The 56,225-nt window shown below is 63.6% G+C and carries 51 protein-coding genes (2 of these 51 cut by a window edge); 33 read left to right on the forward strand and 18 right to left on the reverse strand.

Annotated features, from left to right (window positions below; all coding sequences use genetic code 11):
• Positions 1–340 carry the 5' portion of a TIGR00645 family protein gene (locus tag M2361_RS04215; RefSeq protein WP_259246366.1) on the reverse strand. 206 nt of this gene lie to the left of the window's left edge, so only the first 340 of its 546 coding nucleotides appear in the window; it begins with the start codon at positions 338–340; its stop codon lies off the left edge, out of view.
• A 264-nt stretch (positions 341–604) separates the two neighbouring features.
• Here M2361_RS04215 and M2361_RS04220 point away from each other — a divergent pair, with 264 nt between their 5' ends.
• The 5 genes from M2361_RS04220 (at position 605) to lon (ending at position 7,550) form a co-directional block, all read left to right on the forward strand.
• On the forward strand, positions 605–1,360 hold the full coding sequence (locus M2361_RS04220; protein WP_100856285.1) for a M48 family metalloprotease: 756 nt from the start codon (positions 605–607) through the stop codon (positions 1,358–1,360).
• Positions 1,361–1,524: 164 nt separating this feature from the next.
• Positions 1,525–2,835: a trigger factor gene (gene tig / locus M2361_RS04225; protein WP_100856284.1), complete on the forward strand. Its 1,311-nt coding sequence runs from the start codon at positions 1,525–1,527 to the stop codon at positions 2,833–2,835.
• A gap of 4 nt (positions 2,836–2,839) precedes the next feature.
• On the forward strand, positions 2,840–3,493 hold the full coding sequence (gene clpP / locus M2361_RS04230) for an ATP-dependent Clp endopeptidase proteolytic subunit ClpP (RefSeq protein WP_100856283.1): 654 nt from the start codon (positions 2,840–2,842) through the stop codon (positions 3,491–3,493).
• Positions 3,494–3,594: 101 nt separating this feature from the next.
• The gene (gene clpX / locus M2361_RS04235; protein WP_100856282.1) at positions 3,595–4,893 is read left to right on the forward strand and encodes an ATP-dependent Clp protease ATP-binding subunit ClpX; all 1,299 of its coding nucleotides are present in this window, start codon (positions 3,595–3,597) and stop codon (positions 4,891–4,893) included.
• 206 nt (positions 4,894–5,099) lie between these two features.
• Complete coding sequence (lon, locus tag M2361_RS04240) at positions 5,100–7,550, forward strand: endopeptidase La (protein ID WP_259246368.1); 2,451 nt, start codon at positions 5,100–5,102, stop codon at positions 7,548–7,550.
• A gap of 116 nt (positions 7,551–7,666) precedes the next feature.
• Here lon and lexA read toward each other — a convergent pair whose 3' ends face one another.
• Both lexA and M2361_RS04250 read right to left on the reverse strand, forming a co-directional pair.
• Positions 7,667–8,317 (reverse strand): transcriptional repressor LexA, encoded by a 651-nt coding sequence (lexA, locus tag M2361_RS04245; protein WP_230695356.1) that lies wholly within the window; start codon positions 8,315–8,317, stop codon positions 7,667–7,669.
• 156 nt (positions 8,318–8,473) lie between these two features.
• Entirely contained in the window at positions 8,474–9,673 is a 1,200-nt protein-coding gene (locus M2361_RS04250; RefSeq protein WP_127184971.1) for an amino acid aminotransferase, read from the reverse strand.
• A gap of 76 nt (positions 9,674–9,749) precedes the next feature.
• Here M2361_RS04250 and uvrB point away from each other — a divergent pair, with 76 nt between their 5' ends.
• The 11 genes from uvrB (at position 9,750) to M2361_RS04305 (ending at position 19,382) form a co-directional block, all read left to right on the forward strand.
• On the forward strand, positions 9,750–11,891 hold the full coding sequence (gene uvrB / locus M2361_RS04255) for an excinuclease ABC subunit UvrB (RefSeq protein ID WP_259249234.1): 2,142 nt from the start codon (positions 9,750–9,752) through the stop codon (positions 11,889–11,891).
• Between the two features lie 250 nt (positions 11,892–12,141).
• Complete coding sequence (locus tag M2361_RS04260; RefSeq protein WP_259246370.1) at positions 12,142–12,633, forward strand: low molecular weight protein-tyrosine-phosphatase; 492 nt, start codon at positions 12,142–12,144, stop codon at positions 12,631–12,633.
• A gap of 193 nt (positions 12,634–12,826) precedes the next feature.
• On the forward strand, positions 12,827–13,369 hold the full coding sequence (iscR, locus tag M2361_RS04265) for a Fe-S cluster assembly transcriptional regulator IscR (protein ID WP_050445292.1): 543 nt from the start codon (positions 12,827–12,829) through the stop codon (positions 13,367–13,369).
• A gap of 21 nt (positions 13,370–13,390) precedes the next feature.
• On the forward strand, positions 13,391–14,602 hold the full coding sequence (locus M2361_RS04270) for an IscS subfamily cysteine desulfurase (RefSeq protein WP_259246373.1): 1,212 nt from the start codon (positions 13,391–13,393) through the stop codon (positions 14,600–14,602).
• Between the two features lie 33 nt (positions 14,603–14,635).
• Positions 14,636–15,040 (forward strand): Fe-S cluster assembly scaffold IscU, encoded by a 405-nt coding sequence (gene iscU / locus M2361_RS04275; protein WP_006220174.1) that lies wholly within the window; start codon positions 14,636–14,638, stop codon positions 15,038–15,040.
• Positions 15,041–15,042: 2 nt separating this feature from the next.
• The gene (gene iscA, locus M2361_RS04280; RefSeq protein ID WP_050445294.1) at positions 15,043–15,366 is read left to right on the forward strand and encodes an iron-sulfur cluster assembly protein IscA; all 324 of its coding nucleotides are present in this window, start codon (positions 15,043–15,045) and stop codon (positions 15,364–15,366) included.
• A gap of 3 nt (positions 15,367–15,369) precedes the next feature.
• Positions 15,370–15,882 carry a Fe-S protein assembly co-chaperone HscB gene (gene hscB, locus M2361_RS04285; protein ID WP_259246376.1) on the forward strand — a complete coding sequence of 171 codons (513 nt, stop codon included), beginning with the start codon at positions 15,370–15,372 and terminating at the stop codon, positions 15,880–15,882.
• A 73-nt stretch (positions 15,883–15,955) separates the two neighbouring features.
• Entirely contained in the window at positions 15,956–17,818 is a 1,863-nt protein-coding gene (gene hscA / locus M2361_RS04290) for a Fe-S protein assembly chaperone HscA (RefSeq protein WP_259246377.1), read from the forward strand.
• A gap of 9 nt (positions 17,819–17,827) precedes the next feature.
• Positions 17,828–18,169 carry an ISC system 2Fe-2S type ferredoxin gene (fdx, locus tag M2361_RS04295; protein ID WP_006225293.1) on the forward strand — a complete coding sequence of 114 codons (342 nt, stop codon included), beginning with the start codon at positions 17,828–17,830 and terminating at the stop codon, positions 18,167–18,169.
• Positions 18,169–18,363 carry a Fe-S cluster assembly protein IscX gene (gene iscX / locus M2361_RS04300; RefSeq protein ID WP_100856274.1) on the forward strand — a complete coding sequence of 65 codons (195 nt, stop codon included), beginning with the start codon at positions 18,169–18,171 and terminating at the stop codon, positions 18,361–18,363. Before fdx ends, iscX begins: the two co-directional genes overlap by 1 nt.
• A gap of 128 nt (positions 18,364–18,491) precedes the next feature.
• Positions 18,492–19,382, forward strand: coding sequence for a methylglyoxal synthase (locus M2361_RS04305; protein ID WP_259246379.1), 891 nt, complete (start codon positions 18,492–18,494; stop codon positions 19,380–19,382).
• Positions 19,383–19,428: 46 nt separating this feature from the next.
• On the opposite strand, the gene M2361_RS04310 is transcribed toward M2361_RS04305, so the two are convergent.
• Entirely contained in the window at positions 19,429–20,229 is an 801-nt protein-coding gene (locus tag M2361_RS04310) for an enoyl-CoA hydratase/isomerase family protein (RefSeq protein WP_259246380.1), read from the reverse strand.
• A gap of 266 nt (positions 20,230–20,495) precedes the next feature.
• Here M2361_RS04310 and M2361_RS04315 point away from each other — a divergent pair, with 266 nt between their 5' ends.
• The 8 genes from M2361_RS04315 (at position 20,496) to M2361_RS04350 (ending at position 29,007) form a co-directional block, all read left to right on the forward strand.
• The gene (locus M2361_RS04315; protein WP_259246381.1) at positions 20,496–21,320 is read left to right on the forward strand and encodes an ABC transporter ATP-binding protein; all 825 of its coding nucleotides are present in this window, start codon (positions 20,496–20,498) and stop codon (positions 21,318–21,320) included.
• Positions 21,320–22,198: a branched-chain amino acid ABC transporter permease gene (locus tag M2361_RS04320; RefSeq protein ID WP_100856269.1), complete on the forward strand. Its 879-nt coding sequence runs from the start codon at positions 21,320–21,322 to the stop codon at positions 22,196–22,198. Before M2361_RS04315 ends, M2361_RS04320 begins: the two co-directional genes overlap by 1 nt.
• A 3-nt stretch (positions 22,199–22,201) precedes the next feature.
• Positions 22,202–23,239 (forward strand): branched-chain amino acid ABC transporter permease, encoded by a 1,038-nt coding sequence (locus M2361_RS04325; protein ID WP_100856268.1) that lies wholly within the window; start codon positions 22,202–22,204, stop codon positions 23,237–23,239.
• 60 nt (positions 23,240–23,299) lie between these two features.
• Positions 23,300–24,481: an ABC transporter substrate-binding protein gene (locus tag M2361_RS04330; protein ID WP_050445304.1), complete on the forward strand. Its 1,182-nt coding sequence runs from the start codon at positions 23,300–23,302 to the stop codon at positions 24,479–24,481.
• A 76-nt stretch (positions 24,482–24,557) separates the two neighbouring features.
• Positions 24,558–25,352, forward strand: coding sequence for an ABC transporter ATP-binding protein (locus M2361_RS04335; protein WP_167401130.1), 795 nt, complete (start codon positions 24,558–24,560; stop codon positions 25,350–25,352).
• Between the two features lie 11 nt (positions 25,353–25,363).
• Complete coding sequence (locus M2361_RS04340) at positions 25,364–27,205, forward strand: AMP-dependent synthetase/ligase (RefSeq protein WP_404976264.1); 1,842 nt, start codon at positions 25,364–25,366, stop codon at positions 27,203–27,205.
• Entirely contained in the window at positions 27,202–28,356 is a 1,155-nt protein-coding gene (locus M2361_RS04345; protein ID WP_259246384.1) for a thiolase family protein, read from the forward strand. Before M2361_RS04340 ends, M2361_RS04345 begins: the two co-directional genes overlap by 4 nt.
• A 6-nt stretch (positions 28,357–28,362) precedes the next feature.
• Positions 28,363–29,007, forward strand: a complete 645-nt coding sequence (locus M2361_RS04350; protein WP_259246385.1) for a TetR/AcrR family transcriptional regulator — start codon at positions 28,363–28,365, stop codon at positions 29,005–29,007.
• 1 nt (position 29,008) lies between these two features.
• On the opposite strand, the gene M2361_RS04355 is transcribed toward M2361_RS04350, so the two are convergent.
• From M2361_RS04355 to M2361_RS04380, 6 genes are all read right to left on the reverse strand, one after another.
• Complete coding sequence (locus M2361_RS04355; RefSeq protein WP_259246386.1) at positions 29,009–29,326, reverse strand: preprotein translocase subunit TatB; 318 nt, start codon at positions 29,324–29,326, stop codon at positions 29,009–29,011.
• 24 nt (positions 29,327–29,350) lie between these two features.
• On the reverse strand, positions 29,351–30,874 hold the full coding sequence (gene lysS, locus M2361_RS04360; RefSeq protein WP_259246387.1) for a lysine--tRNA ligase: 1,524 nt from the start codon (positions 30,872–30,874) through the stop codon (positions 29,351–29,353).
• Positions 30,875–30,884: 10 nt separating this feature from the next.
• Positions 30,885–31,640 (reverse strand): SDR family oxidoreductase, encoded by a 756-nt coding sequence (locus M2361_RS04365; protein ID WP_259246388.1) that lies wholly within the window; start codon positions 31,638–31,640, stop codon positions 30,885–30,887.
• Positions 31,641–31,683: 43 nt separating this feature from the next.
• Positions 31,684–32,788 (reverse strand): peptide chain release factor 2 gene (gene prfB, locus M2361_RS04370; RefSeq protein WP_100856261.1). Its coding sequence is split into 2 segments (ribosomal slippage): positions 31,684–32,706 and positions 32,708–32,788, totalling 1,104 coding nucleotides; the frame shifts between segments, so codons are not numbered across the junction.
• A gap of 332 nt (positions 32,789–33,120) precedes the next feature.
• Positions 33,121–34,821, reverse strand: coding sequence for a single-stranded-DNA-specific exonuclease RecJ (recJ, locus tag M2361_RS04375; RefSeq protein WP_259246389.1), 1,701 nt, complete (start codon positions 34,819–34,821; stop codon positions 33,121–33,123).
• A complete protein-coding gene (locus M2361_RS04380; RefSeq protein WP_259246391.1) occupies positions 34,803–35,747 on the reverse strand; it encodes a hypothetical protein in 945 nt (314 codons plus the stop codon). Before M2361_RS04380 ends, recJ begins: the two co-directional genes overlap by 19 nt.
• A gap of 178 nt (positions 35,748–35,925) precedes the next feature.
• Between M2361_RS04380 and M2361_RS04385 the strand changes: the two genes are divergently transcribed.
• From M2361_RS04385 to M2361_RS04400, 4 genes are all read left to right on the forward strand, one after another.
• Positions 35,926–37,158 carry a lipoprotein-releasing ABC transporter permease subunit gene (locus tag M2361_RS04385; RefSeq protein ID WP_259249235.1) on the forward strand — a complete coding sequence of 411 codons (1,233 nt, stop codon included), beginning with the start codon at positions 35,926–35,928 and terminating at the stop codon, positions 37,156–37,158.
• Entirely contained in the window at positions 37,151–37,855 is a 705-nt protein-coding gene (locus M2361_RS04390) for an ABC transporter ATP-binding protein (RefSeq protein ID WP_259246393.1), read from the forward strand. The genes M2361_RS04385 and M2361_RS04390 overlap by 8 nt, the downstream gene beginning before the upstream one ends.
• Positions 37,856–37,896: 41 nt before the next feature.
• Positions 37,897–38,715: a TatD family hydrolase gene (locus M2361_RS04395; RefSeq protein ID WP_259246394.1), complete on the forward strand. Its 819-nt coding sequence runs from the start codon at positions 37,897–37,899 to the stop codon at positions 38,713–38,715.
• A 209-nt stretch (positions 38,716–38,924) separates the two neighbouring features.
• Positions 38,925–41,177: a TonB-dependent receptor domain-containing protein gene (locus M2361_RS04400; RefSeq protein ID WP_259246395.1), complete on the forward strand. Its 2,253-nt coding sequence runs from the start codon at positions 38,925–38,927 to the stop codon at positions 41,175–41,177.
• Here the strand turns inward: M2361_RS04400 and M2361_RS04405 are convergent.
• A complete protein-coding gene (locus tag M2361_RS04405; protein ID WP_259246396.1) occupies positions 41,167–42,588 on the reverse strand; it encodes a HAMP domain-containing sensor histidine kinase in 1,422 nt (473 codons plus the stop codon). The two genes, M2361_RS04400 and M2361_RS04405, sit on opposite strands and share 11 nt — an antisense overlap.
• Positions 42,588–43,301 (reverse strand): response regulator transcription factor, encoded by a 714-nt coding sequence (locus tag M2361_RS04410; RefSeq protein ID WP_259246397.1) that lies wholly within the window; start codon positions 43,299–43,301, stop codon positions 42,588–42,590. The genes M2361_RS04405 and M2361_RS04410 overlap by 1 nt, the downstream gene beginning before the upstream one ends.
• Positions 43,302–43,511: 210 nt before the next feature.
• Here M2361_RS04410 and M2361_RS04415 point away from each other — a divergent pair, with 210 nt between their 5' ends.
• The 5 genes from M2361_RS04415 (at position 43,512) to M2361_RS04435 (ending at position 49,365) form a co-directional block, all read left to right on the forward strand.
• The gene (locus M2361_RS04415; protein ID WP_259246398.1) at positions 43,512–45,533 is read left to right on the forward strand and encodes a ligand-gated channel protein; all 2,022 of its coding nucleotides are present in this window, start codon (positions 43,512–43,514) and stop codon (positions 45,531–45,533) included.
• A gap of 57 nt (positions 45,534–45,590) precedes the next feature.
• Positions 45,591–46,541 carry a siderophore ABC transporter substrate-binding protein gene (locus tag M2361_RS04420; RefSeq protein ID WP_259246399.1) on the forward strand — a complete coding sequence of 317 codons (951 nt, stop codon included), beginning with the start codon at positions 45,591–45,593 and terminating at the stop codon, positions 46,539–46,541.
• Positions 46,542–46,683: 142 nt separating this feature from the next.
• A complete protein-coding gene (locus M2361_RS04425; protein ID WP_230695376.1) occupies positions 46,684–47,625 on the forward strand; it encodes an ABC transporter permease in 942 nt (313 codons plus the stop codon).
• A gap of 100 nt (positions 47,626–47,725) precedes the next feature.
• Positions 47,726–48,610, forward strand: a complete 885-nt coding sequence (locus tag M2361_RS04430; RefSeq protein ID WP_404976348.1) for an iron chelate uptake ABC transporter family permease subunit — start codon at positions 47,726–47,728, stop codon at positions 48,608–48,610.
• Positions 48,607–49,365, forward strand: a complete 759-nt coding sequence (locus M2361_RS04435) for an ABC transporter ATP-binding protein (RefSeq protein WP_259246400.1) — start codon at positions 48,607–48,609, stop codon at positions 49,363–49,365. Before M2361_RS04430 ends, M2361_RS04435 begins: the two co-directional genes overlap by 4 nt.
• A 15-nt stretch (positions 49,366–49,380) precedes the next feature.
• On the opposite strand, the gene M2361_RS04440 is transcribed toward M2361_RS04435, so the two are convergent.
• The 6 genes from M2361_RS04440 to M2361_RS04465 all read right to left on the reverse strand — a co-directional run.
• A complete protein-coding gene (locus tag M2361_RS04440; RefSeq protein WP_259246401.1) occupies positions 49,381–50,598 on the reverse strand; it encodes an MFS transporter in 1,218 nt (405 codons plus the stop codon).
• Positions 50,599–50,686: 88 nt separating this feature from the next.
• Positions 50,687–52,756 (reverse strand): 5'-nucleotidase C-terminal domain-containing protein, encoded by a 2,070-nt coding sequence (locus M2361_RS04445; RefSeq protein WP_404976349.1) that lies wholly within the window; start codon positions 52,754–52,756, stop codon positions 50,687–50,689.
• A gap of 147 nt (positions 52,757–52,903) precedes the next feature.
• Entirely contained in the window at positions 52,904–53,725 is an 822-nt protein-coding gene (thiM, locus tag M2361_RS04450; protein WP_259246405.1) for a hydroxyethylthiazole kinase, read from the reverse strand.
• Between the two features lie 114 nt (positions 53,726–53,839).
• A complete protein-coding gene (locus M2361_RS04455; RefSeq protein ID WP_259246407.1) occupies positions 53,840–54,541 on the reverse strand; it encodes a 4-carboxy-4-hydroxy-2-oxoadipate aldolase/oxaloacetate decarboxylase in 702 nt (233 codons plus the stop codon).
• Positions 54,538–55,260, reverse strand: coding sequence for a PIG-L deacetylase family protein (locus M2361_RS04460; RefSeq protein ID WP_259246408.1), 723 nt, complete (start codon positions 55,258–55,260; stop codon positions 54,538–54,540). The genes M2361_RS04455 and M2361_RS04460 overlap by 4 nt, the downstream gene beginning before the upstream one ends.
• A gap of 27 nt (positions 55,261–55,287) precedes the next feature.
• Positions 55,288–56,225, reverse strand: partial view of a tripartite tricarboxylate transporter substrate binding protein gene (locus M2361_RS04465; protein ID WP_259246409.1) — the 3' portion only. 46 nt of this gene lie beyond the right edge of the window; only the last 938 of its 984 coding nucleotides appear in the window; the start codon falls outside the window, past its right edge — the gene reads right to left on this strand; the stop codon is at positions 55,288–55,290.

A 56,225-nucleotide genomic window follows, 5' to 3' on the forward strand; every position in this document is an offset into this window, starting at 1 on the left:
CCTTGAGCACACTGGCGTTGACATGGCTCAGCCACTCCGGCTGATCCGGATGATTCTGCAGGCGCAGGCGCGACACGAATGTCTCGTATCCACCCACGATCACCATGACAAGCAGATTCGAGATCATGACCACGTCGATCAGTCCCAGCACCAACAGCATGATCTCCATTTCGCCAAAGCTATTGGCATGCGTCACCAGGTGCCACAGCTCTTTCAGGAAGAGCATGACGTAGACGCCTTGCGCCACGATCAGGCCCAGGTACAGCGGCAGTTGCAGCCAGCGGGAACTGAAGATCAGATTGGGCAGCATGCCCAGGCGGGGAGGGGGATTTTCAATCATGTTGGGTGCGAGCCGTATGTGGGTATGCGATAAAAGTGCGGCGGCAATTCTAACAACCCCGGCGTAACGCCGGCAGCAGATTTTTATGACAGTTTGCCCTTGCACATAGCGATGCTGTTAGCACGCCTGGGCTGCGCTTGCCCGACTTTTGTGTAAGCGAAACTGGCATTTGCGAAACTGTGTGGCGAAACGCTTGGAGCGCTTTCGGCATATATAGAATTGCCGCCTTGCTCGCATAGAGTTAGCCAAGAGGAGTTTGTTCCCATGAAGATCCGCTACACCGTTGCCGCGTTGGCTGTTGCGCTTGCCCCTTTTTCCACGTCGCACGCCTTCGACATCGGCGGCCTGGTGGGCGCCGGCAGCAAGGTCGTGCAAGCTGCCACGCTGAGCGATGCCGAAATCAAGACGCTGTCTGACAAGGCTTGCGCGCAAAGCGACGCACAGGAAAAGATCGCGGCTCCGGGCAGCAAGTACGACGCGCGCCTGCAGAAGATCGCCAAGGCGCTGGGTGGCAGTGTTAACGGCCAGAAGGCCAGCTACAAGGTCTACCTCACCAAAGACGTCAACGCCTGGGCCATGGCCAACGGTTGCATCCGTGTCTACAGCGGCCTGATGGACATGATGACGGACGACGAAGTGATGGGCGTGGTGGGCCATGAAATCGGCCACGTCGCACTGGGCCATAGCAAGAAGGCCATGCAGACCGCCTATACGGTGTCGGCCGCGCGCGATGCGGCGGGTGCTGCCGGTGGCGCCACGGTTGCCGCGCTGAATTCGTCGCAATTGGGCGATCTGACCGAGAAGTTCATCAACGCGCAGTTCTCGCAATCGCAGGAAAGCGCGGCGGACGACTATTCGTTCGACCAGTTGCAGGCCAAGAAGCTCAATACCCGCGGTTTGGTGACGGCATTCCAGAAGCTTGCCGAGCTGGATGGCGGCAAGAGCGATATGATGAGCTCGCACCCGTCCTCGGCCAAGCGCGCTCAACACATCGAAGACCGCATCGCCAAGGCCAAATAAGGCGTCAAAGCGACGTTCGCCCTCCCTTTCCGGGCGGAAAACGGGGCGCGAGTATCCGGGCAAATCCGGGGCTCGCGCCCCTTTGCGTCAGGGTTCCGGAAGTTTCCGGTAAAATGGCGCGTTTATCCGCCCGTAATCTCATCTCTCGGAAAATAGGTCTTTTAATGCAGCCTGTGGTTGAAACCCTCTCCGGCCTGGAGCGCCGTGTTGATCTGGCCGTCTCGGTGGCCGACGTCGAAAAGGAAGTCCAGGCGCAATTGAAGCGCGTGGCTCGCACCGCCAAGGTCCCCGGCTTCCGCCCGGGTAAGGCTCCGCTCGCCATGCTCGAGCGCAGTCATGGCCCCAGCATCCGCTACGACGTGATCAACAGCCAAGTTGGCCGTGCGTTCGAACAAGCCATCGACGGCGCGAAGCTGCGCGTCGCTGGCGCCCCGAACCTGGAACCCAAGACTGAAGGCGTCACCGACGACACGCTGGCGTTTACCGCCACGTTCGAGGTGTACCCCGAAGTCGCCGTCCCGGATCTGTCGGCCCTGGCCGTCACCCGTTACGAAACCGCCGTCACCGACGCCGAAGTTCAACAAACCCTGGACGTCCTGCGCAAGCAGCGCGCCACGTTCGAAGCCCGTGAAGGCCGCGCCTCGCAAGACGGCGACCGCGTCACGCTCGACTTCGCCGGCACCATCGACGGCGTGCCGTTCGAAGGCGGCAAGGCCGAAGACTTCCCGTTCGTGCTCGGCCAAGGCCGCATGCTGCCGGAATTCGAAGAAGCCGCCCGCGGCCTGAAGGCTGGCGAAACCAAGGTCTTCGAGCTGAAGTTCCCGGACGACTACCAAGGCGTTGAAGTTGCCGGCAAGACCGCCGAATTCACCATCACCGTCAAGGAAGTGGCTGAAGGCGTCCTGCCCGAACTGAACAGCGAATTCGCCCAGTCGCTCGGCCAAGCCGAAGGCGACGTCGAAAAGCTGAAGGCTGACATCCGCAGCAACATCGAGCGCGAAGTCAAGGTCCGTTCGGCTGGCCGTACCAAGTCCAGCGTCATGGACGCCCTGGTCGAAGCCGGCAAGTTCGACGTGCCGAAGGCGCTGGTCGACAACGACGTGCAAGGCCGTGTCGCCGCTGCCCGCGAAGAGCTGAAGCAGCGTGGTATCCCCAACGCCGAGTCCGTGCCGATCCCGGCAGAAGCCTTCTCGACCGAATCCGAACGCCGTGTCCGCCTGGGCCTCTTGGTGTCGGAACTGGTCAAGCAAGCTCAACTGCAAGCCAAGCCCGAGCAAGTTCGTGCGCGCATTGAAGAATTCGCGGAAAACTACGAACAACCCGCTCAGGTTGTCAGCTATTACCTGGCTGACCGCCAGCGTCGTGCTGAAATCGAGGCTATCGTGCTGGAAGACAATGTCGTCGCGCACGTGCTGGAAAAGGCCAAGGTCACCGACGAAAAGGTGCCTTTCGATCAGTTGATGGGGATGGCGTAACACTATGCAGAGATTCACCGATTTCTATGCGGCAATGAATGGCGGGTCTTCGGTGACCCCCACCGGCCTGGGCTACATTCCCATGGTTATCGAGCAGTCGGGGCGCGGCGAGCGCGCCTACGACATCTATTCGCGTCTGCTCCGCGAACGGCTCATTTTCCTGGTGGGTCCAGTCAATGACGCAACGGCCAACTTGGTTGTGGCTCAGTTGCTGTTCCTGGAATCGGAGAATCCTGACAAGGACATTTCCCTGTACATCAACTCGCCCGGCGGGTCGGTGTACGCGGGAATGGCCATTTTCGACACCATGCAGTTCATCAAGCCGGACGTATCCACCCTGTGCACGGGCCTTGCGGCCAGCATGGGCGCGTTCCTGCTGGCGGCTGGCAAGAAGGGCAAGCGTTTCACGTTGCCCAACTCGCGGATCATGATCCACCAGCCGTCCGGTGGCGCCCAGGGCCAAGCGTCCGACATCCAGATCCAGGCTCGCGAGATCCTGGACCTGCGCGAACGTCTTAACCGGATTCTGGCCGACAACACCGGCCAGTCGATTGAGCGCATCGGCCTGGACACGGAACGTGACAACTTCATGTCCGCCGAAGATGCGGTATCGTATGGATTGGTGGACAAGGTAATGAACTCCCGTTCGGAAGGCTGACTTCCCGGTTGTTCCGAACCCGCTGCCATCAAGTTTGAGTAAGCGCATGCGCCGGACTTCATACCGGTCTGGCGCATCTTTACCTGAGATACGAAACAAATATGCCTGAAAAAAAGGGATCGGCAGACGCAAAAGTGCTGCATTGCTCGTTTTGCAATAAAAGCCAGCATGAAGTCCGCAAGCTGATCGCGGGTCCGTCGGTATTCATCTGCGATGAGTGCATAGATCTGTGCAACGACATCATCCGCGAAGAAGCGCAGGCTACCGCGCGCGCGGCGATTCGTTCCGAGCTGCCTACTCCGGCCGAAATCAAGACTTTCCTCGACCAGTACGTCATTGGGCAAAACTCGCCCAAGCGCATGCTGGCGGTGGCGGTCTACAACCATTACAAGCGCATTCGTCACGGCGAGATCAAGGGTGACGAAGTCGAACTCTCCAAGAGCAACATCATGCTGATCGGCCCCACGGGCTCCGGCAAGACGCTTTTGGCGCAGACGCTGGCGCGCATGCTGAATGTGCCTTTCGTCATGGCTGACGCCACGACGCTGACCGAAGCCGGCTATGTCGGTGAAGACGTCGAGAACATCATTCAGAAGTTGCTGCAGAACTGCAACTACGAAGTCGAGAAGGCGCAGCGCGCCATTATCTACATCGACGAAATCGACAAAATTTCCCGCAAGTCCGACAACCCGTCCATTACTCGTGATGTGTCGGGCGAGGGCGTGCAGCAGGCTTTGTTGAAGCTGATCGAAGGTACGGTCGCTTCGGTGCCCCCGCAGGGCGGCCGCAAGCATCCCAACCAGGACTTCGTCCAGGTCGACACGACCAATATCCTGTTCATCGTGGGCGGCGCCTTCGACGGGCTGGAAAAGGTCATCCGCGACCGCACCGAGAAATCGGGCATCGGTTTCTCGGCGTCGGTGCGAGCCAAGTCCGAGCGTGGCGTGGGCGAACTGTTCTCTGAAGTCGAACCCGAAGATCTGATCAAGTTTGGCTTGATCCCGGAACTCGTCGGTCGTCTGCCCGTGGTTGCCACGCTGGACGAACTGGACGAAGCTGCCCTGGTGCAGATTCTGACCGAGCCCAAGAACGCCTTGCTGAAACAGTTCCAGAAGCTGTTCGCCATGGAAGGCGCTGAACTGGACTTGCGCCCGGCGGCATTGAAGGCCATTGCTCGCAAGGCGCTCAAGCGCAAGACGGGTGCCCGGGGCTTGCGTTCGATCATCGAACAGACGCTGCTGGACACCATGTACGAGCTGCCGTCGCAAGGTAACGTCAAGCGCGTCGTCGTGGACGAGGGCGCGATTGAAGGCGAGGGCAAGCCCTTGCTGATCTACGCTGACGAAGCCGGCGAAAAGGACAAGCCCGAGCGCGGCGAAGTCCGCGACGCGGCTGCCTGATATTTCAAAAAAGCCCGTTCCTGTAACGGGTTTTTTTGCCGTAGGACTGCCCTTCGGGGCATTTTTTTTGGCCTTTAGACTATCCGGCAGCCGGGATCTTGAATTTTCGGCTATTGTTCCCATAACAGACGTAACTGACGTGGATAGCTCGGGGACACCCCGAGCACCCTGTCCCCGATACGCCGAGTCATACCGAGGAACCTCCTATGTCTGCCAGCCAGACCCTGCCTTCCGACCCGATCGACCTGCCCCTGCTCCCACTTCGTGATGTCGTGGTGTTTCCGCACATGGTCATCCCGCTGTTCGTCGGCCGTCCGCGCTCTATCCGCGCGCTCGAGGTTGCGATGGAAGCGGGCAAAAGCATCATGCTCGTGGCCCAAAAGTCCGCCGGCAAGGATGACCCCACCCCTGAAGACGTCTACGAGATCGGCTGCGTTGCAGGCATCCTGCAGATGCTCAAGCTGCCCGACGGTACCGTAAAGGTGCTGGTCGAAGGCACCCAGCGTGCCCGCATCAGCAGCATCGAGGATGCCGATTCGCATTTCACCTGCCAGGTGACGCCTATCGAGCCGGACGCCATGCAAGGCTCCGAGACCGAGGCCCTGCGCCGCGCGATCGTCGCCCAGTTCGAACAGTACGTAAAGCTCAACAAGAAGATCCCCCCGGAGATCCTGACCTCGTTGGCTGGCATCGATGATGCGGGCCGCCTGGCTGATACGATCGCCGCACATCTTCCGCTGAAGCTCGAGCAAAAGCAAAAGATGCTCGAGATCGTCGGCACGTCCGAGCGCCTTGAAGGTCTGCTTACCCAGCTCGAAACCGAAATCGACATCCTTCAAGTCGAAAAGCGGATTCGTGGCCGTGTGAAGAAGCAGATGGAAAAGAGCCAGCGCGACTACTACCTGAATGAGCAGGTCAAGGCCATTCAGAAAGAGTTGGGCGAGGGCGAAGAAGGCGCGGACATCGAAGAGCTTGAAAAGAAGATCATCGCTGCCCACATGCCTAAAGAGGCGCGCAAAAAGGCCGATGCCGAGCTCAAGAAACTCAAGCTCATGTCGCCGATGTCTGCCGAAGCCACGGTGGTGCGCAACTACATCGATACGCTTATCAACCTCCCCTGGAGGAAGAAGAGCAAGATCAACAACTCGATCTCCAACGCCGAGACGGTGCTGGACAACGACCATTACGGTCTGGAAAAGGTCAAGGAACGCATCCTTGAATATCTTGCCGTTCAACAGCGCGTTGACAAGGTAAAGGCGCCGATCCTGTGCCTGGTTGGCCCTCCTGGTGTGGGCAAGACCTCGCTGGGGCAGTCCATCGCGAAGGCCACGAACCGCAAGTTCGTGCGCATGGCGCTGGGCGGTGTGCGTGACGAAGCCGAGATCCGTGGCCATCGTCGTACGTACATCGGCTCGATGCCGGGCAAGATCGTTCAGAACATGTCGAAGGTCGGCGTGCGCAATCCTCTGTTCCTGCTTGATGAAATCGACAAGCTGGGCATGGATTTCCGTGGCGATCCCTCGTCGGCCCTGCTCGAAGTGCTGGACCCGGAACAGAACCACACGTTCCAGGACCACTACATCGAAGTCGACTTCGACCTGTCCGACGTCATGTTCGTGGCCACCAGCAACACGCTGAATATCCCGCCGGCCCTGTTGGACCGTATGGAAGTGATCCGGCTCTCCGGTTATACGGAAGAGGAAAAGATCCATATCGCCCGCGACCATCTGCTGCCCAAGCTGATGCAGAACAACGGCGTGAAAGACAGCGAGCTGACCGTTGACGACAGCGCATTGCGCGACATCGTGCGCTACTACACCCGGGAAGCCGGTGTGCGGGCGCTTGAACGCGAAGTGGGCAAGATCTGCCGCAAGGTCATCAAGCAATTGCTGACCCAGAATGATCGCGCCAAGGCCGAAGGCAAAACCCTTGAGGTGAAGCCGGTCAACGTTACGGGCGACAACCTGAGTGATTATCTGGGTGTGCGCCGCTACACGTTCGGTATGGCCGAGAAGGAAAACCAGATCGGCCAGGTGACCGGACTTGCCTGGACGGAAGTGGGTGGCGACTTGCTGACCATCGAAGTCGCAGACATGCCTGGTAAGGGTGTCATCCAGCGCACGGGTTCGCTCGGCGACGTGATGAAGGAATCCGTTGAGGCTGCGCGCACGGTGGTACGTTCACGGGCGCGTCGTCTGGGCTTTGCCGACAGCGTCTTCGAAAAGCACGACATGCACGTGCACGTGCCGGAAGGCGCGACGCCGAAGGACGGTCCGTCCGCCGGTATCGCGATCACCACGGCCATGGTTTCGGCGTTGTCGCGCATTCCCGTGCGCGCCGATGTCGCCATGACCGGTGAGATCACGCTGCGCGGTGAGGTGTTGCCGATCGGCGGCTTGAAGGAAAAGTTGCTTGCGGCTCATCGCGGCGGCATCAAGACGGTCTTGATTCCGGAGGAAAACGTCAAGGATTTGGCGGAGATCCCGGACAACGTCAAAAACCATCTTGAGATCGTCCCGGTCCGCTGGATCGACAAGGTGCTGGAGCTGGCCTTGGAGCGTCTGCCTGAGCCGTTGTCAGAGGAAGAGGCCGTGAAGGAGCCGCTGGTGGCCAAACCGGCGGAACCCGGTTCAACCGACCCCGTCCTTAAGCACTGATTGCTTGCTTGGATTTGGCCGCTCTTAGATGTAGAAGAGGGCGGCCAAATAAAAACCCCGTCACGTTCTGAACGTGGCGGGGTTTTTTATTGCGCAGACGAATGCGTGTCGCTTGCTTAATGCAATGCGTGCGTACGAATCAAGCCGACTGCAATTCCTTCCAGCGCAAATTCCTGGTCGGCTTCGACCACGATGGTTTGAAAGTCTGGGTTTTCAGGCAGAAGCTCGATATGACCGTTAATGCGCTGCAGGCGCTTGACCGTGACCTCATCGCCAATGCGGGCCACCACAATCTGGCCGTTGCGGGCTTCGGACGCTTTCTTAACGGCGAGTAAGTCGCCTTCAAGGATCCCGGCGTCGCGCATGCTCATGCCGCGCACCTTCAGCAGGTAGTCGGGCGTTTGCGCGAACAGGTGCGGGTCAACGCCAACTTCACGTTCCACGTGCTCTGCCGCAAGAATAGGGCTGCCTGCCGCTACGCGCCCTACCAATGGCAGCAGTAATTGCGACAGTGAGGGCAGGGGTGAAGACGTTTGTGCAGGCGATGACCCACCATCTTTCAGGCGTATGCCACGCGAAGCGCCAGCGGTGAGTTCGATGGCGCCCTTGCGGGCCAGTGCTTTGAGGTGGTCTTCCGCGGCGTTGGGCGAGCGGAAACCCAAGGCCTGGGCAATTTCAGCGCGCGTCGGTGGGAACCCCGTACGCGTGACGGTTTGCCGGATAAGGTCCAGAATTTGTTGCTGGCGATCTGTAAGTTTGCTGGCCATGGCGATGATCCGGTGCGAGCGGACTGTACATATATACAGCGCCATTCTGGGGGACGCAGCGCAAAAAAGCAAGCTGGTGCCTGGCGGAATGCAAAACGGAGCCCGAGGGCTCCGTTTTGTCACGCACGGGTCGCAAGGACCCGCTGGCGGGCGAGGTTACAGCACAGCGGCGATGCCGGCAGCGACCTTGTCAATGTTGCCGCTATTCAGTGCGGCAACGCAGATGCGGCCGCTGGACACGGCGTAAACGCCATGTTCTTCGCGCAGGCGGTCGACTTGCGCCGAGGTCAGGCCCGAATACGAGAACATGCCACGCTGTTCCAGAACAAAGCTGAAGTCCTGCTTGCCGCCGTGTTCCTTGATTTTCTCGACCAACTGCTTGCGCATCAGGCGGATGCGGTCGCGCATGCCGGCGAGTTCTTCTTCCCACATGGCGAAGAGCTCAGGGGTGTTCAGAACCGTCGACACCACCGTGCCACCGTGCGTGGGCGGGTTGGAGTAGTTGGTGCGAATGACGCGCTTGAGTTGGCTCAGTACGCGAACGGCTTCGTCCTTGCTGCCAGCGACGACCGTCAGGGCGCCGACGCGCTCGCCGTACAGCGAGAACGACTTCGAGAACGACGAGCTGATGAACATGGTCATGTCCAGATCGGCGAACATGCGCACGACGGCAGCGTCTTCGGTCAGACCTTCGCCAAAGCCCTGATAGGCGATGTCGAGGAACGGAACCAGGTTGTTTTCTTTTACTACCGCAGCGATTTGCTTCCACTGTTCGGTCGTGGGGTCCACGCCGGTGGGGTTGTGGCAGCATGCGTGCAGCACAACGACGGTCTGCGCCGGGGCTGCCTTTAGATCGGCCAGCATGGCTTCGAAATTCAGGCCGCGGGTGGTGGCGTCGTAGTACGAGTACGTGCCAACTTCAAAGCCGGCGCGTTCGAACAGCGCGCGGTGGTTTTCCCAGCTGGGATTGCTGATCAGCACCTTGGAGGTGGGCAGCAGTTGGCGCAGGAAATCAGCGCCGATCTTCAGTGCGCCGGTGCCGCCCAGTGCTTGGGTGGTCAGGACGCGCCCGGCCGCGGCCAGCGAGGAGTCTTTGCCCAACAGCAGCGCTTGCGCACCCTGGTTGTAGCCGGCGATGCCTTCAATAGGCAGATAGCCGCGAGCGGCGGCGGCTTCAATGCGGGCGGTTTCGGCCTTGCGAACGGCGCCCAACAGGGGGATCCGTCCCTGATCGTCGTAGTACACGCCCACGCCCAGGTTGACTTTACCCGGGCGCGTATCCGCGTTGAATTGTTCGTTCAGACCAAGAATGGGGTCGCGCGGCGCGAGTTCGACGGAATCGAAAAGGTTGCTCATGGGCTTCTGATGAGGATGGGTGGACGCAGTACGAGGTGCTGTGGATAATGGGGGGTTTACCCTGGAACAGTCTAGCATGCCAAACAGCCCAATAGACCCAAGCGGCGCGGGAGATCTGGCTCAGAATCCCGCTACGGATTCTGTGGTGCCGGCAGCGTCTGAGGCCGTGCCTGGAACCAGCGTCGAACCCCGCGTCGAACCCCGTTTCGTCGAGTATCCAGGCAGCCCGTACCAGTTGTTCCAACCCTATCCCCCAGCAGGCGACCAGCCCGCCGCCATTGACGGCTTGCAGCAAGGGATAGAAGACGGCCTGATGTTCCAGACGCTTCTAGGCGTTACGGGCTCGGGCAAGACCTACACCATGGCCAACGTGATCGCCCGCTTGGGGCGTCCCGCGTTGGTGCTGGCACCGAACAAGACGCTCGCGGCACAGTTGTACGCGGAAATGCGCGAGTTCTTTCCAAAGAACGCGGTCGAGTACTTCGTTTCCTACTACGACTACTACCAGCCCGAGGCCTATGTGCCGACGCGCGATCTGTTTATTGAGAAGGATTCGTCCATCAATGAACACATCGAGCAAATGCGGCTGTCGGCCACCAAGAGCCTGCTCGAGCGGCGGGATACGATCATCGTGGGGACCGTGTCGTGCATCTACGGTATCGGTAACCCGGGCGACTACCACGCGATGGTGCTGATTCTGCGCAGCGGGGATCAGATCTCGCGGCGGGAAATCCTGGCGCGCCTGGTGGCGATGCAATATACGCGCAATGACGCTGAATTCACCCGTGGCGTATTCCGGGTGCGAGGCGAGTCCATCGATATTTTCCCTGCGGAAAGCGCGGAGTTGGCGCTGCGCCTGACGCTGTTTGATGACGAGATCGAAAGCCTGGAGCTTTTTGATCCGCTGACCGGCCGCATCCGCCAGAAGTTGCCCCGTTTCACCGTATACCCCGGTTCGCACTATGTAACCCCCCGCGATACGGTGTTGCGTGCGATTGAAACCATCAAGGAAGAACTGCGCGAACGGGTGAAGCGGTTTGTCGACGACGGCCATCTTGTCGAGGCGCAACGCCTCGAACAACGGACGCGGTTCGACCTGGAAATGTTGCAGGAACTGGGCTTCTGCAAGGGCATCGAAAATTACTCCCGCCATCTGTCGGGTGCGGCGGCGGGGGAGCCTCCGCCCACGCTCATTGATTACCTGCCTTCCGACGCCCTGATGTTCATCGACGAAAGCCACGTGACCATCGGCCAGCTCAGCGGCATGTACCGTGGGGACCGATCGCGCAAGGAAACCCTGGTGCAATATGGGTTCCGGCTGCCGTCGGCGCTGGACAACCGGCCGCTCAAGCTCGAGGAATTCGAGGTGCGGATGCGCCAGTGCGTGTTCGTGTCGGCAACTCCCGCTGCGTACGAGAAAGAACATGCCGACAATGTTGTGGAGCAGGTTGTGCGGCCGACCGGTCTGGTCGACCCGTTGGTGGAAGTGTTGCCGGCGCGCACGCAGGTGGATGATTTGCTTGGCCAGATCAAGGCCCGGGTATCGGTGGGCGAGCGCGTTCTGGTGACGACGCTTACCAAGCGCATGGCGGAAGATCTGACCGACTTCCTGAGCGAGCATGGCGTCAAGGTTCGGTATCTGCATTCCGACATTGACACGGTCGAACGCGTGGAAATTCTTCGCGATTTGCGTCTTGGAACGTTCGACGTGCTGGTGGGGATCAACCTGTTGCGCGAGGGCCTGGATATTCCGGAGGTGTCGCTGGTGGCGATTCTGGACGCGGACAAGGAAGGCTTCCTGCGGTCCGAGCGCAGCTTGATTCAAACCATCGGCCGAGCCGCTCGCAACTTGAATGGCCACGCGATTCTGTATGCGGACCGCATTACGGATTCGATGCAGCGCGCCATGGAGGAAACCAGTCGCCGACGTGCTAAGCAGCTACAGTTCAACATCGACAACGGCATTACGGCCCGCGGCGTTCGCAAGGCCGTGCGCGAGCTGATCGATGGCATCGTAGCGCCGGTGCAGCACGATGCGCTGGAGGCAGCGGTTCCGGCCGAATTCCTGAAGGACGAAAAGGCCCTGGCTCGCGAACTCAAGCGCCTTGAAAAACTGATGATGGACCACGCCCGAAACTTGGAATTCGAGCAGGCTGCCGCTGCGCGAGATGCGCTTACCGCGTTGAAGCAACGCGTGCTTTTGGACGGAGCTGTGTGACCATTTGCGCCGGCAATCGGGCGGGCAGCTTGCTTACTGCAAGCTGAAAACGGGCAAATTCATTGGCTTGACGGTGTCAGTTTCGCAATGCACACCTTCAGACCGATTCTTTAGTGAGCTTTAACCTTTAAAGTCCGTTGTAATCTATTGATTATCCAAGACAAAGGTAAAATGAATAGTGGCTTGCGGCCAATTGTTCATTTGCAAAAAAAGCTTGCCTTATCTCGGGTTTTCCCGCACACTTACTCCCATGATGACCAAGGTACTTTTCGTTTGCATGGGCAATATCTGTCGCTCGCCGAGCGCAGAGGGCGTGTTTCGCCATTTGGTGAACGACGCGGGTTTGGGCGATGTGGTTCGCATCGACTCCGCGGGCACGCACGCGTTTCACATTGGCGAGGCGCCTGATGCCCGGGCGCAGGCTGCGGCGCGTAAGCGCGGCTACGAGATCACGCACTGTGAGGCGCGTCAGGTCACCGCGGAAGATTTCCGCGACTTTGATCTTATCCTCGCCATGGATTGGGACAATCTGTCCGCCATGCAACAACAGTGCCCCAAAATCTATCAGCACAAGTTGATGTTGCTGATGCGCTTTGCCAATGAGTTCGAAGAGGCCACCGTGCCCGATCCGTACTATGGTGGCGCCGATGGCTTTGGCAAGGTTCTCGATTATCTGGAAGATGCCTGCCAGGGAGTCCTGGAATTGGTCCGCAAGCGCGCTACCCAGTACCAAGCGGCCTGATCGCTTTTTACGTAGAGCCGCCAGCAGTGCGGCTCTTGGGGTACATGGCAGTGAAAAAACCGCGCATCAGCGCGGTTTTTTCTGGCCTGGAGCCATACCAAATTAGTCGGGAATAGGCTATACTTGACCCAATTACTCGGGTATTGACCGCTGGATTCGCCGGCGGCCATTGCCGAATCACAGGGAACCCACCATGCGGCTAACTACCAAAGGGCGTTTCGCCGTGACTGCCATGATCGATCTCGCCATGCGCCAGCATAGCGGCCCGGTCACTCTTGCGGCCATCAGCCAGCGTCAGAACATTTCGCTTTCCTATCTGGAACAGCTATTCGGGAAACTGCGTCGCCACGAGCTCGTGGACAGCGTACGTGGCCCGGGCGGCGGTTACTCGCTTGCGCGTCTTGCGCGCAACGTGACCGTTGCTGACATCATCTTCGCGGTCGATGAGCCGCTGGACGCCACCAGCTGTGGCGGCAAACGGGACTGTACGAGCGGCAATGACGGCAAGCCGGGCAAGTGCATGACGCATGAGCTCTGGGCCACGTTGAATCGCAAGATGGTCGATTACCTGGATTCGGTGTCCCTGCAAGATCTGGTCGATCAGCAGCGCGTGCGCCAATTGCAGGAAGCCAGCAATCAAGCGCAGGCCTGCGCGGTGCGTGTCAATCGGGTAGGGGGCGCCAATGCTGCCGCCAATTCCCCGACCACGGCCGTTGCGGCCAATGCCACCGTATAAGCAGTATCAGGAGTTGTAGATATGACCACCCGCCCGATTTATTTTGATTATTCGGCCACGACACCCGTCGATCCACGCGTCGTGGACAAGATGGTGCCTTGGCTTTACGAGAACTTCGGCAACCCGGCATCGCGCAGCCACGCTTATGGCTGGGATTCCGAAGAAGCCGTTGAGCGCGCCCGTGAAGAAGTTGCCAAGCTGGTCAACGCCGACCCGCGCGAGATCGTCTGGACGTCCGGCGCAACGGAATCCGACAACCTGGCCATCAAAGGCGCCGCGAATTTCTACGCGGAACGCGGCAAGCACATCATCACCGTCAAGACCGAGCACAAAGCCGTGCTGGATACCTGTCGTGAATTGGAGCGCCAAGGTTTCGAAGTCACTTACTTGAACGTAAAGGACGACGGCCTGATTGATCTGGACACTTTCAAGGCGGCCCTGCGCCCCGACACCGTGCTGGTATCGGTCATGATGGTGAACAACGAGATCGGCGTCGTCCAGGATATCGAAACGCTGGGCGAGATCTGCCGCGAGAAGGGCATCATTTTCCATGTGGACTCTGCTCAGGCGACCGGCAAGGTGGAAATCGATCTGCAAAAGCTGAAAGTCGACTTGATGTCGTTTTCGGCGCACAAGACCTACGGTCCCAAGGGTATCGGCGCGTTGTACGTGCGTCGCAAACCGCGTATCCGCATCGAAGCGCAAATGCACGGTGGTGGTCACGAGCGTGGCTTCCGCTCGGGCACGCTGGCCACGCATCAGATCGTGGGCATGGGCGAGGCGTTCCGCCTGGCTCGCGAAGAAATGGGTACCGAGAACGAGCGAGTCCGCATGTTGCGTGACCGTCTCTGGAACGGCCTGTCGCAGATCGAAGAGGTCTATTTGAACGGCGACATGGACCAGCGGGTACCGCACAACCTGAACGTCAGCTTCAACTACGTCGAAGGCGAGTCCCTGATCATGGCGATCAAGGAACTGGCCGTGTCCAGCGGTTCGGCTTGCACGTCGGCCAGCCTGGAGCCGTCGTACGTGCTGCGCGCCCTGGGTCGTAATGACGAGTTGGCGCACAGTTCCATTCGTTTCACGCTGGGCCGCTTCACGACTGAAAAGGAAGTGGACTACGCGATTGAATTGCTCAAGAGCCGCGTTGGCAAGCTGCGCGATATGTCGCCGCTGTGGGAAATGGCCAAGGAAGGCATTGACTTGAACACCGTGCAATGGGCTGCGCACTAAGCGCCCGCGCCAAGAAATTCGTGGAGAAATAACATGTCTTACAGCACCAAAGTTCTGGATCACTACGAAAACCCCCGCAACGTCGGTTCGTTCGACAAGTCGGACGAGTCGGTGGGCACCGGCATGGTCGGAGCGCCCGCCTGTGGCGACGTCATGAAGCTGCAGATCAAGGTGAATGAAGCCGGCGTGATCGAAGACGCGCGCTTCAAGACCTACGGCTGCGGCTCGGCCATCGCGTCCAGCTCGCTCGTGACCGAATGGGTCAAGGGCAAGACGTTGGATCAGGCCATGAACATCCGCAACACGCAGATTGCCGAAGAGCTGGCCTTGCCGCCGGTGAAGGTGCACTGTTCCATCCTGGCCGAAGACGCAATCAAGGCCGCGGTGCAGAACTACAAAGAAAAGCACTCGGCGCCGGCTGAAGCGGTGGCAGGCTGATCATGTCCGTCACCCTGACCCAACAGGCAGCCAACCACATCGGCCGCTACTTGCAAAAGCGCGGAAAGGGGATTGGCTTGCGGCTCGGCGTTAGGACGACGGGCTGCTCCGGCATGGCCTACAAGTTGGAATACGTGGACGACTCGGCGCCGGAAGACGTCGTGTTCGAGAGCTTTGGCGTAAAGGTCTTCATTGACCCGAAAAGCTTGGCTTACCTGGATGGTACCGAGCTGGATTACGCCCGCGAAGGCCTGAATGAAGGTTTCAAGTTCCGTAACCCCAACGAGAAGGCGACCTGCGGCTGCGGCGAGTCGTTCACGGTGTAAGTCTTGGCTGTAGACGACCATTTCACGCTGTTCGGCTTGCCCGCCCGTTTTGATCTGGACGCGCAAGCCTTGGAAACCTCTTGGCGCGCTGTTGCCGCGCAGGTGCATCCTGATCGCTACGCCACAGCTAGCGCCGCGGAACGTCGCGTCGCCATGCAGTGGGCGGCGCGCGCCAACGAGGCTTACCGCGTGTTGCGAGATCCCTTGCTGCGGGCGCGCTATCTGTGCGAACAGGCAGGCGTGGATTTGCAGACTGAGAGCAACACGTCCATGGACACGGCTTTCCTGATGCAGCAGATGACGTGGCGCGAGATGCTGGATGACGCGCGCGACGATACTGATGCGATGGCGGCGTTGCGGGCAGAGCTGGAAGAGGCGCGTGTTTCGATGCGCGCCACGCTGAAACGCCTGCTCGACGACGAGCGCGATTACGCGGCCGCAGGCCTGAAAGTGCGGGAATGGATGTTCGTGGAAAAGCTGGCGCAAGAGCTGGCAGACGCCCAGCCCGCCGGATAGCGAACCCTGTGTTGGGGCGCCTGCCGCAGCGGGCGCCAGCACACCGCCGCTCACTGACCAGAAGAACACAATCATGGCCTTATTGCAGATATCCGAGCCCGGTGAGTCGCCCGCGCCGCACCAGCGCAAGCTGGCGGTGGGCATTGATCTGGGCACTACCAATTCCCTCGTTGCGGCGGTGCGCAGCAGCGTGGCTGAAGTGCTGCCAGATGCGCAAGGCCATGCCTTGCTGCCGTCGGCGGTGCGTTATTTTCCTGGCGGCAAAGTCACGACCGGCCGCGAGCCGCTGGCGCAGCAGGCTGAAGACCCCTTGAACACCGTGGTGTCCGTGAAGCGATTCATGGGCCGTTCGTTGGACGAGGCGCGCGCCACGCGGGCACCTTACGAATTTGTGGATGCGCCCGGCATGGTGCGCATTCGCACGGTGCAGGGCCACCTGAGCCCCGTTGAGGTGTCGGCGCAGATTCTGGCGGTGTTGCGGCAGCGTGCCGAAGACGTGCTGGGCGACGATCTGGTTGGCGCGGTGATTACCGTGCCCGCTTATTTTGACGACGCACAACGCCAGGCAACGCGCGATGCCGCCCGCCTGGCGGGCCTGAACGTGCTGCGCCTGCTGAACGAGCCGACGGCCGCGGCCATTGCCTATGGCCTGGATCATGCTTCGGAAGGCGTCTATGCGGTTTACGACCTGGGCGGCGGCACGTTCGACATTTCCATTTTGCGTCTGACGCAAGGCGTTTTCGAAGTGATTTCGACTGGCGGCGACACGGCGTTGGGCGGGGATGATTTCGACGCCTTGATCGCCGACCATGCGGTGGCCAAGCTGGCCGCCGGTGAGTTTTCGCCCGCTGACCGCCGTGGCCTGTTGATGGCCGCGCGCGCCGCGCGTGAAGCCTTGTCGACGGCGGATAGCGCCACTTTGAAGCTGCCGCTGTCGGACGGGCGTGCCGTTGACCTGGTGTTGACGCGCGCTGAGTTCGAGGCGTTGGCACAGCCGCTGATCGAACGCACCCTGGATTGCGCGCGTCGCGCCTTGCGCGATGCGTCGCTGAAACCGGCTGACGTGCGTGGCGTGGTGATGGTGGGCGGCGCAACGCGCATGCCCGTGGTACGTGCTGCGGTGGGCCAGGTGTTTGGTACCGAGCCGCTGACCGATCTGGACCCGGATCAAGTGGTGGCGCTGGGCGCCGCGTTGCAAGCGAATTTGCTGGCCGGCAACCGCGCGCCGGGCGAAGACTGGCTGCTGTTGGACGTGATCCCGCTGTCATTGGGCCTGGAAACCATGGGCGGTCTGGTTGAGCGCGTGATTCCTCGCAACAGCACCATCCCCGTGGCACGCGCGCAAGAGTTCACCACGTTCAAGGATGGCCAGTCGGCCATGAGCATTCATGTGGTGCAGGGCGAACGTGACCTGGTGGCGGATTCGCGTTCGCTGGCACGGTTTGAACTGCGCGGAATTCCTCCCATGGTGGCTGGCGCGGCGCGTATCCGCGTGACGTTCCAGGTGGACGCCGACGGGCTGCTGAGCGTGACTGCTCGCGAGCAAAGCACGGGTGTCGAGGCCGCGGTCTCGGTCAAGCCGTCCTACGGCCTGGGCGACGACGAGATTGCGCAGATGCTGGCCGACAGCGTGGCGCAGGCGGATACGGACGCCCGCGCGCGCATGTTGCGCGAGCAGCAAGTGGACGCGCGCCAGCTGGTGGAATCGGTGCAGGCGGCGCTGGCTGTGGACGGTGACTTGCTGGATGCTGACGAACGCAAGCGCGTCGACGAATGCCTGCAGGCTGCCATCGACGCGCAGGCCGCGGACGATGTGGAAACGGTAAAAGCCGCGGTGCAAGCCTTGTCGGCCGCTACCGACGACTTTGCCGCGCGCCGCATGGATCGCAGCATTCGCGCTGCGTTGGCCGGCCGCAAACTTGATGAGATTGCCTGAAAAGACGTTATGCCGAAACTGACTGTATTGCCTCATCCCGACTACTGCCCGGAAGGCGCCGTGATTGAAGACGCGCCCAAGGGCGTGTCGATCTGTCGTGTATTGCTGGACAACCACATCGACATCGAGCACGCCTGCGAATTGTCGTGTGCGTGCACGACCTGTCACGTGGTCATCAAGCAAGGTTATTCCGCGTTGGAAGACGCAACGGATGACGAAGAAGACCTGCTGGACAAGGCCTGGGGCCTGACGCCGACGTCGCGCCTGTCGTGCCAGGCGTTGGTGACCGACACGGACCTGACGGTAGAAATTCCGAAGTACACCATCAACCACGCCAAAGAGGGCCATTGATGAAGTGGACCGATACCTACGACATAGCCGCCGCCCTGGTCGACGCGCACCCCGACGTCGACCCCAAGACGCTGCGTTTTACGCAGTTGCGCGAATGGGTCATGGCATTGCCTGAATTCAACGACGACCCCGCCCACTGTGGCGAGAAAATCCTTGAGGCCATCCAGATGGCCTGGATAGACGAAGCGGACTGACCCGCCGACGCGAACAACGCTCCCGACAGGGGGCGTTTTTGTTTGCGCGGCCGTCATGCCGCGGCAAGGGCGGCCACGGTATCATCAGGGATCCGCACGTTGTGACCCCTACTTGTTCGAGTCTACTGATGCCCGCTGCCCAACTGCGCTTTGGCCTGGCCGCCAACCGTCTGCACCACGAAACCCCCGACGCCGCCTTGTTTACCTGGCTACGCGCGTGTTCGTCCACCATACGCGAGCTTGGCGTGCAACTGCACACCGTCGGCCGCACGCATGACGCCATCGTGCGCGAAGGCATGCTGCAAGGCTATAGCGGCCTGGTTCGCTATCCCTATGGACGCGAAGGCGGGCTGATGAAGCTGGTGGCCCGCGTGACCGAAGGACGTGATGGGCAGGCGCCCTTTGACGGGGCAATCTATCTGATCGACCCCGTGGATCCGTCGTCGATTTTTCCGGAGGCGCTGGCGTTGAAGCGGCAGTGCATCACCCACGGTCGACCGTTCATTTCGACCTTGGCGGGCGCGATCGAATGGATGGAAGTCGAACGCCTGCACGCGGGACTGGCGCCGGATGCGTCCGTGTCGCGCTTGTTCAATTTTTCTGGCCAGACCTTGGCCATGATTGCCCACGATGCGCTCAAGGACGAGATGGTGGCGTTCGCAAGCGAGCATTTCGATGTGCTGTCGCAATTTGCGCGCCGCGTGGCGACGGGCACGACGGGCGGACGGCTGAATGACCTGGCTTGGTCGCGCGGGTGGCCGAAAGACAAGCCCTGGGTGCATCGCTACCTGAGCGGACCGCTTGGTGGCGACGCCCAGATCGCCGAGCTGGTGCTTGAACATCAATGCCAACGCGTGATCTTCTTCGAAGACCCGCATGTGGCGCGCCAACACGAGGCCGACATCCAATTGCTGGAGCGCGCCGTGCGCGTGGTGACGGAATCGGCAACCTGCGCGACATCGCCCACCGTGGCGCGGCGCTGGGCGCAGGCCGTGGAAAAGCGCATGGCGCTTATCTGAACGGCGCTTATCTGAACGGGGCTTATCTGAATGGGGTTTATCCGATTTACCCCTTGAACGCCGGCGCGCGTTTTTCACGGAATGCGCGCACCCCTTCGGCAAAGTCCGCGCGCGCGGCCGAGTCCAGAAAGCGCGCCGTTTCATTGGCCAACTGCGTTTCCAGCGAGGCATGCTCGGCTGAGCGCAGCAGGTCTTTCGCGCCCGCGATGCCGTGGGGCGCGTGGCGCGCCAAATCCTCGGCGTAGCGTTCTGCGGCTTTGGCGAATTCGCTGGCGGGCACGCTGCGGGTGATGATGCCCCAGGCCAGCGCGTCGCGCGCGGTGAAGGGGTCGTGGCGCAGCAGCAGGTCCAAGGCGCGCTTGGGGCCCAGCACGCGGGCCAGGCCGTGCGTCATGCCGGCGTCGGGCGTGGCGCCCAGCTTCAGATATGCGGTCATGAAGCGGGTGTCGTCCTCGGCAATTGCCAGGTCGCATGCCAGCACCAGCGACAGGCCCGCGCCCGCCGCCACGCCATGCACCTGCGCCAGCCAAAGCTTGTTCATGCGTGCGATACGCGCGACGAAATCGTTAAGCGGCGTGAACAGATCCTGCAAGGTGGCGCGGACCTGCGCGGGTTCGCCCGTAAACATACTGATGTCGCCGCCCGCGCAGAATGCCTTGCCCGCCGCGCACAGGCGCACGACGCGGATGGCAGGCTGCGTTTCGATCCACTGCGCGGCGCGTTGCAGGTCGCGCGCCATGGCGACGTCGATGGCGTTGAGCGTATCAGCGCGGTTCAGCGTGACGGTGGCAAGGGTGCCATCGACCGCTAGCAGCAGCGTTTGAAACGCGGGAAGTTCCTGGGTCATGGCTTGTCTCCGTTATCGGGTAAGTACCAACTGTCGATCCAAAAACCGCGATGCTATGGTCTGAACCGAGCGCTTGCTTGGTTTTGTTTTAAGCAGACCTAGCGTAACGCATAGTGCTACCGCATAGAACGATTTTCCAGCGCTGGATTGGCGTAGGTAAAGACAGGTTCGTTGCATCTCCTGCCTCGCGGGTTGCCGATTCATCGTTTAAAAAATGTCCGCCCAAGGCGGCAAAAAAACTTCGCGATCAATCAGCGAGGAGACAAATGGTGGATCAGTCCAAGCACGCTCCTTTGCTGGAGGTGGATGGGGTTACCTTGGCGTTTGGCGGCGTCAAGGCGCTGACCGGCGTGGGGCTTAGCGTGGCGCCCGGCACCATCACCACAGTCATCGGCCCGAACGGCGCGGGCAAGACTTCGCTGTTCAACACCATTTCCGGCTTCTACAAACCGGCCACGGGCCACATCCGATTTGAAGGCCGGGACATCACCCGCGTAGCGGCGCCGGAGCGCGCCCGGCTGGGCCTGGCGCGCAGCTTTCAGAACATCGCGCTGTTTCGCGGCATGACGGTGCTGGACAACATCAAGCTGGGGCGGCACGCGCACTTGCGCACCAATGTGCTGGACGCCTTGTTCTATCTGGGCCGGGCGCGCCGCGAAGAGATGGCGCTGCGGGCCGACATCGAAGAACGCATCATCGACTTTCTTGAAATCGACCATATCCGTCACGCTCCGGTGGCGGCCTTGTCGTATGGCTTGCGCAAGCGCGTGGAACTGGCGCGCGCGCTGGCGATGCAGCCCAAGGTGCTGATGCTGGACGAACCCGTGGCCGGCATGAACCGCGAAGAAACGGACGACATGGCGCGCTTCATCCTGGATGCGCGATCTGAATGGGGCGTGACGGTGCTGATGGTGGAGCACGACATGGGCATGGTGATGGACCTGTCCGATCACGTGGTGGTGCTGAACTTCGGGCAGGTGATCGCGGACGGCACGCCTGCCGAGGTGCAGGCGAACCCGGAAGTCATCAAAGCCTATCTGGGCGCGGGCGATGTGGGCGACCTGCGCCGCCGCCTGCGGGAAGCCGCGTGATGGACGCGCTGTTCTTCCTGGAGGTCAGCCTGGCGGGCCTGGGCAGCGGCGGCCTGTATGCGCTGGCGGCATTGGCCTTCGTCATCGTCTACAAGGCGACGCGCGTCGTGAACATCGCCATCGGCGAATTCCTGATGTTGGGCGCGTACGTGTTCTATGCCTTCGCAACAAGCATGGCGTGGCCGATCTGGCTGGCCATCGTGGGCGCGGTGGTGGTGTCGGGCGCGTTGGGCGCCTTGGTCGAGCGCTTGACCATACGGCCGATGCTGGGCGAGGCCCCGATCTCGGTCTTCATGGTGACGGTGGGGCTGGCGTCGATTCTGGTGGGCGCGGTGGAACTGATCTGGACGGCCGACCAGCGCCGCCTGCCGGAATTCATGCCGCGCTCGCCCGTGATGATCGGCGAAGCCTTCGTGGCGCCCAAGGTGTTCTACGGATTCTGGGTGGCGGTGGTGCTGGCGCTGCTGGTGTTGGTGGTGTTTCGCTACTGGCGCGGCGGCGTGGCGCTCCGGGCGACGGCATCCGACCAGGGCGCGGCCTATGCCATGGGCATCAACGTGCCGCGCGTGTTCTCGCTGGCGTGGGTCGCTGCCGGCGCATTGGCCGCCGTATCCGGCGTGATCGTGGGCGCCATCGGCGGCATCTCCTCGTCGATGGGCGTGTTTGGCCTGTCGGTGCTGGTAGTGGTGATCGTGGGTGGGCTGGACAGTGTGGCGGGCGCGCTGGTGGGTGGCGTGTTCATCGGTTTGCTGGAGGCTTGGGCGGGCGCCTACCTGGGCGGCGAATTCAAGCTGCTGGCCACTTTCATCGTGCTGGTCGTGGTGTTGATGGTCAGGCCCTACGGCTTGTTCGGCACCCGTGAAATCGAGAGGCTTTGACCCATGCGCATCGCAACCGCGAAGCAGACTTATCTGGCCGACGAAGCCCTGTTCGACACGCGCACCCAGCATGTCTGGCTGGCCTTGCTGGCGGCGTCGCTCGTGCTGTTTCCCTTTGTGGCGGACGCCTATTGGCTGTACCTGGCGTGCCTGGTCGCCATCAACATCGCCAGCGCCACGGGCTTGAACATCCTGACGGGCTATACCGGGCTGGTCAGCCTGGGGCAGGCCGCGTTCATGGGGCTGGGCGCGTACACGGTGGCAGTGATGGAACTGCGGCTGGGCACGCCGGTGCTGGTCAACCTGTTGGGCGGCGGCGTGGTGGCGATGCTGGGCGGCTTGCTGGTGGGCATTCCGTCGCTGCGCGTCAAGGGTTTGTACCTGGCGATTTCGACCATTGCCGCCTCGTTCATTGCGCACTTCATTTTTGCGAACTGGGAATTCACGGGCGGAACCAGCGGCTTGCAGGTGCCGCCCGCGCGCGTGCTGGGCGTGGACCTGGATACGTCCTTCAAGATCTATTGGCTGATCGTGCCGGTAACGGTGCTGATGGTGCTGGGCGCGGCGAACCTGTTTCGCACCCGCATCGGGCGCGCGTTCATCGCCATCCGCGACCGCGACATCTCGGCTGAAGTGCTGGGCATCCACTTGCTGCGGTACAAGCTGCTGTCGTTCGGCCTGTCGTCGTTTTATGCGGGCGTGGCGGGCGGGTTGTGGGCGTACTTCTTTCGCGTGGTCACGCCCGAGAGCTTTCCGCTGATCATGTCCATCTTCTTCCTGGCCGCCATCATCGTGGGTGGCATGGGGTCGATCCTGGGGGCCATTCTGGGCGCGGTGTTCATGACCATGGTGCCCGAACTGCTCAAGCTCATCGTGGGCTGGCTGCCCGTGGGCGGCGACGCGCTGCGCCTGGTGTCGCCCGTGCGCACCATTGTTTTCGGCCTGCTGATCGTGGGCTTTTTGATCTTCGAGCCGCATGGGCTCGCGGAAATCTGGCGGCGCGTACGCCGCTTCTTCCACCTGTGGCCATTCCGGACCTGAACGCTGACTGGCCGATTGCAAAACGCATTGCAACACCTACAAGACCCAAGGAGACACATCATGAAGCGCATCCGGATAGGCAGCGGTTTATCGAAGTTGTTGGCCCCGTTGGGCCTGGCGGCGGCATTGGCGGCGGCGCCGGCAGCACAGGCGGCGGACGACCTCGTGCTGGGCGGGTCCATTCCCTTGAGCGGCGTGTTCGCGTTTGCCGGGCAGGGCATCCACGCCGGCATTTCCGACTATGTAAAGATCATCAACGAACAAGGCGGCATCAAGGGCCGCAAGCTGCGCTACGTGCCGGAAGACACGGCCTACAAGGTGGATGCGTCGGTGGCGGCCTTCAAGAAAATCACCAGCCAGAACAAGGTGAACTTCTACTACGGTGATTCCACCGGCTTTTCGAAGACCATCAACGCGGAATTGAACCGCACCGGCGACATCCTGATGACCGGTGCGTCGTTCGCGACTGAACTGAACGACCCCGCCAAGTATCCGGCGCAGTTCATGCTGGGGCCGGACTACACCGAGATGTTCGGCATTCTGCTGCGCTACATCGCCAAGGAGCAGCCGGGCGCGAAAGTGGCCTTTGTGTATTCCGACACCGAGTTTGGCCGCGACCCCATTGCCAGCTCGCGCGCCGTGGCGGAAAAGCTGGGGCTGAAAGTCGCCACCGAAATCATGACGCCACCGGGCAGCGTGGATGTGTCGACCGAAGTGATCAAGCTGCGCCGGGCAGACCCGGACTTCACCATCTTCCACGGCTATGTGCTGGCGCCCATTCCGGAATTCGTCGGACAGGGCAAGCGCATGGGCTTGAAGACCCGTTACATGGGCACGTTCTGGACCATGGACAACTCCACCGTGATGCAGATGGGCGAAGATGCCGAGGGCTTCATGGGCGTGATGCCTTATCGCTACTACTACGACACCGAGGGCGATGCGCCGATGTTGAAGAAGATCCGCGAAATGCGTCCGCAGTACCAAAGCACCGGCTATATGCAGGGCTTCCTGGCGGCGATGCTGTTTTCGGAAGTGGCCAAGCGCACGCTGGATGCCGGCAAGGAGCTGACCAGCGCCAACATGAAGGCCGCGCTGGATGGCATCAAGGACTTCGACACAGGTGGCTTGATTGGCGTGCCGGTCACGATAAAGGGCAACTCCATTCCGGTGGGCCGCATCTATCGCGCCGATGTGAAGCAAAAGCAGATGGTGCCGGCGTCCGACTGGATCGTGCTGAAGTGAGGCGGCTGTGAACCTGGGACAACACGCGCAGTTGGCACAGACATCGGCATCGACCACCGCCGCCGCGCCCGCGGCGGTGTTGGACATCAACAATATCGAGGTCGTCTACAACAAGGCGGTGCAGGTGCTGCGCGGCTTGTCCCTGTCGGTGCCGGCCGGCAGCATCGTGGCGCTTCTGGGCAGCAACGGCGCCGGCAAATCCACCACGCTGAAGGCCGTGTCCGGCTTGCTGGACCTGGAGGACGGGGAACTGGTGCGCGGGCACATTGCCTTCAACGGCGGTGATACGGCGGGCACCAAGCCGCAGAACCTGGTGCGCGCGGGCCTGGCGCACGTCATGGAGGGCCGTCGCGTGTTCGAAGACCTGACCGTGGAGGAAAACCTGGTGGCGGCCACCTACGCGCTGACGGGACGGCCCGACGCGCGCGTGGACTTCGACCTGGTGTACGGCTATTTTCCGCGTCTGTTCGAACGACGGCGCGGCTTGGCGGGCTACTTGTCCGGGGGCGAGCAACAGATGCTGGCCATCGGGCGCGCGCTGATCGCTCAACCCAGGTTGATGCTGCTGGACGAACCGTCGCTGGGCTTGTCGCCAATGCTGGTCGAGAGCATCTTTTCCATCATCGCCCGCATCAACGCCGAGCAGGGCGTGTCGATGCTGCTGGTTGAGCAGAATGCGTCGGTGGCGCTGGCCGTGGCGCACTACGGCTACATCATGGAGACCGGCAAGGTGGTCATCGACGGCTCGGCTGACAAGCTGGCCGCCGACCCGGACGTGCGCGAGTTCTATCTGGGCGTGGGCGGCACGGGCGACGCGCGCGGCTTTCGCGACATCAAGCACTACAAGCGCCGCAAGCGCTGGCTGTCATGAAGGACAAGGCCATGGTTGCGTTGATTGACCCCGCCGTTTGGCCCGAACTGACCTTGCCGCAGATGCTGCGCGAACAGGCGCGGCGGCAGCCCGAGGCCATAGCCATCCGGCAAAAGGACTTTGGCATCTGGAAGCCGCTGAACTGGGCCGGCTACTGGCAGCGGGCATGCCACGTAGGGCTGGGCCTGCGCGCCCTGGGCCTGAGCGTGGGCGGCCGGGTTGCCATCGTGTCCGAGAACCGCGTGGAGTGGTTGCTGACCCAGTTGGGGGCGGGCACGGTGGGCGGCGTGGCGGTGGGTGTGTATCCAACCAGCCCGGCCGAGGAAATGGGCTATGTGCTGGAGCACGCCGACGTTGAGCTGGTGGTGTGCGAAGACCAGGAACAGACCGACAAGGTGCTGCAGGTGGCGCACCGTTTGCCGCTGCTGCGCCGCATTGTGATGATCGAAACCAAGGGTTTGCGTTCCTACGCGCCGGCCGAGCGCGAACGGATCGTGAGCTTTGCCGAGATCGAAGCCGAGGGCGCGCGCCGCGAGGCCGCCGAACTTACCGCCTTGAACGCCGCGCTGGATGCGCAGCGCCTGGATGAAACCGGGCTGATGATTTATACGTCCGGCTCCACCGGCAAGCCCAAGGGCGCGATGCTCAGCTACCGCAATATGCGCGGTGTGGCGCCGGGTATCGCCGACCGGCTGTCGATGGATGCGCATAGCGTGCATCTGTCGTACCTGCCGCTGTGCCACGTGGCCGAGCAAATGCTGTCCACCTTCGTGCCGCTGTATCTGGGGTCGCAGGTGAACTTTGGCGAATCCATCCGCACGGTGCAGGAAGACCTGCGCGAAGTCGCGCCGACGATCTTCCTGGGCGTGCCGCGCATCTGGGAAAAGCTGCACGCATCGATTTCGATCAAGATGCAGGAAGCGGGGCGCTTGCAGCAGTGGCTGTACCGGCAGGCATTGGCGCGCTGCGCGCCCTTCCTGGAGAAGTCACCCGCGCAGTACAGCATGGGCGAACGATGGACCCATACGCTGTGGTACTGGCTGGTGCTGCGCGCCTTGCAGAACTTCATCGGCTTGCGGCGCGTGCGCGTGGCCATGACCGGCGCCGCGCCCATCCCGCCTGACGTGGTGCGCTATTTCCGCACCCTGGGCGTGCCGCTGCTGGAAGTGTATGGCCTGACGGAATCGGCCGGCATGATCTTCGGCCAGCATCCCGACCGCGTGAAAGTAGGCACGGTGGGCGAACCGATTCTGGGCGTGGAATGGAAAATGGGTGACGCCGGCGAACTGCTGGTGCGCGGCGACATGGTGTTCCAGGGCTATTACAAGAACGCGGATGCCACGGCCGATACCGTGCGCGACGGCTGGCTGTACACGGGCGACGTGGTGGCGGAACAAGACGGGCGCGTGCGCATCGTGGACCGCTTGAAAGACATCATGATCACGGCGGGCGGCAAGAACCTGACGCCATCTGAAATTGAAAACGCCGTCAAGGGCAGCCCATATGTGAAGGAATGCATCGTCATTGCCGATGGCCGCAAGTTCGTGTCGGCGCTGATCCAGCTTGAGTTCGACACGGTGGGCAAGTGGGCCGAGTCGCGCCGCATTGCGTTCACGCATTTCCGGTCGCTGGCCGAAACGGCGGAAGTGCGCGAACTGGTGCAGCAGGAAGTGTCGCGCGCCAACGCGGGGCTTGCGCCCGTGTCGCAAATCAAGCGGTTTCACCTGCTGACCAAGGAACTGGATCATGACGATGGCGAGGTGACGGCCACGATGAAAGTGCGCCGCGCCAGCATCTATCGCACCTACGCCAAAGAAATTGAAATGCTCTACGTTGAGGAGACGATGGCATGAACGAAGCCGTGATCGTGGAAGCGGTGCGCACGCCGTTTGGCCGGCGCGGCGGATGGTGGGCCGACACGCGGCCCGATACGCTGCTGGCGCAGACGGTGGACGGCTTGCTGGCGCGCGCCGGCTTGCCCGGCGAAAAGGTCGAGGACTTGATCGCGGGCTGCGTCAGCCAGGCGGGCGAGCAGGGCGCGAACGTGGGGCGCCTGGCGGCGATGCTGTCGACCTTGCCGGAAAGCGTGCCGGGCGTGACGCTTAACCGCATGTGCGGATCCAGCCAGCAGGCGGTGCACTTTGGCGCGCAAGCCATCGCCGCGGGCGACATGCGCTATGTGGTGGCCGGCGGCGTTGAAAGCATGAGCCGCGTGCCGATGTTCCTGGACGTGACCTTGGGGCAAAGCGAATTCAAGGGTTTTGAATCGCTGAACCCGGCGCTGCTGGAACGCCATGCCCTGATTCACCAGATTGAAAGCGCGGAACGCATTGCCGACCACTGGCGCTTGTCGCAGGCAGATATGGATGACTGGGCGCGCGAAAGCCATGCACGCGCCTGGACCGCCGCGCGCGCCGGGCTGCATGCGGAATTGCTGCCGGGTGCGCAGGCCGCAGTGCATCGCGACGAAGGCATACGCGAAACCACTGACGCAGCGCGCATGGCGGCCATGGCGCCGGCGATGCGGCCGGCGGGGCAGGGCGGTGTCACCGCCGCCAACGCCAGCCAATTGGCGGACGGGGCGGCGGCGGTATTGTTGGCCGACCACGACACGGCGCTGTCAGACGGGCTGCGGCCGCGTGCCCGATTCCTGGCGCGGGTGGTGGTCGGGTCGGACCCCGTGATGCAGTTGACGGGCGTGATTCCGGCTGCGCGCATGGCCTTGGCGCGCGCCGGCCTGGCCTTGGAGGACATCGATTGGATCGAAATCAACGAGGCCTTCGCCAGCGTGGTGCTGGCCTGGCAGCGCGAGCTCGATGCCAAGCCGTCGCGCGTGAATCCGTGGGGCGGCGCCATTGCGCACGGCCATCCCTTGGGTGCGACCGGCGCGGGCTTGATGGCCAAGATGCTGGCCGGGCTTGAAGCGACCGAGGGCGAGATCGGCATGCAACTGATGTGCATCGGCCATGGCATGGCCACGGCGACCATCATCCAGAGACTGTGAGCTGTCATGAACAAGACCGCGGCCGTCGTGCCGCGCGATGAAGGCACGGAGTCGGAGCGCCGCCGCGAGCTGGTGCTGACGGCCGGCAGGCTGTTCTGCAAGCATGGCTACGAGCGCACCACCGTGCGCGAACTGGCCCGCGCCGTGGGCTTGCAATCCGGCAGCCTGTTCCACCACTTTCGCAGCAAAGAAGAAATATTGGTGGCCGTCATGAACAACGGCATCCAGGAAGTGATCGACGGCGGCGAGCGGGCGCTGGCGCATTACGACGCGCCGGCCGATCGCCTGGCCGCGCTGTTTCGCGTACACATGTGGAGCATGTTGCAAGGCGCGGGGGGCGACGCCATGAACGCGCTGGTGTATGAATGGCGCAGCCTGTCCGCGCCCAGCCAGTCGGCGGTTAAGGCGTTAAGCGATCGCTACGAGGCGATGTGGCAGTCCGTCGTGGCCGGCGCGGTGGATGCGGGCATGATCAAGGGCGATGCGCGCGTCATCAAGCGTTGCGTGCTGGGGGCGATGAACCTGACGGTGCAGTGGTACAAGCCGGGCGGGCGCCTGGCGCCCGCCGAGTTCATTGATGCGATGTTGCTGGCGTCGCTGCCGGCCTTGCCCGCGGGCGCGGGGGCCTGGCCCTTGCCCTTGCCGGCTTAGGCTACCGACGCTTGATATAGGCGCCCACGGCGCAGGCCACGGCCAGCGCCAGCAAAGAACCCGCCACGGGCAGCAGGAAGTCGGCCTCGCCGTGATAGCCGCCACCGGTGACGCCGCCCGCCACGCCACCCATCCACAGCAGCGCGGACAGCAGCGATGCCACCGCGGAGATCGCGGCGGCGATGCACAAGGCAATGAACACCGGCCGGCGCGGCCGCGCGGAGACGTAGGGCGAAGCCGGCAAGACGCGGCGGGGTTGCTTGATCCAGTAGATCAGCCCCGCCGCAATCAGCAGCAGCATCAGGATCTTGAAGATCATGATGCGGCCTTGGCCAAGCAGCCTTTAGTCTTCACGACGCAGGTGCGGGAACAGGATGACGTCGCGGATGCTGGGGCTGTCGGTCAGCAGCATGACCAGGCGGTCGATGCCGATGCCGCAGCCGCCCGTCGGAGGCATGCCGTATTCCAGCGCGCGGATGTAGTCCGCGTCGTAGAACATGGCTTCTTCGTCGCCGGCATCCTTGGCTTCCACTTGCGAGCGGAAGCGTTCGGCCTGGTCTTCGGGGTCGTTCAATTCCGAGAAGCCGTTGGCGATTTCGCGGCCCGTCATGAACAGCTCGAAGCGCTCGGTGATGCCTTCGCGCGTGTCGGAAGCGCGCGCCAGCGGCGACACTTCAACCGGGTAGTCGATGATGTAGGTGGGGTTCCAGAGCTTGGCTTCGGCCGTCTCTTCGAACAGCGCCAGTTGCAGCGCGCCCAGGCCGGCGCGCGACAGCACCGGGCCGTCGGCATCCGCGCCCAGCTTCTTCAATTCGGCGCGTACAAAGGTGGGGTCGTCCAGTTGTTCCTGGGTGTAGCCCGGCGCGTACTTCAGGATGGCTTCGCAGATGGTCAGGCGGTCGAACGGCTTGGACAAGTCCAGCTCGCGTTCCTGATACGTCAGCACGGCGCTGCCGGTGGCCGAGATGGCCGCCTGGCGGATCAGTTCTTCCGTGAAGTCCATCAGCCAGCGGTATTCCGCAAAGGCCGCGTAGAACTCCATCATCGTGAATTCAGGGTTGTGACGCGGGCTGACGCCTTCGTTGCGGAAGTTGCGGTTGACTTCGAACACGCGCTCGAAGCCGCCGACGATCAGGCGCTTCAGGTAGAGCTCGGGCGCAATGCGCAGGTACATTTCCATGTCCAGCGCATTGTGGTGCGTGACGAACGGCTTGGCCGCCGCGCCACCCGGAATGGGGTGCAGCATGGGCGTTTCGACTTCCAGGAAGCCGGCGTTCAGCATGAACTGGCGAATGCTGCCCACGGCCTTGCTGCGCGCTTCGAACGTGCGGCGCGTGGCGTCCGTCATGATCAGGTCAACGTAGCGCTGGCGGTAGCGCAGTTCCTGGTCGGCCACGCCGTGGAACTTGTCCGGCAGCGGGCGCAGCGACTTCGACAGCAGGCGGGCGGTGGCGGCGTGCACCGACAGTTCGCCCTTGTTGGTCTTGAAGACCGACCCTTCGATCGCGATGATGTCGCCGATGTCCCATTGCTTGAACGCGGCGTAGTTGTCTTCGCCCAGCGTGCCACGGTCCAGGTAGATCTGGATGCGGCCGGTGCTGTCTTGCAGCGTGGCGAAGCTGGCCTTGCCCATGACGCGCTTGAGCATCATGCGGCCGGCGACCTTGACGGTGACGGCGGCAGCGGCCAGGGCTTCCTGTTCTTCGCCGTCGTACTTGTCGTGCAGCGCGGCGGCGCGGGCGTCCGGAACGAAATCGTTGGGGTACGCGACCCCGGTTTCGCGCAGTTTGGCCAGCTTGGCGCGCCGTTCGGCGATCAAGCGGTTTTCATCCTGGGCGGGTGCCGGAGTGGTCGAGTGGTCGGTCATGGTAAGGGGATCAGTCGTAATTGCGGATGTCGTCGATTTCGGTCGTGCCGAAATCTTCGCGATCCAGGTAGGCAAGGATGCGGGCGGCCACGTTGGCGGGCGAAGCGAGCTTGCCGGTGGCGTGGAAGTCCTGGAACTTGGCCAGCGCCGGGAAGCTGTCGGGGTCGCTGGAACGGATGGCGACCTGCATGTCGGTGTCGACGATGCCGGGGGCCAGCGCGACGATGCGCGCGCCGTCATCGCCTTGTTCCTGCTTGACCACGCGCGAATACATGTCCAGCGCGGCCTTGGTGGCGCAGTAGACGCCCCAGCCGGCGTTCGGGTTGCGGCCCGCGCCGGACGAGATGTTCAGCACGCGGCGGTCTGCCTTCAGGTCTTCGACGGCGGCCAAAAAGCGCGCGGTCAGCAGCATGACGGCGGTGACGTTCAGATTGAACGCGGCGGTGATGGCCGCGCTGTCGATCAGGGCGTCGGTGCCGGCCACGGGGTGGACCGTGCCCGCATTGTTGATCAGCAGATAGCGCTTGGCATCGCGCGGCAGGGCCGAGCAGATGCGTTCGGCCGCGGTTTCCGCCGCCTTCAGGTCCGAGAGGTCCACGGACAGTTGTTCCAGTTGCACATCCTGCGACCGCGCGTAGGCGGCCAGTTCAGGGTCTTCGCGGCGCGCCAGCGTGATCAGGCGGGTGCCCGGTTTGAGCAGGCCGCGCGCCATGGCGGCGCCGATGCCGCGCGAAGCGCCGGTAAGGATTGCGATGGTGTCAGACATTCGTGGACCTCTGGGTGCGGTTAGCGGAAGTATCGCGACAAACTTAAACGCCTTGCTTCAGGCTGGCCTGGATGAAGGGATCCAGGTCGCCGTCCAGCACTTTTTGCGTGTTGGAGATTTCAACGTTCGTGCGCAGGTCCTTGATGCGGCTCTGGTCCAGCACGTAGGAACGGATCTGGTGGCCCCAGCCCACGTCGGTCTTGGAGTCTTCCAGCTTCTGCTGTTCGGCCATGCGGTTGCGCATTTCCAGTTCGTAGAGCTTGGACTTCAGCATCTGCATGGCTTCGGCGCGGTTGCGGTGCTGCGAACGGTCGTTCTGGCACTGCACCACGATGCCCGTGGGGATGTGCGTCAGGCGCACGGCGGAATCGGTCTTGTTGATGTGCTGACCGCCCGCGCCGGACGCGCGGTAGGTGTCCACGCGCAGGTCGGCGGGGTTCACTTCAACTTCGAATGATTCGTCGACTTCCGGGTACACGAAGACGCTGGCAAACGACGTGTGGCGACCGCCGGAGGAATCGAACGGGCTCTTGCGGACCAGGCGATGCACGCCGGTTTCGGTGCGCAGGTAGCCAAAGGCGTATTCGCCTTCCATCTTGATGGTGGCCGACTTGATGCCCGCGACGTCGCCTTCGGATTCTTCCAGCACTTCAACCTTGAAGCCCTTGCGCTCGGCGTACTTGAGGTACTGGCGCAGCAGCATCGAGGCCCAGTCCTGCGCTTCCGTGCCGCCCGCGCCCGCCTGGATGTCCAGGAAGCAGTTCAGCGGATCGGCCGGATTGGAGAACATGCGGCGGAATTCCAGGTTTTCGAGCTTTTCCTGGAACGCGTCGGCGTCTTTTTCAATAGATTCAAGGGTGGAATCGTCGTCGTCGGCCTCGGCCAGTTCGAACAATTCATTGGCGTCGGCCAGGCCCGTGCCCAGACCGGTGAGCGTTTCCACCACGTCTTCCAGGGCTTTCTTTTCACGGCCCAGGTCTTGGGCGTGCTTGGGGTCGTTCCAGACCGCCGGGTCTTCAAGCTCGGCGTTTACAACGTGCAGGCGTTCAGCTTTGGCATCGTAGTCAAAGATACCTCCGTAGAGCCTGTTCGCGCTCCGCGTAATCGGCGAGGCGGGCTGCGAGCTGGTTCTGACGTTCGGCTTCCATGATGATTCCTGATGACTTTTGTGCGAAACCTGGCATTTTACCGTGGATGGGGCAATAGCGCGGGCGGGTGTTGTAAGACGGGGGGGACGGATGGGGGCGAGCGGGCGCGCAGCTCGTAGGATGGGTGAAGCGCGGGAATGCGCGGGCAAGAATTCAGGTGCGGGACGCGCGTAACCCATCAGCCGGCCGCCGCCGTGTAGGTACGGCCCATGAGAATTTAGGTACGACCCATGAGAATTCGGCGTTGTTTGATGGGTTGCGCGCGTTCTACACCTTCGTTCTTGCGCGGACTTTGCCGCGCTTCACCCATCCTACGGATGTGAATCCGCTTTTTACCCAGCGTGTTCGATCACCAACTGCACCGATACCATCCCGTTCCACACGTTTTGTTCCAGCCGGTACGCCGCCTGTATATGTTCCGGTAGCGACTGGTCGTGGCCGAACCAGATCGCGTCAAAACGCTGGTGGCCGCGTTCCAGGGACAGCTTCAGGTGCTTTTCACCGACCAGGCGCTGGTTGCGCACGGTGAATTCGTCCAGGAACAAGGGGGCGGCAAAGCCCGCGCCCCAGACTTGCTGTTGCAGCATGCCGGCGACTTCGGCGTTGGCGTAGCCCGACTCCAAGGACCCATCGGTTTCGATGACCGGTTCGAAGGTGTCGCGGCCGGTCAGTTCGCGCACGGCCGCGTCGAAAGCGGGGGCGAAGGCGGGGAAGTCGGCGCGGCCCAGCGTCAAGCCGGCGGCCATGGCGTGGCCGCCGAATTTGCGGATCAGGTTGGGATGGCGCTTGGATACGAGGTCCAGCGCATCGCGCAGGTGTACGTCGGGAATCGAACGGCCCGACCCCCGGATTTCGTCGTCGCCCGCGGGCGCGAAGGCCAAGGTGGGGCGCCAGAATTTTTCTTTCAGGCGCGAGGCCACCAGGCCCACCACGCCCTGGTGCCAGCCGGGGTCGAACACACAGACCGTGGCGCCCGCCGACGCGTTGGGTTCTTCCATGGCGGCCAGGGCCTGCTCGCGCATTTCGGCTTCGATGGTGCGGCGTTCGCGGTTGATGTTGTCGAGCTCGCGCGCCATTTCCAGCGCCTGGGCTTCGTCGTCGGTGGTCAGGCAGGCAATGCCCAGGCTCATGTCGGCCAGGCGGCCGGCCGCGTTGATGCGGGGGCCCAGCGCAAAGCCCAGGTCGAAACCATTGGCGCTGCGCGGTTCGCGGCCGGCCACGGCAAACAGCGCGCGCAGGCCAGGTTGCAGGCGGCCGCTGCGCATGCGTTGCAGGCCTTGCGTGACCAGCAGGCGGTTGTTGGCGTCCAGTTTGACCACGTCGGCCACGGTGCCCAAGGCCACCAAGTCCGACAGAGCATCCAGGCGCGGGCCGCCATCGGCCGGGTAGACGCCACGGCGGCGCAGCTCGGCGCGCAAGGCCAGCATCATGTAGAAGATCACGCCCACGCCCGCCAGGTTCTTGGACGGGAAACCGCAGCCGGGCTGGTTCGGGTTCACGATGGCCAGCGCGTCGGGCAAGGTGTCGCCCGGCAAGTGGTGGTCGGTGATGACCACGCCGATGCCGGCATCGTTGGCGGCGGCCACGCCGTCGACGCTGGCGATGCCGTTGTCCACGGTGATGATGATGTCGGGCTTGCCGCTGCGGTGGCGCACGGCCAGCTCGACCACGGCGGGCGACAGGCCATAGCCGGTTTCAAAGCGGTTGGGCACCAGGAAGTCGACATCGGCGCCCATGGCGGACAGGGCGCGCAGGCCGACCGCGCAGGCGGTGGCGCCGTCGCAATCGTAGTCGGCCACGATCAAGAGCTTCTTGCCGGCCTGGATGGCGTCGGCCAGCACACCGGCCGCGTGCGCGGAATGGGTCAGGCCGGCGGGCGGCAGCAGCGACGGCCACGCCAGCTTGGTTTGATCAGGATGCGTGACGCCGCGCGCGGCCCACAGGCGGGCCAGCAGCGGATGGATGCCCGACGCTTCCAGGATGCGGCAGGCTTCCAGGGCGGCGGGTCGGGTCGTTAAGCGGGGTGAGACCACCAGGCGCTCCAGTTTTTCTTGGGCGCGGGCAGCAAGCCAAGCAGGCCCCCGCGCGGTTTCAGGGTCAGCGCGGCTTGGCGGTCGTCGCCCAGCAGCAGCAGTTCGGTGGGGGCGGCGGGCAGGCCATGCTTGCCGGCCAGCGGGCGCAGGTGCTGCGCATCCAGTTCGGCCAAGGCGTCCAGCCAGCCGGACCAGTCGCCCGTCCGTTGCGGGGCGTCCAGCCCGGTCAGCACGTACTCGGCACCGGCAGGCGTGGCCGTCCAGGGCGTGCCGCCGCCGTACAGCCACAAGGCGTTGACCGGGGGCAGGCCGCGCGCGGCGCGGTCGTCGTTGACGGGGTGTTCGTGCCACGCCATCTGAATTTCATTGAGCAGCCGGCGCCAGGGGCGGGTTTCGGCGTCTTGGCGCCACCATTCGTTCAGCCGGTGGCCGGCCACTACCTGCGGCGACGCGGTCTGCGGACGCAAGCCCTCGGGCAGCGTCAAGCGCCAGCGTTGGGGTGACAGCGCGTGGACGGCGAAACCCGTGCCGTCAAACAGCGGGCGCGCCGTGTCCAGCAGGGCGTCGGATTCCTGTGCGCGCAATTCCATTTGGCCGGGGTCCAGCAAATTGGCTTGGTCGGCCCCCAATGCCAAATGGACCAACTCGGCCAGCCACACGGCCTGGCCGGCAGGGGCTTGGTCGCCCGCCAGCAAGGGCCCCAGCCCCGCGCCTTGCAGCAGGCCGGGTTCGGCCTGGTAGCCCGCGCGGTTCAGTTGCCAGGATTCGAACGCGGTACAGCCGTGGGCACGCACATCAAACGGCGTGGCGCGGGCGGAGCCGGCCAGCAGCCAGTGGTGCAGCGTGGGGGCACGCTCGGGTAGCAGTTTGGCCAGTTCGGCGGCAACGGGAAGGGCGGGCAGGGCGCCCGGAATGACGATCAGCATGGGCGGGATTGTAGTCTGGCAAGGCGGCGGGAACTAAGGGGCGTTGGCGCCTGCCATAGCTTGACACGGCTGGTCGTGGAACCGCACATCCGCGGCGCGATTTCCAGGCCGTTAATGCAATAATGCGCACGTGCTGAAAATACCCTACGAACTCTGGATAGGCGCCCGCTATGCCGGGATGGCCCGAATCCGCCAGCGACGCGGGCGCCGCGATCGCTTCATCTCCTTCATTGCCGCCAGTTCCATGGCGGGTATCGCGCTGGGCGTTGCCGCCCTGATCGTGGTGCTATCCGTGATGAACGGGTTTCAAAAAGAAGTGCGCGATCGCATGCTGTCGGTGCTGCCGCACATCGAACTCTACATCCCCGGCGCCTTGCCCGAGCGGGTGCTTGAGCAGTGGCAGCAGTTTGCCACCGCCGCCAAGCAGAACCCCGAGGTCAAGGCCGGCGCGCCCTTCGTGGCGGCGCAGGGCATGCTGGTGCGCGGTCAGGCGCTGCGGGGCGTGCAGGTACGGGGCATCGACCCCGCCACCGAAGGCAACGTATCTGACCTGCCGCGCCAGATGGTATCGGGCAAGCTGACCGACCTGAAAGCCGGCGGCTTCGGCGTGGTGCTGGGCAACGAGCTGGCCGACGGCCTGGGCGTGAAAGTGGGCGACACGCTGCTGATGATGGCGCCGCAGGGCTCGATCAGCCCGGCCGGTTTTGCGCCGCGCATGCGCCAGTTCACCGTGGTTGGCGTGTTCTCGTCGGGCCACTATGAATACGATTCGTCGCTGGCGTTCGTGGACAACCAGGACGCCGCACGCGTGTTCCGTGAAAGCGGCACGGCGGGCGTGCGGCTGCGCATTGCCGACATGCAGAAAGCGCCCGAGGTGGCGGTCGAATTGAAGAAGGTCTTGCCGCCCTACGTGATGGCCAGCGACTGGTCGCGCAACAATCGCACGTGGTTCGCCGCCGTGCAGACCGAAAAGCGCATGATGTTCCTGATCCTGGCGCTGATCGTCGCCGTGGCCGCGTTCAACCTGCTGTCGTCTTTGGTGATGGCCGTGAAGGACAAGCAGTCGGACATCGCCATCCTGCGCACGCTGGGCGCCGGGCCGGGCGAAGTGGCCCGCATCTTCCTGGTGCAGGGCGCCTTGATCGGCGTGATCGGCACCTTGTTGGGCGTGGTGGGCGGTATCGTCATCGCCTACAACGTGGACGTGATCGTGCCGTTCATCGAACGCATGCTGGGCGTGCATTTCCTGCCGCGCGAGGTCTATTTCATCAGCGCGTTGCCGTCCGACCCGCAAGTGGGCGACATCGTCACCATTGGCTTGACGTCCTTGGTGCTGTCGCTGCTGGCCACGCTGTATCCCAGTTGGCGCGCTTCGCGCCTGCAACCGGCACAGGTGCTGCGTCATGATTAAGATTCCCAACGCAGACGCTTTGACCCCCGCGCTGCAAGCCGAAAACATCGTCAAGTTCTACGACGATGGCGCTACCCGCATCGACGTGCTGAGCGATGTCAGCCTGACGGTGGCGCGCGGCGAAATGGTCGCCATCGTGGGCGCGTCGGGCTCTGGCAAGAGCACGTTGCTGCACATTCTTGGTCTGCTGGACGTGCCCAACAGCGGCTCGGTATCGGTGGACGGCAAATTGGCCGTGGGCCTGTCGGAAGCCAAGAAGAGCGCGGTGCGCAACAGCAGCCTGGGCTTTGTGTACCAGTTCCACCATCTGCTGCCGGAGTTTTCGGCGTTGGATAACGTGGCGATGCCGCTGATCGTGCGTCGCGAAAACCGCGACAAGGCCCGCGAGGCCGCGCGCGAGGTGCTGGCGCTGGTGGGCCTGGCCGCGCGCGAAGACCATTTTCCCGGTCAGTTGTCGGGCGGCGAACGCCAGCGGGTGGCCTTGGCGCGCGCGCTGGTGACGCGCCCGGTGTGTGTGCTGGCCGATGAACCCACTGGCAACCTGGACCGCAACACGGCGCACAAGATGTTTGAGCTGCTGACCCGCGTGAACCAGGAGTCGGGCACGGCGTTTGCCATCGTCACGCACGACCCTGAACTGGCTGCTCGCGCCGACCGCCAATTGTTGATGGAAAACGGCAGGCTGGTACCGGAATAAGCCGGGCAGGGGAGCATAATTCCGCCAAGGAGGCCATGCCCATGCTGATCGACACCCACTGCCATCTGGACGCCGCGGAATTCGACGCCGACCGCCAGCAGGTGGCCGACCACGCTTGCGAAGCCGGCGTCCGGTCCATCGTCATCCCCGCCATCGAACGCGCCAATTTCTCCGTGGTGCAAAAACTTGCCGGCCAGATCGCCGGCGGCGCCTACGCGCTGGGCATCCATCCGCTCTTCGTGCAGCGCGCGCAAGAGTCCGACTTGGACGTGCTGCGCGACACCATCAAGCATTGCCTGGGCGACCCCCGCTTTGTGGCCATCGGCGAAATCGGCCTGGACTTTTTCGTGCCCGAGATTTCCGCCGGCGAGGCGCGCGAACGGCAGGAACGGTTCTATGCCGCCCAGCTGGACATGGCCGCGGAATTCAAGCTGCCCGTCTTGCTGCATGTGCGCCGGTCGCAAGACATCTTGCTGAAATACCTGCGCCGCCATGGCCCCATCGGCGGCATCGCGCACGCTTTCAATGGTAGCGCGCAGCAAGCCCAAGCGTTCATTGATCACGGATTTGCCCTGGGCATGGGGGGCGCCATGACGTATGAACGGGCCCTGCAGATCCGCCGCCATGCGGTGGACGTGGACCTGGCGCACCTGGTGCTGGAAACCGATGCGCCGGATATTCCGCCTGCCTGGCTGCACCCGCCCCAGCGCCGCAACCGGCCGGGTGAGTTGGTGCGTATCGCAGCCGTTCTGGCGGAGCTGCGCGGCATCACGCCCGCGCAGGTGGCGCATGCCACCACGGCCAATGCGATGCGGGTATTGCCGCGCCTGCCGGCTGCAATTCTGACTGACGACGACTAAATCCGTCCCTGAATGTTTAACGCAGATGACAGTGGTTGTCGTCTTAATGCATCACAGATCTAAGAAATTTCTGAAAGCTTTCTAAAAACTGAATGAAAGCTGGCAAAAGGATGGATCGCTTATTGGGAATGCCTATCATTGGCGTTCTTTAAAAATCCCAATCAGCGCGATGCGCGCCGCCCGGCCCGGGCGGTTCCCTGCGATTCCTTATGTCTACTCAGAAAAGCGTTACCGGCCTCGGGGTCGATCGCCCCACAATCCTTCCATCCTTCCGCCTGGCGCCGCTGGTTATCGCCATCGCCATGACCGGCGCGGCCCACGCGCAGACGGCCAACCGGGGCATGGAAGACACCCTGGGCGTTGCGCAACTGGATACCGTGGTGGTCACCGCTGCCGGCTTCGAGCAGGAAATCAAGAACGCGCCCGCGTCCATTTCCGTGATTACGCGCGAACAGCTTGAAACCAAGCCGTTCCACAACCTGGCCGATGCAGTGGCCGACGTGGAAGGCGTGACGGTGGAACGCGGCGGCAAGGCGGGCGGCATGAACATCAGCATTCGTGGCCTGCCCAGTGATTACACGCTGGTGCTGGTTGACGGCAAGCGGTTGAACCAGAACAGCTCGGGCGCGCGGCCCAACGGCTTTGGCGACGTGGACACCAACTTCATCCCGCCCATGGCCGCCATCGAACGCATTGAAGTCGTGCGCGGCCCCATGTCCACGCTGTATGGCTCGGACGCCATGGGCGGCGTGATCAACATCATCACGCGCAAGACCAGCCAGGAATGGATCGGTCAGATCACGCTGGACGGCACCGCGCAAGGCGACAACACCTACGGCAACAACTACGGCGCGGCGTTTTACCTCAGCGGCCCCATCAAGACCGACAAGCTGGGCCTGACCCTGCGCGGCGGCCACTACCGCCGCATGAGCGCCCATGGCAGCTACGCCGTCAACCAGGCGGAAGCCGACAGCGGCAACTACACCGGCAACATCGCCGCCTTCTCCGGCCTGGGCGACAGCACGCAACAGAACGTGGGCGTGCGCCTGGCGCTGACGCCCAACCGCAACCACGACGTGCTGTTCGACGTAGACAGCAACTGGCAAACCTATGACAACGGCAACGAGGAACTGGGCACGCTGAACAGCAGCATCGCGCCCAAGCGCCAGGGCGGCGGCTACGAGCCCGAATTGAAGTTCAACCGCCAGCGTTACGCGCTGACGCACCTGGGCCGCTACAGCGGTTCGGTCAGTTCCGACACCAGCATTGTTTATGACACCACCGACACCATCGGCCGCACCAACCCCATGAACTGGCCGCGCCGCTCCACAGACGGCGACAAGCGCGACCTGGAATACGACAACTGGGTGTTCGACACCAAGTGGACGACGCCGCTGTTCAACGAACGGCACAACCTGACCGTGGGCGGGCAGTGGCGCGAGCAGCACTTCAAGGACACGCTGGTGTCCGCGCCGCTGGACCAGCGCCAATATCAATGGGCGCTGTTTGCCGAAGACGAATGGCGTATTGTCGACGACCTGGCGCTGACGGCCGGTGCCCGCTACGACCGCAACGAGCAATTCGGCGGCAAGTGGAGCCCACGTGGTTACCTGGTCTGGAACGCCACGCCGAAGTGGACGGTCAAGGGCGGTGTCAGCAAGGGCTACAAGACGCCCGACATCAACCTGATGACCGACGGCATCATCGGCCTGGGCGCGCAGGGCACCAAGCCCTTGCTGGGCAACTCGCAACTGAAGCCGGAAAGCAGCACCGCGTCTGAATTGGGCCTGCTGTTTGACGACGGCGAGGGTCTGTCCGGCAACCTGACGGCATTCCATACCAAGTTCAAGGACAAGATCGACAGCCAAAGTGTGCCCAATTGCCTGGCCGTGGGCGGCCCGGTGGCCGGGTGCCTGGACTTGGGCGTCTGGGAGCGCAACGGTATCCCCGTGGCCGACTTCTCGCAGCGCGTGAACGTGGATACCGCCACCATCCAGGGCTTTGAACTGGGCGGCCGCGTGCCGTTGGCCGGCGGCGTATCGTTCAACGGCAATTACACGCTGACCGCCAGCGAAGTGACCTCGGGCGACAAGGAAGGCCAACCGCTGGGCTCACAACCGCGCCACGCCCTGAACCTGGGCCTGAACTGGCGCATCAACGACCAGTTCAATGTCTGGGCGCGCGGCGAATACCGCGCCAAGCAGTTCAACAACATGAACTGGGAAAAAGAGCAGGTGTTCTACGACCCGTACTGGCTGGCCAGCACGGGCGGCTCGTATACCGTCAACAAGAATGTGACCTTGTCGGCGTCGGTGTTCAACCTGTTCGACAAAAACTTCGTGAACTACGGCCCGACGAAGGTGGGTTCCACCACGCCGGCCGCGAACGCCAACTGGACCAACTCGTACCGTCAGGTGCTGGAAGGCCGCCGCTTGTGGGTATCGGCGAACATCACGTTCTGATACCGGCGGGCAAGGGCGGCCGCGCCTCGCGCGGCAGCTCGATGCGCACGCTCAAGCCCTGCGGCGAGACGTTGCGCGCCCGGATGCGGCCCTTGTGCGCGGCCACCGCGGCCTGGGCGATGGACAGGCCCAGGCCCGCGCCGGAACCGGGCGTGTTCGCACCCGAGGCGGCGCGGAAAAAAGGTTCGAACAGGGATTCCAGGTCTTCCTGAGAGACCCCCGGGCCACGGTCTTCGATTTCTACGCCAACAACGTCGGCGCTTTCCAGCAGCCGCACCCGGATGGCGCTGTGGGCGGGCGCGAAGCGCAGCGCGTTGCGCATGACGTTTTCGATGGCGCTGGACAGGCTGTCGCGGTCCCCGATGATGGGCACCGGCGCTTGCGGATCCCACACGATGCGTAGTTGCTGTTCGCCGGCTTCAAAGCGGGCGTCGTCCACCACCGCGCTGACGATGTCGGTCAAGTCCAGCAAGTCGCGCGGTTCGGGCAGGGCGCCCAAGCGGGCCAACCGCAAGGTGCTGCCGACCAAGGCATCCAGCCGCTCGCATTCGCGTTCGATGCGGTCCAGTTGCAGGTCCTGGCGTTCGTCCTTGCGGCGCGCCAGTTCGCTGGCAAGACGCAGGCGGGCCAGCGGCGAGCGCAGCTCGTGCGCGATGTTGTGCAGCAATTGTTCGCGCGTATCCACCACCGCCTTCAAGCGGTCCGCCATGGCGTTGAAGTCGCGAGCCAGCAGGCCAAGTTCGTCTTTGCGTCCGGCCAGCTTGGCTGGTGTATGGGCGTCCAGGTCGCCCGCCGCCAAGGCATGCGTAGTGTGGCGCAACTGGGTCAAGGGCGCGGTGACGTGGCGCGTCAGCGCCCAGCAGAAGGGCGCCGTGACGGCCAGCGCAAACAGCAGCAAGGCCAGCGCCACGGGCGACAGCCCCAGCACCTCCCAGTGCGAGGAATCGAAGGGCAAAAACAGCATCAGCCGTTCGGAGCCATCAGGCAGCACCAGAAGCTGGGGTTGCCACCATGACACGCGTTGGCCCGAGGCCTCGGGCGCAAGCAGTTCCGCCTGCGTGGGCCGGTCCGACGCGGCGCGATAGGCGCTGAGCCAATCGTGCATGCGGGCGGGCAGCGTGCGGCCCAGGATTTCGGTGTCGTTCGCATCCAGGATGTAGATCTTCAGCGCGGAATAGCGCTGGTCCATTGCTTCAACCCAGCGTTGCAGGCCGCCTTCGCCATGAATGCGCGCCACCTGCTCCGCGTCGTGCGTCAGGCTGGCGGGGTTCAGGCCGTCCAGCGAATTGATGCGATACCAGGCGACGGCCGCCGTGAACAGCATGCCGCACACCAGGATGATGGCCATGGCGGACCAGAACGTCAGGAACGCGCGCCAGAACAGCGACCGCGTGGGTAACAACCAGGGCATCAGGCCGAACCCGCCAGCACATAGCCCAGGCCGCGCAGGTTGCGGATCGATAGCGTGCCGTTGGCCTGGTCCAGATGCAGTTTCTTGCGCAAGGCGCTGATGTGGGTGTCGATGCTGCGGTCGTAGCGGTCAGGCCGTCGGCCCAGCGCGTACAGGCCGATCTGCTCGCGCGCCACCACCTGGCCAGGGGCGCGCATCAGCAGTTCCAGGATGCGCTGCTCGGCGCCCGTCAGCGGCACGTCTTCGGTGTCCAGCCGCGCGCGGCCCGTGGCGGGGTCCAGCGACAAGGCGCCCACCGTCAGGTTGGGCCGGGTGGTTTCCGGCATTTCTTCAAAACGCCGCAGCACCGCCGTCATGCGCGCCTTGAGCTCGCGCGGGCTGAAGGGCTTGGCCAGATAGTCGTCGGCGCCGAACTCCAGCCCCAGCACGCGGTCGGTTTCACCGCCGTGCGCCGTGAACATGATGACCGGGCGCCGCGACCGTTGCCGGTATTGCTTGAGCAGGTCCAGACCATTGCCGTCCGGCAGCATGAGGTCCAGCAGGATCAGGTCGTAGTCTTGCTGCGCCAACAGGGCAAGCCCATGAGCGCCCGTGTGGGCCAGGCTGAGCAGGCAATGATTGGGTTCCAGGTATTCCTGCAGCATCTGCGCCAGTTCGACGTCGTCGTCGATAAGCAGGATGCGGCGCGCTACCGCTGATTGGGAATAAAGCATTCGTAGAGGGTTCCGCACCCGGTAGTGTGGCCGATGGCCGCCCGCCGGAGTGTCAAGAAGTGCGAAGAAGATAAAAGTTGCGGAAAGGTGTTTGCCGGGTTCCGAAGGCCTCAATTCTAATATGAGAATAGTTTTCATTAAGAAATAAGAGGCAGGCCCAAGGCAGCGCAAGGGGCGCGGCAAGGTCTGGTACGGGAGCAAGCGACCATCATGAGCAGCAACGATCTGGCCTTGGGCGGCCGTGTTTTGACACCGCGCACGCAGTTGGCGGCGGCACTTTGCGCAGCGGGTTTGGGCATGGGCCCGGGGGCGGCCTTGGCGCAGAACGCCAGCGAAACCAAGACCCTGGAAACCGTCGTGGTGACGGCCAGCGGCTACGAACAGCAGATTCAGGATGCGCCCGCGTCCATCAGCGTGATCACCCGCGAAGACCTGGACAAGAAGTTCTACCGCGACGTGAACGACGCCTTGCTGGAAGTGCCGGGCGTCATCATCACGGGTGGCGGTGACCGCCAGGACATCAGCCTGCGTGGCATGGGCCCGCAATACACGCTGATCCTGATCGACGGCAAGCGCCAGAGCTCTCGTGAAACCCGCACCAACTCGGATTCCGCCGGCGTGGAAGGCGGCTGGACGCCGCCGCTGGCCGCCATCGAGCGCATCGAAGTGGTGCGCGGCCCGATGTCGTCGCTGTATGGCTCGGACGCCATGGGCGGGGTGATCAACATCATCACCCGCAAGGTTCCCGATGAATGGGGCGGCGAGATCCGCATGGACACGACCATTCAGGAAAGCAATAAATCGGGCGACATCTACCAGGGCAACTTCTACCTGGCGGGTCCCATCAAGAACGATTTGCTGGGTTTGCAGATCTACGGCCAGGCCTCGCAACGCGACGAAGACGACATCGTCAACGGCTTTCGCAAGCGCAATTCGGATAGCGTCACAGCCAAGCTGGCGCTGACGCCCAACCGCGATCACGACATCGTGCTGGAAGCCACCACGATGCGCCAGAAAATGCAGGAAACGTTGGGCAAGACGGTGGCCCCGCTGGCGCCGGGCGTGGCGTGCCCGCGCACGGGCTGCCCGGCGTCGGGCCAGAACGACTACCGCAGCAACAAGTGGGCGCTGTCGCACACCGGGCGCTGGGGTTGGGGTGTGTCGGACAGCTATGTGCAGCAGGAAGAATTCGACAACCGCTCGCGCCAGATGAAGGTCAAGAACCTGAACCTGCAAACGAGCTGGACCCTACCGTTGGGCTCGCACATGCTGACCCTGGGCGGCACCTACCTGAGCCAGCGCTTGAATGACCAGACGGGCAACCAACTGTCGGGTGGCCCCAACAAGATCGACCGCTATCAGTGGGCCTTGTTTGCCGAAGACGAATGGCGCCTGACCGAATCGTTTGCCGTTACCACCGGCCTGCGCATGGACGAAGACGAAAACTTCGGCACCCATTTCAGCCCGCGCCTGTATGGCGTGTGGCACATGGCCGAGCGCTGGACCTTGAAGGGCGGCGTGTCCACGGGTTTCCGCGCACCGGACCTGCGCCAGACGGTGGCGGGCTGGGGCCAGGTCAGCCGGGGCGGCAACATGTACGGCAACCCGGATCTGACGCCCGAGAAGTCGGTTACCGAGGAAATCGGCATCCTGTATGACGACGGCGAAGGCTTCAACGCCGGCCTGACTTTGTTCAACAACGACTTCAAGGACAAGATCACCCGCGTGGCTTGCCCCTTGTCGCAATGCACGGAAGGCCCCAACCAGTTCGGCTCCAATCCCACCACCTACATGAACGTGGACAAGGCCGTGTCGCGTGGCGTCGAAGCCAGCATGAAGCTGCCGTTGGCGCGCGATTTGTCTTTGACCAGCAGCTACACGTTCACCAAGTCGGAACAGAAGTCGGGCCAGTACAAGGGCGAACCGCTGAACCAACTGCCCAAGCATTTGTTCACCACCACGGTGAACTGGCAGGCGTCCGATGCGCTGGAAGCCTGGGCGCGCGTGAACTACCGCGGCAAGGAAAGCCAGCCGACCACGGGCGCGTCGTCGTCATCCGTGGTGGCGCCGTCTTACACCTTCGTGGACATGGGCGCGTCGTACGCGGTGAACAAGACCGTGTCGGTGTATGCCGGCATCTACAACCTGTTCGACAAGCAGGTCACGTATGACGACTACGAGTACGTGGAAGACGGCCGCCGTTACTGGCTGGGCGTGGGCGTGAAATTCTGATCGCAATGAACAAGGGGGGGGGCGCTTCTCGTCCCCCCGCAATACACAGAGGGCTCTATGACGATGTTGGAAAAAAAGGGCTGTGCCCGCCGTTGGTTGCTACAGGCGGGCGCCGCGTTGGCGCTGAGCGCGGCGGTTGGCGTGTGCGCGGCGCAGGCCACCGTGCCCGTCAAGCATGCGCGCGGCGCGACCAACGTGCCGGCCAATCCGAAGAAGACCATCGTCATGGATATGGCGGTGCTGGATACGATGCACGCGTTGGGCGTGGAAGTGGCGGGTGTGCCCACCGTCGCCAAACTGCCGCCGCAATTGGCGCAGTACGCCGACGAGCGCTACCTGAAAGTCGGCTCGCTGTTTGAACCCAACTACGAGGTGATCCACGCCGCGCAGCCGCAGGTGATCTTCGTGGCCGGCCGGTCGGCGCCCAAATACGATGAGCTGTCCAAGCTGGCGCCCACCGTTGACCTGACAGTCAACCCGCGCGATCTGGTGGGCAGCGTGACGCGCAACACCGAAACCCTGGCCGCCATCTACGGCAAAGAGGCGCAGGCCAAGCAGCAGTTGGATGCCTTGCGCGCGTCCATCTCCGCGCTGCATAGCCAGGCGGCCACGGCCGGCACGGCGCTGATCGTGCTGACCACCGGCGGCAAGATGAGCGCCTATGGCCCGGGTTCGCGCTTTGGCGTCATCCACGATGCGTTCGGCATCAAGCCGGCCTCCAAGGATTTGAATGTGTCGAACCACGGCCAGGCCGTCTCGTTTGAATTCATCGCCGAGATGGACCCGGACTGGCTCTTCGTGATTGACCGCGATGCCGCGATTGGCCGGGAAGGTGTGTCGGCGCAGCGCATGCTGGACAACGAACTGATGCGTCCCACCAAGGCGTGGAAGAACAAGCGCGTGGTGTATCTGAACGGCTTCAACTGGTATTTGCTGGGCAGCGCCGGCTTGACGGCCATGCAGCAGAACGTGGACGACATCGCGGCGGCGTTGGCGGCGGGCAAGTAAGCAGCATGGAAGTAAGCAGTATGAAAGTCAGCGGTATGAAAGTCAGCAACCTGAATGTCAGCAACATCGCGGCTGTACAAGAAGGGCGTTTGTGAACTGGCGGCGGGTGCTAAGCGGTTGGGGCGGCCTGGCCGCGGTGTTGATGCTGCTGGCGGCGCTGTGCGTGGCCAGCGTCAGCCTGGGCGCGGGCACGTTGTCGCTCACGGCGCTATGGGGCGGCGGCGAAGAGGCCGAGCGCGCCTGGCGCCTGCTGATGGTCAGCCGCGTGCCGCGCACGCTGGCCTTGCTGCTGGCCGGCATGGCGTTGGCGGTGGCGGGCCTGATCATGCAGATGCTGGTGCGCAACCGCTTCGTGGAACCCACCACCGCCGGCACCGTGGAATCAGCCACGCTGGGCATCCTGGTCATCACCTTGCTGGCGCCCGACACGCCGGTGATCGGCAAGATGCTTACCGCTACGGGCTTTGCGCTGGCGGGCACCTTGCTGTTCCTGGCGCTGCTGCGCCGCGTGCCGCTGCGCACGCCCTTCATCGTGCCGCTGATCGGTTTGATCCTGGGCGGCGTCATCCACGCGGCGACCACGTTCCTGGCTTTCCGATTCGACCTGCTGCAATCGCTGCACGCCTGGACCACGGGCGATTTCTCGGGCGTGTTGCGCGGCCGCTATGAATTGCTGTGGATCGGCTTTGCGCTGGCATGCGCCGCGTATGCCGCCGCCGACCGTTATACGGTGGCGGGCATGGGGCGCGAGTTCGCGTCCAACCTGGGCCTGAACCACGCGCGGCTGACCTTCGTGGGCCTGCTGATTGTGTCGGCCATTTCGGCGGTGGTGGTGGTGACGGCAGGCGGCATTCCGTTTCTGGGGCTGATCGTGCCCAACGCCGTCAGCCTGGTGCTGGGCGACAACATGCGGCGCGCCATTCCGTGGGTGGCGGCGCTGGGCGGCGTGTTCGTGCTGGCCTGCGACATCATCGGCCGGCTGGTGATTCACCCCTACGAAATCCCGATCGGCACCGTGGTCGGCGTGGTGGGCAGCATCCTGTTCCTGGGCTTGCTGCGCCTGCGGAGGAATCGCCTTGGTTGATACCGCTTTCTCGGGCGCTGCCCGCGTTGTTGCACGCGCACCGCAACGCGCGCGCCTGCTGTGGCTGGCCGCCGCCGCGCTGCTTTGCGTGATCGCGTTCATGACCTTGGGCGCCAACGGCCAGTGGTCGTTCGTGATTCCGTTTCGTGGCGGCAAGCTGCTTGCGATGCTGCTGGTGGCGTACGCCGTGGCGGTGTCGTCGGTGTTGTTCCAGACCGTCACGCACAACCGCATCCTGACGCCCGCCATCATGGGCTTTGACGCGCTGTACCTGTTGATTCAGGCGGTGGTGGTGTTCGGCTTCGGCCAGGCCGCGGTTGCGGCCGAGCATCCCGTGGCCGCGTTTCTGCTGGAAGTCTGCGCGATGACCGCGTTTGCCTGCCTGCTGTTTCGCTGGCTGTTTTCGGATGCGGTGCGCAGCCTGCACCTGATGATGCTGGTGGGCATTGTCTTCGGGTTGCTGTTTCGCAGCTTGTCCAATTTTGTGGTGCGCCTGATCGACCCCAACGAATTCCTGGTGCTGCAAGATCGCATGTTCGCCAGCTTCAACACGGTGCGCGTGTCGCTCTTGCCGATTGCGCTGGCAGCCGTCTGCGTGGCGACGCTGGTGGTGTGGCGCTTGCGCCATCGCTACGACGTGCTGGCGCTGGGGCGCGACATCGCCGTGAACCTGGGCGTGGACTATCGCCGCAGCCTGATGCTGACGCTGGCGGCCATTGCGGTGCTGGTGTCGGTGTCCACGGCGTTGGTTGGGCCGGTAACGTTCTTCGGCCTGTTGGTCAGCAACCTGGCCTATCAGGCCATGGGGTGCGACAAGCATAAATACACCGTGCCCGCCGCGACGCTGTTGGGCGTCATCTTCCTGGTGGGCGGGCAGACATTGCTGGAGCGTGTGCTGGGCTTGAGCACCACCGTCAGCGTGGTCATTGAATTCGTGGGCGGGGTGATGTTCCTTGCCCTGATCTTGCGCAAGGGGCGCCGATGATAGACATCGCAAAAGTCAGCAAGCAATACGGCGATAGCGTGGTGGTGGATGACGTCACCCTGCAACTGCCGGCCCAGGGCGTAACCGCCATCATCGGCCCCAACGGCGCGGGCAAGTCCACCTTGCTTTCCATGGTGAGCCGCCTGCTGCCCGTGTCCGCCGGGCAGATCCGGGTGGACGGGCTGGACGTGACCCGCGCGGACAGCCGCGAGCTGGCGCGCCGCCTGGCTATCCTGCGACAAGACAACCACCTGCCGCTGCGCCTGACCGTGAGGGACCTGGTGGCGTTCGGCCGGTTTCCGTACACGGGCGGCCGGCTGACGCTGGACGACAAGGCCCACATCGACCGCGCGCTTGCGTACTTGAACCTGGAACCGCTGGCTGACCGCTATCTGGACGAGATGTCGGGCGGACAGCGCCAGCGCGCCTTTGTGGCGATGGTGCTGTGCCAGGACACGCGCTACGTGTTGCTGGACGAACCCTTGAACAGCCTGGACATGAAGCACGCGGTGGCGATGATGGGCACCTTGCGCCGCGCGGCGGATGATCTGGGCAAGACCGTGGTGCTGGTGCTGCACGACATCAATTTCGCGTCCAGCTATGCGGACCGCATCGTGGCGATGCGCCAGGGCCGCGTGGCCCACCAAGGCACCCCGGCGGAACTGATCCGGCCCGAGGTGCTGAGCCCCCTGTATGAACTGCCGATCGATGTGCATGACATCGGTGGCAAGCGCATCTGCGTGTATTACCGCTAGGCAGTGCAGGGCCTGTTATGCCGATTCCGTGCTGGCGACCAGTTGAGCCTGGCGCGCGGCGCGGTGGCGCCGCTCCAGCATGACGGCCCACAGCCACAAGGGCATGCTGCCCAGGGCCAGCAGGCTGCCCACCCAGCCGGTGGACGTCCAGCCGTAGCCGGCGGCAATCGCCAGGCCACCCAGAAGGGGGCCCAGCGCATTGGCGGTGTTGAAGGCGGAATGGTTCAGGGCGGCGGCCAGGCCTTGGGCGTCGCCCGCCACATCCATCAAGCGGGTTTGCAGCACGGTGCCCAGTGCGCCGCCCACGCCCACCAGAAAGACGTTCAGCGTGATCAGCCAGACGTTGTGCGCCATCAGCGGAAACAACGCCAGCACCACGGCCGACCACACCAGTAGCAAGCCCGCCGTGCGCATCACGGCGCGGTCCGCGAAGATCGGCACCACCATGTTGCCCACCGTCAGCCCCACGCCAAACGCGCTGAGCACGAAGGGCACGGTGCTGGGCGCGACTTGCGTGACGGCGGTCAGTGTGTCGGCCAGGTACGTGTACACCGAGAACAAGCCGCCAAAGCCCACCGCGCCGATCGCCAGCGTGATCCAGACCTGACCCCGGCCCAGCGCGCTCAGCTCGCGCAGCGGGCTGGCCTTGTGGTCGGCGGGCGTGTCGGGGGCGTAGACGGCCACGCTGATCATGGTCAGCACCGCCAATAGCGACACCAGGCCGAAGCTCCAGCGCCACCCGACCACCTGGCCCAGCCAGTTGGCCATGGGCACGCCGATGATGGTGGCGACGGTCAAGCCCAGAAACACGCGGCCCACGGCCATGGTGCGGCGGTTGGCCGGCACCAGCGAACTGGCCACCAGCGACGCAATGCCGAAGTACGCGCCGTGGGGCAGCCCGCTGAGAAAGCGGAAGAACAGCATCCAGTGATAGTCGGGCGCGATGGCGCTCAGGCCGTTGCCCACGGCGAACAGCCCCATCAGGGCGATCAGCAGGCGGCGGCGGGGCATCTTCGCGCCCAGCACGGCCAGGATCGGCGCGCCGACCACCACGCCCAGCGCATAGGCGCTGATGACGTGGCCGGCCGTGGGCGCGTCGATGCCCAATGACTGCGAAAAATAGGGCAGCAGGCTCATCGTGGCGAACTCGGTGGTTCCGATGGCGAAGCTGCCCACAGCTAGGGCAAGCAGCACCAGCGCGGGCCGGTGCTGCGGGGAAGCAGGGTGAGACATGGGGATGGCTAGGGGTGATTCGAGGAATGTTGCAACGCAACAGCGCTATTGTAAGCACCCCAAGCTGTCATCTACATGTCTGCCGCGCTTACTGGCTGAGATCCACCGCGTAGCGCGACAACTGCGTCGTTGCGTCCGGGGTGGCGTCGTACACGCTGACATTGGTCACGCCGTGCGCTACCGCTATCGGCAGGGTGCCCGGCACCGACCAGAACACCACGGGGCCCGCCAACGCGCTCAACGGCTTGAAGCGCCAACTGCGGTCCAGGCCGTAGGTGGCCAGATCCAGCGTCGGGTTTTTCTTGATGAAGCTGATCAGCACGTCGCGGCTGGCGTCCGGGGCTTGCAGCACGATGTCGCCCTTGCCGCCCGCCAGGCCGGGAAAGTCGCCGCCGCCGCTAGCGCGGTAGTTGTTGGTGACCACCAGGAACTCCGCCGCCGGATCCAAGGGCGCGCCCTGGTAGGTCAGGCCCGAGATGCGCGAGCCCTTGGGCTGGCTCACATCGATCTCGTATTTCAGCGCATTGCCCGGTGCGTACAGCACGTCGAAGTTGAACGTGGGGAAGCTTGTGTCGACCAAGTCTTGCGGTGCGACCTGGGCAGGGTCGATCTGCTTGAACTGTTCGGCGGTCTTCTCCAGCCACAATCGCACGGTGTCGCCCGTGACGCGCACCACCTGCAAGGTGTTCGGGTACAGGTACAGGTCGGCCGCGTTGTTGATGGCCACATTGCCTTGCTTGACGAAGGTGAAGTCGCCCGGCCCATTGCGCCCGCCCTTGAACGGCGCGGCGGCCGACAGGATGGGCAGGGCGGCGTAGGCCGGGTTGTTCTTGGCGATGTAGTCGGTCAGGTAGTCGATCTGCGCCATGTTGACGATTTGCAGCGCCGACACGTCACCCGTCAGCGCGTAATAGGTCGCCATGTCGAACTGGCTTTGACCGATCGGCGTCTTCACGTAGTCGATGGTGGCGGCGTGCTCGGTCTGCACCAACTGCTGCACGGCGGTGTCGGGGGCAACGTAGGTGGCCGGCGTCGAACCGCTTTGCGCGGTCAGGCGCGTGGAAATGCGCTGCACCGTGGTCGCGTCCTGCTGCACGCGCCAGCCCTTGTCGTAGGCCAGCTTCAGCGTGATCTGGCCCAGGTTGTTGCCCCACTGGCCCGCTTGCACGGCCGGCACGCCGTTGACCAGGCCGCGCACCGGGTCCACGCCGGGCTGGCCAACGAATGTCGACGTGGCGCTGGTGTCCGGAAACAGCAAGTGCTGGTGGCCGGTGATCAGCGCGTCGATGCCGGGCACCTGGCTCAAGTAGCCCGCGCCGTTCTCCATTGCGGGGTCGTAGGCGGTCTTCATGTCGATGCCGCCATGCGCCAGCGCCACGATGATGTCGGCGCCCGCCGCCTTCATGTCGGGCACGTAGCGTTGCGCGGTTTCTTTCCAGCCCGTGACTTGCACATGGCCTTCCAGATTGGCCTTGTCCCATTGCAGGATCGGCGGCGGGGCAAACCCGATCACGCCCACCTTGAACGGTACGTCGATCGCGTTGCCGGCGGCATCCGTGGCCTTGAAGGTCTTGTCCAACAGCACCCAGGGTTTGAAAATCGGTTGCTTGCTGGCGGCTGACACCACGTTGGCCGACACAAACGGAAAGGTCGGCGCGGCGCAGTCCTTGGCGCCGGCGGGGTTGGTCTGGGCCGTGCCCTTGCCGATGCCCGCCAGGCCGAAGTCCACGTTTGTGATCTGCGACAGATAGGGCAGGCCGTAGTTGAATTCGTGATTGCCCATCGTGCCCGCGTCGTAGGCCAGCAGGTTCATCTGCTTGTAGATGGCGATCATGTCCGAACACTGCACGGGCGCCACCAGCGCCTGGTAGTCGGACAGCGCGGTGCCCTGGATGGTGTCGCCATTGTCGAACAGCAGCGTGTTGGCGTGCTGCTTGCGGGCGTTGGCGATCAGCGTCGCGCTGCGGTCCACGCCGTAGCTTTTGTCTTCGGCCAGCTTGTAGTAGTCGTAACCCAGCACGTTGGCATGCAGGTCGGTCGTGGCCAGAATCGCCACTTCCAGCGCGGCGCCTTGCGGCACGCTGGCAACGGGCGGGGTCACCGCGCCGGTGTCATCGTCATCGTCGTCATCGCCGCCGCAGGCGGTCAGGCCCGCCATGAGCGCAACGCTGGCGGATACCGCGAACAGTTTTCGTACGTGTGGCTTCACCGTCATTCCTCCGTGTCATGAAGGAATCCGAGTGTGGGGATGGTGTGTGACCTGGGCGTGACATGAATCGCGTGGGGGGCGCAAACGCAGCCCGTATTAGCGCAGCGGCGATTCCCTGGTCAGGCTGTCGGTCTCCAGCGACGCCAACGCATCCAGGAAGCGCCATGCGAATGAACCGGGTCCTTCCGACAGTGCGCCCGCGCGCCGGCCCGCGATGGCAAAGCAGGACAAGGCGGCGACTGCCGCCGTATACGGATCGTCTTTCGATACTGCCGCAAAGGCGCCGACCAGCGCCGTCAACGCGCAGCCGGTGGCGGTCACGCGCGGCATCAGCGGCGACCCGCCCGTGACGCGCACCGAACGTTGGCCGTCGGTGACGTAATCGGTTTCTCCGGTCACAGCCACCACGGTGCGATGCGCGGTGGCGATGTCGCGGGCCGATTGTTCCGCCTGCGCCACGGCGTCGCGCGCGTCCACGCCCTTGCCGGCACTGTGGCCGCCCGCCAACGCAATGATCTCCGACGCGTTGCCGCGCACGATGGTCGGCTGCAAGGCCAGCAATTGCCGCACGGCGTCGCGCCTGAAGGCGGTGGCGTGATGGGCCACGGGGTCCAGCACCCAGGGAATGCCGGCCTGGCGCGCGGACGCGGCGGTCAGCAGCATGCTTTCCAACCAGGGCGCGGACAGCGTACCGATGTTGATAACCACGGCGCCCGCCACGCGCGCGAACTCCGGCGCTTCGTCGGTGGCGTGCACCATCGCGGGCGACGCGCCCATCGCCAGCAACACATTGGCCGCGATGTTCATGGACACGAAATTGGTCAGGCATTGCACCAGAGGCGCGTCTTGCCGCAGCGTGGCGTACAGGCTTTGGCACGTCCGCGCCAGGGCAGCGGTGTCAGTGGGGGATTCAGCCATGCCAGAAGGTCCTTGCAACGCGTTTCGAGGGATCGGCGTATGTTCTGGCGTCGCAAGCAGGGCTGTCAAGTTGGCGCGCCATTGCTCGACTGGCTGGCGGCTGGCGCGTTCCTGCTATTCGGCCTGATCCGGCCCATCCACATACACCAGCCCCGCCGCGCGTAGCTTGTCGCGCATGCCGTAGATGTCCAGGCCCAGCTCGCCGGCGGCCAACCTGGCGCGCGTGGCGTCTTCTTTCTTCAGACGCGCCTCGCTGGCATCCGCCACCGACAAGGCGTGCTGGCGTTCCACCACCACCACGCCATCTTGATCGGCCACGATGATGTCGCCCGGCCGCACCAGCGCGCCGGCACACACCACCGGCACGTTGACGCTGCCTGGCGTGGCCTTCACGGTGCCTTTGGCGGACACCGCGCGCGACCAGACCGGAAAGCGCATGGCTTCCAAGGCCATCACGTCGCGGCAGCCGGCATCGATGACCAGCCCACGCACGCCGCGCGCGGCGCAGGACGTGGCCAGCAGTTCGCCAAACATGCCGTCGTGATTCTCGGTGGTGCAGGCCACAACCAGCACATCGCCGGGTTGGCACAGTTCCACCGCCACGTGCAGCATCCAGTTGTCGCCCGGTTGGGCCAGCACGGTGACGGCGCTGCCCGCGATGGCCGCGCTACGCCAGACGGGGCGCAGATACGGTTGCAGCAGCCCGGAGCGGCCTTGCGCTTCATGCACGGTGGACACGCCGGCCGCCTGCAAGCGATCGATCACGGCGGGTTCCGCACGCGCAATGTTTCGAACGGCGATGGCGCGCGCGCTCATGCGAAGGCTCCCGTCACTTGCGGGAATATCCGCTGATAGCCCTCGGCATGCGTGATCTTCAGATCGGAATTGCGCGACGCCTGCACCCCGCGCTGCAAGGCCACGCGCGTGTAGTACTCCCACAAGTGTTCCTGCGCGGCCATGGTTTCAAACGCACGGCGCTTCACGTCCCACACCGACGATATGTCCAGCAGCACCTCGGGCTTCCATTCGCATTGCTCAGGCTGGTGCGGCTCGAACAGGAACACGGGCGGCGCGCCCAGCACGGGCTGGTCCGGCCGATGCCCGTGCGCCTGGGCGATGATGCGCGCCTCTTGCGCCACATGGGTGGCAAGCGGGTGGTCGAAGTTGTAAGGGTCTTTCAGCGAGTGCGTCAGCACGAAAGCCGGCCGCAGTTCGCGATAGATGTCGGCAAGCTGGAACAAGGCGTCGTCGCTGACGCGCAGCGGATAATCACCGCAGTCCAGAAAACGCACCGACGCGCCCAATATCGATGCAGCGCGCGTGGCTTCTTCGCGCCGTGCCGTCTTGACCTTTTCCAGCGTCATGCCCGGCTCGCGCCAGAGCTTGGCCGATTCACCGCGCTCGCCGAACGACAGGCACACCACGGTCATGTTGAAGCCGCGCTGCGCGTACAGGGCAATGGCGCCGCCCGCGCGCCAGACGAAATCCGCCGAATGGGCGCTGACGATCAGGCCGTTTTGAGTTGTGCTGCTCATGCTTTCTTCCTGAAAATTAAAGGCCGTTCAGTCTGCGCTGATGCCGGCGTCGCGGATCACCTTGGTCCACTTCACCGATTCATCGGCCACGAAGCGACCAAAGTCCGCGGCGCTACCTGGCGTGACTTCGGCGCCGATTTCGCTCATGCGTTGTTGGAAGGCCGGGTCCGCCAGCGCGGCCTGCAATGCCTTGTTCAAGCGCTTGACCACTGGCTCGGGCATGCCGGCCGGGCCGACCAGGCCCCACCACACGGTGGCATCCGCGCCCGACAGGCCTTGGGATGCGGCGGTGGGCACGTCGGGCAGCAGCTTGGCCGGATGCGGGTTCAGCACGGCCAATGCGCGCAGCTTGCCGGCCTGGACGTGCGAGACCACTTCCAGCGGGTTGATCGACATGAAGGACAGCCGGCCGCCCAACAGGTCGGTCACGGCGGGCGAGCCGCCCTTGTACGGAATGTGCAGCGCCTTGAAGCCGCCCTCGGATTTGAGGAGTTCGCTGCCCAGGTGGCCCGAACTGCCGTTGCCCGCCGAGCCATACGTCAGCTTGTCGGGGTTGGCGCGGCCTTGCGCGACCAGGTCTTTCAAGGTCTTGGCGCTGGCGTCGCTACGCACCACCACGACCAGCGGCGCGAAGCCGATGGCGCCGATGGGGGCGAAGTCCTTGGCGGGATTGAAGTTCAGTTTCGGGAACAGCGCCGCATTGCTGGCCAGCGTGTTCGAGGCGGTCAGCAAGGTGTAGCCATCCGGCTCGGCGCGCGCCACGTGCTCCATGCCGATGTTGGTGGCGGCGCCGGGGCGGTTGTCGACGATGACCGGCTGCTTGAGTTCTTCGGCCATTTTCTGCGTGATCAATCGCGTCACGATGTCCACGCCGCCACCCGCCGCGTACGGCACGACGATGCGCACCGGCTTGTCGGGAAAGGTGTCCGCGGCATACGCGCCCAACGGCGCCGCCAGCCCGGCAA

The sequence above is a fragment of the Achromobacter sp. JUb104 genome (assembly GCF_024806975.1).
In the GTDB taxonomy this organism is placed as follows: Bacteria; Pseudomonadota; Gammaproteobacteria; order Burkholderiales; family Burkholderiaceae_B; genus Achromobacter; species Achromobacter spanius.

What these genes read in the sequence shown, in the direction of transcription:
- M2361_RS04380 (WP_259246391.1), bottom strand. Translation starts at nt 35,747, where the DNA reads ATGCTGATCGTCATTCCGGGCGCCCTGCCCGCCCTTCCCGTTGCCGCC.
- M2361_RS04325 (WP_100856268.1), top strand. Translation starts at nt 22,202, where the DNA reads ATGCGCATCGCAACCGCGAAGCAGACTTATCTGGCCGACGAAGCCCTG.
- iscX (WP_100856274.1), top strand. Translation starts at nt 18,169, where the DNA reads ATGAAGTGGACCGATACCTACGACATAGCCGCCGCCCTGGTCGACGCG.
- M2361_RS04390 (WP_259246393.1), top strand. Translation starts at nt 37,151, where the DNA reads ATGATTAAGATTCCCAACGCAGACGCTTTGACCCCCGCGCTGCAAGCC.
- M2361_RS04400 (WP_259246395.1), top strand. Translation starts at nt 38,925, where the DNA reads ATGTCTACTCAGAAAAGCGTTACCGGCCTCGGGGTCGATCGCCCCACA.
- clpX (WP_100856282.1), top strand. Translation starts at nt 3,595, where the DNA reads ATGCCTGAAAAAAAGGGATCGGCAGACGCAAAAGTGCTGCATTGCTCG.
- M2361_RS04220 (WP_100856285.1), top strand. Translation starts at nt 605, where the DNA reads ATGAAGATCCGCTACACCGTTGCCGCGTTGGCTGTTGCGCTTGCCCCT.
- iscR (WP_050445292.1), top strand. Translation starts at nt 12,827, where the DNA reads ATGCGGCTAACTACCAAAGGGCGTTTCGCCGTGACTGCCATGATCGAT.
- M2361_RS04270 (WP_259246373.1), top strand. Translation starts at nt 13,391, where the DNA reads ATGACCACCCGCCCGATTTATTTTGATTATTCGGCCACGACACCCGTC.
- M2361_RS04330 (WP_050445304.1), top strand. Translation starts at nt 23,300, where the DNA reads ATGAAGCGCATCCGGATAGGCAGCGGTTTATCGAAGTTGTTGGCCCCG.
- lexA (WP_230695356.1), bottom strand. Translation starts at nt 8,317, where the DNA reads ATGGCCAGCAAACTTACAGATCGCCAGCAACAAATTCTGGACCTTATC.
- M2361_RS04405 (WP_259246396.1), bottom strand. Translation starts at nt 42,588, where the DNA reads ATGCCCTGGTTGTTACCCACGCGGTCGCTGTTCTGGCGCGCGTTCCTG.
- M2361_RS04350 (WP_259246385.1), top strand. Translation starts at nt 28,363, where the DNA reads ATGAACAAGACCGCGGCCGTCGTGCCGCGCGATGAAGGCACGGAGTCG.
- M2361_RS04440 (WP_259246401.1), bottom strand. Translation starts at nt 50,598, where the DNA reads ATGTCTCACCCTGCTTCCCCGCAGCACCGGCCCGCGCTGGTGCTGCTT.
- M2361_RS04410 (WP_259246397.1), bottom strand. Translation starts at nt 43,301, where the DNA reads ATGCTTTATTCCCAATCAGCGGTAGCGCGCCGCATCCTGCTTATCGAC.
- M2361_RS04430 (WP_404976348.1), top strand. Translation starts at nt 47,726, where the DNA reads ATGACCTTGGGCGCCAACGGCCAGTGGTCGTTCGTGATTCCGTTTCGT.
- M2361_RS04305 (WP_259246379.1), top strand. Translation starts at nt 18,492, where the DNA reads ATGCCCGCTGCCCAACTGCGCTTTGGCCTGGCCGCCAACCGTCTGCAC.
- M2361_RS04385 (WP_259249235.1), top strand. Translation starts at nt 35,926, where the DNA reads ATGGCCCGAATCCGCCAGCGACGCGGGCGCCGCGATCGCTTCATCTCC.
- hscA (WP_259246377.1), top strand. Translation starts at nt 15,956, where the DNA reads ATGGCCTTATTGCAGATATCCGAGCCCGGTGAGTCGCCCGCGCCGCAC.
- M2361_RS04415 (WP_259246398.1), top strand. Translation starts at nt 43,512, where the DNA reads ATGAGCAGCAACGATCTGGCCTTGGGCGGCCGTGTTTTGACACCGCGC.
- M2361_RS04420 (WP_259246399.1), top strand. Translation starts at nt 45,591, where the DNA reads ATGACGATGTTGGAAAAAAAGGGCTGTGCCCGCCGTTGGTTGCTACAG.
- iscA (WP_050445294.1), top strand. Translation starts at nt 15,043, where the DNA reads ATGTCCGTCACCCTGACCCAACAGGCAGCCAACCACATCGGCCGCTAC.
- lysS (WP_259246387.1), bottom strand. Translation starts at nt 30,874, where the DNA reads ATGACCGACCACTCGACCACTCCGGCACCCGCCCAGGATGAAAACCGC.
- thiM (WP_259246405.1), bottom strand. Translation starts at nt 53,725, where the DNA reads ATGGCTGAATCCCCCACTGACACCGCTGCCCTGGCGCGGACGTGCCAA.
- M2361_RS04355 (WP_259246386.1), bottom strand. Translation starts at nt 29,326, where the DNA reads ATGATCTTCAAGATCCTGATGCTGCTGCTGATTGCGGCGGGGCTGATC.
- lon (WP_259246368.1), top strand. Translation starts at nt 5,100, where the DNA reads ATGTCTGCCAGCCAGACCCTGCCTTCCGACCCGATCGACCTGCCCCTG.
- clpP (WP_100856283.1), top strand. Translation starts at nt 2,840, where the DNA reads ATGCAGAGATTCACCGATTTCTATGCGGCAATGAATGGCGGGTCTTCG.
- M2361_RS04365 (WP_259246388.1), bottom strand. Translation starts at nt 31,640, where the DNA reads ATGTCTGACACCATCGCAATCCTTACCGGCGCTTCGCGCGGCATCGGC.
- M2361_RS04460 (WP_259246408.1), bottom strand. Translation starts at nt 55,260, where the DNA reads ATGAGCAGCACAACTCAAAACGGCCTGATCGTCAGCGCCCATTCGGCG.
- fdx (WP_006225293.1), top strand. Translation starts at nt 17,828, where the DNA reads ATGCCGAAACTGACTGTATTGCCTCATCCCGACTACTGCCCGGAAGGC.
- M2361_RS04435 (WP_259246400.1), top strand. Translation starts at nt 48,607, where the DNA reads ATGATAGACATCGCAAAAGTCAGCAAGCAATACGGCGATAGCGTGGTG.
- uvrB (WP_259249234.1), top strand. Translation starts at nt 9,750, where the DNA reads ATGCCAAACAGCCCAATAGACCCAAGCGGCGCGGGAGATCTGGCTCAG.
- M2361_RS04455 (WP_259246407.1), bottom strand. Translation starts at nt 54,541, where the DNA reads ATGAGCGCGCGCGCCATCGCCGTTCGAAACATTGCGCGTGCGGAACCC.
- M2361_RS04315 (WP_259246381.1), top strand. Translation starts at nt 20,496, where the DNA reads ATGGTGGATCAGTCCAAGCACGCTCCTTTGCTGGAGGTGGATGGGGTT.
- M2361_RS04395 (WP_259246394.1), top strand. Translation starts at nt 37,897, where the DNA reads ATGCTGATCGACACCCACTGCCATCTGGACGCCGCGGAATTCGACGCC.
- M2361_RS04320 (WP_100856269.1), top strand. Translation starts at nt 21,320, where the DNA reads ATGGACGCGCTGTTCTTCCTGGAGGTCAGCCTGGCGGGCCTGGGCAGC.
- M2361_RS04425 (WP_230695376.1), top strand. Translation starts at nt 46,684, where the DNA reads ATGCTGCTGGCGGCGCTGTGCGTGGCCAGCGTCAGCCTGGGCGCGGGC.
- M2361_RS04260 (WP_259246370.1), top strand. Translation starts at nt 12,142, where the DNA reads ATGATGACCAAGGTACTTTTCGTTTGCATGGGCAATATCTGTCGCTCG.
- M2361_RS04345 (WP_259246384.1), top strand. Translation starts at nt 27,202, where the DNA reads ATGAACGAAGCCGTGATCGTGGAAGCGGTGCGCACGCCGTTTGGCCGG.
- M2361_RS04445 (WP_404976349.1), bottom strand. Translation starts at nt 52,756, where the DNA reads ATGGCGGGCCTGACCGCCTGCGGCGGCGATGACGACGATGACGATGAC.
- M2361_RS04340 (WP_404976264.1), top strand. Translation starts at nt 25,364, where the DNA reads ATGGTTGCGTTGATTGACCCCGCCGTTTGGCCCGAACTGACCTTGCCG.
- tig (WP_100856284.1), top strand. Translation starts at nt 1,525, where the DNA reads ATGCAGCCTGTGGTTGAAACCCTCTCCGGCCTGGAGCGCCGTGTTGAT.
- iscU (WP_006220174.1), top strand. Translation starts at nt 14,636, where the DNA reads ATGTCTTACAGCACCAAAGTTCTGGATCACTACGAAAACCCCCGCAAC.
- M2361_RS04310 (WP_259246380.1), bottom strand. Translation starts at nt 20,229, where the DNA reads ATGACCCAGGAACTTCCCGCGTTTCAAACGCTGCTGCTAGCGGTCGAT.
- M2361_RS04250 (WP_127184971.1), bottom strand. Translation starts at nt 9,673, where the DNA reads ATGAGCAACCTTTTCGATTCCGTCGAACTCGCGCCGCGCGACCCCATT.